Here is a 54,582-nt window from a genome sequence, read left to right as displayed (position 1 = left end):
CAGCACCGCGAACAGCCGGGCGTGACGCTGCAGCATGCGCGCCAGTGCGTAGAGATGACGCGCGCGGCCGTGACCGCCAAGCTTTGCCCACGCAACCTGCGCGGAGCGCGCGGCGTTGACCGCCGCCTCGACGTCGGCAGCCGCGCCCTGCGCGATGCGCGCCAGCGCCTTGCCGGTGGCGGGCTCGATCGTGGTGAGGTGCTTGCCCGCATGCGGCGCCGTGAACTTGCCGGCGATGAAATGCCCGAACGTGGCGCCGTGCCGCGCCAGCCAGGCGCGCGCCTCGCCGTCCGCCTCGGGCGCAGGGCCATACTCCATGGTCTCGAAATAATTTGCGACGCTCATCGCTGGAGTCTCATCCCACGGGGTGGCGGTTGAAAGCCGAATAGTGGCCGGTCACGTGATGCTCGAGCTGCCGCTCGATATCGGCAAGCAGGCTGGAGGCGCCGATACGGAACAGATCCGGCTCGAGCCAGTCGCGTCCCAGTTCCTCTTTCATCAGGAACTGATAGTTGAGCACGTCCTTTGCAGTCGAGATTCCGCCGGCCGGCTTGAAGCCGATCTTGAAGCCGGTGCGCTCCTGGTAGACACGGATCATCCGCAGCATCGCCAGCGTCACCGGCAGCGTGGCGTTGACGCCTTCTTTGCCGGTCGAGGTCTTGATGAAGTCGGCACCGGCCATCATGCAGACCATCGATGCCTTGGCGACGTTGCGCAACGTCTTGAGGTCGCCGGTCGCCAGGATTGTCTTCAGATGCGCGTTATCGCAGACGGCGCGGAAATCCTGGACCTCGGCGTAAAGCGCCCGCCAGTCGCCGGTCAGCACATGCTCGCGCGTGATGACGATGTCGATCTCCTTGGCGCCGTCGCGCACCGACGCCTCGATCTCCTTCAGTTTCAGTTCGTGCGGGATCAGTCCGGCCGGGAATCCGGTCGAGACCGCAGCGACCGGGATGCCGGATCCTGCGAGCGCTTCGACGGCCGTGCCGACGAACCGATGGTAGACACAGACCGCGCCGGTATGCAGCTCGCGCCCGGCAAAGCCGAGCCGCTCCAGAAGGTCGCCGCGCACGGGCGCCTTGGCCTTGGCGCAGAGGCGCTTCACGCGTTCGGTCGTATCGTCGCCGTTGAGCGTCGTCAGGTCGATGCAGGTGATCGCCTTGAGCAGCCACGCCGCCTGCGCATCCTTCTTGACCGTACGACGGCCCGGCAGGCTCGCGACCCGCCGTTCGGCGGCCGACAGATTGATCCTGATTTCGTCGACCCAATCCATATCCAGCGCGCGGCCGCTGTTGCGCGCGAGCTGGTGCGGATCCCCGCCGGCCGGGGAAGCCGGCAGCGCGGTCAATGCGATCGGATTCTGGATGAAGACGCTCTGCGTCATGGAAGCGCCGTGCGGTCCTAGCGAATCGGCGAGATCGCCAGATAGACTGAATGTGTCGATCGCAACATGTGATCCTCCCCTGACCTTGCCGCTGGGTTTGCCACCTGCCGAGGAGCGACATCGCCCCGACGCGAGATGAACCAGCAGACCGGATGTTATTATTGTAACAAATCGACGTTGATAAACTCACAACATTGTAAGATCATTGTCAATCGGATAAGCAAGCTCGGCGATCAAAATGGCTGAAACCCCGAACGCACGACCAAGCGAGACACGCGTCCAACGCCTGCAGAGGCTGCGCCGCGCCGTCGAATCGAGTGGCGCGCTGCACCTGAAGGACGCCGCTGAGCTCCTGAAGGTCTCCGAAATGACGGTGCGGCGCGATCTTGCCGGTCCGGAGGCTGCCCTCGCCCTGCTCGGCGGCTACGTCGTCAACGCGGCGTCGCCGACCGGCATCAAGTACACGTTCGAGCAGGAGATCGACCAGCACACCCAGGACAAGCGTCTTGCCTGCCGGGCCGCGGCCGCCTCGATCAAGGAAGGCGATACGATCTTCATCGATTGCGGCACCACGATGCAATCGCTGGCGGACTGCCTGCCCGAGGATCTGCCGCTCTCGGTGATCTGCTATTCGATGAACGTGGCGTCGATCGTGACGCGCCGGCCCGGCACACAGGTGATGCTGATGGGCGGGCTCTATCATCCCTCATCGCAGTCCTTTGCGTCGGACGATGGCCTGTCCTATCTGCGGCGGCTCGGCATCAACAAGGCCTTCATTTCCGCCGGCGGCGTGCACTGGACCCGCGGCGCGAGCTGCTCGAACTTTCACGAAGTCGCCGTGAAGCAGGCCGTGATCGAGACCGCGATGGAGAGCATCCTGGTGATCGACGCGAGCAAGCTCGGCAGTCTCAAATCGGCATTCTTCTCCGATATCGGCGCGTTCTCGCGGATCATCGTCGGCGGCGCGGCGTCATCGGACATGCGCAAGCACTTCCGCAGCCTTCCCGTCGAATATGTGACCAGCGCAATCTGACCCGGGCGGGGGCTGGCTCGCCCGGGTCAGCTTCGTCCAAGATGCACGCCGTTGCGACACCGCGCATCGCTGGCCAAAGATCAGTTGCAGGCGGGCTTCGCCTTGTTGCAAGCGTCAGTCAGTTCGGACGGCGGCTCCTTCTTGAACACCGTCTTGTAGGATTCCAGCACGTTCGACTGTGTCACCGGCAGCGACTGCACGCCGACCCAGGCCGGCGTTTCCTTGCCAAGCAGCGCGTTCATCATGGCCATCGCCTCTGCGACACCCTGGTCATAGGGACGCTGCGACCCGGTCGCCTTCAAGGGACCACCCTTGGCGATCTCGATCGCGGATTGCAGGCCGAGATCGACGGTCGTGACCGGAATGTCGATGCCCTGCGCGCGCATCGAGCTCAGCGTATCGAGCGCCGGCTGATCCCAGACCGCGAACACACCCTTGACGTCAGGATTGCCGGTGAGGAAGTCGCCCGCGATCTGCGACACCTTCGGCGGATCGGTGAAGTCGACCTGCTTCATCTTGATGTCGGGCCGGTTCTTCTGCATCCACTCGCGAACGCCCTTGGTGCGCTCGTTGGTGCTGAAATAGTCGACGCCGAAATTGACGAGGCCGATGGTGGCGCCCTGCGCCATGCACGACGCCAGGATCTGCGCCGCGATCTGCCCGTTACCCAGATTGTCCGCCGAAATCATCGAGGCATATTCCTCGGGATGCTTGAGGCCGGTCGGAATGCTATCCATCAGCACCAGTTTGATGCCGGCCTTGGCGACCTTCTTGTAGGTCGGCGCGGTCGCGGTGAAATCGACCGGGATCGAGATGATGCCGTCCGGATGCTGTTGGATGGTATTCTCGATGTCGGCGATCTGCTTGTCGACCTGATATTCGGCGGACGCGACGCCGGTCACCGTCACGCCGTACTTCTTCAGCGTGTCGGTGATGCCCTGGATCTGCAGCTGCGCCCAGTCGAGGTTGACGGTCTGCATCGAGATGCCGACCTTGAAGTGCTTCTCCTTGACCTTGGCGGCATCGGCATCCGACAGCGCGAGCACCTCGGGAGAAGCGGCCTTCTCGCCATGGGGCCCCTGGCCGACGATCGATTTCGGTCCGAGTGTCGCAAGATCGACGCCCTTGACGCAGGTTGCCGGCACTTCGCCGCGGGCCGAGGGGACGATCGAAATGGCCGTCGCCGCGATCAGCGCGGTCAGCGGCAGGGTTTGTCGCAAGATTGGCTTCATTGTTTCCTCCCGTGTTTGGTCGCCGATTGACCGGAGGCCGGCGACCTTGCCCCTACCCTTGCAGCGCAGTGACCTTGCGACCCATGCGCTGCACCTGACTTCGATTAGCGTTTCGTGAAGGCGACCGCCGCCACGATGATCGCTCCCTTGATGACGAGCTGCATCGGCGAGCTGACGCCGAGCAGCACGAGGCCATTGTTGAGCGTGCCGATGATGAGGCTCCCGAACAGCGTTCCCAGGATGTAGCCGCGGCCGCCGAACAGGCTGCAACCGCCGAGGATCACGGCGGCGATGACGTCGAGCTCCATCCCCTGCACGACGTCCGGCCGCGCAGCATGCGAGCGCGCCGACAGCACCAGCGCCGCAAGCCCGGCCAGCGCGCCGGTCAGCACGAAGGCTGCGGTCGTCACCCATTTGGTGTTGATGCCGGAATAGAGCGCCGCGGTCGGATTGCCGCCGACTGCATAGATGCGGCGACCGAACACGTTGTAGTGCAGGAGCAGGATGCCGACGATCATCGCCACCAGCGTCCAGGCGATCGGAACGGGAATCCCCAAGAACGTGCCTTCGCCGAAGATCGCGAAATAAGTCTCGTTGGTGATGATGACCGGCTTGGTGTTGGTGACCATCATCGCCAAACCGCGCGCCATGCTCAGCGAGCCGAGCGTGACGAGGAAGGACGGAATTGAGAGCTGCGTGGTCAGGATGCCGTTGAGCAATCCGACCAGCGCGCCGGTGCCGAGCCCGGCGGCGGCGCCGACAATCCAGCTGTTGCTGACCTGGCTCATCGCCAGCGCCGCGGCCATGCCTGACAGGGCCAACGTCGATGCGACCGAAAGATCGATCTGACGCGCGATGATCACGAAGGTCATGCCGACCGCGATGATCGACACCAGCGTGGTCTGGCGTCCGATATTCAGGAAATTGTCGACCGACAGGAACCAGGGCGAGGACAGGCTGAACACGACGAGCAGCACCACGAAGGCGATGTACAGCATGTAGGGCCGCTCGCCCCGCAGCAGGTTCTGCAGCAGCTTGCGGCGCCGATCGGATCGGGTCGGCGCGGCGGCGACATTGGGCGCGGTCAGTTCAGTCATGCGGGCTGCTCTTGCAATACGCCTTGTCCGGAAGCCTGGTAGATCTGCAGGAGATGATGCAGCTCTTCGGCATCAACGATCTCCCCGCGCTTGAGCGTCCGCGCCACGCGCCCATCGACGATCACCGAGATGCGGTCGCAGAGCTCGATCAGTTCGACGAGATCGGACGACACGACCAGCACGCCGCTGCCGTCGCGGGCGGCGTTGCGGATCACGCCGTAGATTTCCTCGCGTGCGCCCACATCGACGCCGACCGTGGGCTCATCGAGCAGCAGCACGCGCGGCCGCGGCTCGTTCCATTTCCCGAACACGACCTTCTGCTGGTTGCCGCCGGACAATGTCCTGACCAGGCTGGAGGCGCCCTGCGCCTTCACCGAAAGCCGCGCGACCGCAGTGTCCGCGCGCCTGATGGCGGCGCGCTGCTGCATGAAGCCCCAGCGCGAGAAATGCGGGATCCGCGGCAGGGTGATGTTGCGCTCGATCGAATGATCCAGCACCAGGCCCTGCACGTGCCGATCTTCCGGCACCAGTGCGACGCCCTGGTCGATCGCATCAGCCGGGCTGTTCGGCAGCCAAGGGCGGCCCTCGATCTCGAATGTGCCGCGCTCGATCGGCCGAAGGCCGAAGATCGTCTCGAGAATCTCCGTGCGGCCGCTGCCGATCAATCCGGCAAGGCCGTGGATCTCACCCTTCATCACGGTCAGGTCGACGGCCGACAGCCGGTCGTTGGACACATCAGACAGCGACAGCACCGGCGACGGATCGAGCGCGCGCGCTGCCGCAGGCGCGGCGCGCGACGCCGCGCCCGCCAAGCGGTCGGTGCCGATGATGGCGTTCACCAGCCGCTTCATGTCGGTCTCGGCGGTGACGAAGGTGCCGGCGTTGGCGCCATCGCGCAGCACCGTGACCCGCTGCGAGATCTCGAAGACCTCGTTGAGCCGGTGCGTCACATAGATCACGCCGACGCCGCGGCGCGTCGCCTTGCCGATCGCATCGAACAGGATGCGGACCTCATCCGAGGTCAGCGAGGATGTCGGCTCATCAAGGATCAACAGCCGCACCTCGCCCATCAGCGCCTTGGCGATCTCCGTCATCTGGCGGTAGGCGAACGGCAGCGAGCCGACCGCAGCTTTGGTATCCAGGGGAATGCCGAGCTCGCCCAGGAACGCTTCGGCCCTGGCCATCAGTTCGCGCTTGCGGACGAAGCCGAACCGCGCGCGCGGCTCGCGGCCGAGCAAAAGATTGTCGGCGACACTCAGCGATTCGACGAGACTGAGGTCCTGATAGACGACGGCGATCCCCGCCTCGCGCGACCGGGCCGGGCTGTCGAACGTCGCCGGTTTGCCGGCGATCTCGATGGTGCCGCCGTCGGCCGCATGAACGCCGCTGAGGATCTTGATCAGCGTGGATTTTCCGGCCCCGTTCTCGCCCAACAGGGCATGCACCTCGCCGGCACGGACTTCGAGGTTGACGTCGCGCAGCGCCCGCACGCCGCCAAAGCGCTTGTTGATGCCACCGACCATCAAAAGCGACGTCGACGGCCGAGGCTCTGCCGCGATCGAACCGGACAATTCCATTTTCCTCCCGCCGCCCGCGCGAAACGCTGATGCGATGATGACATCTTGTTATTTTTGCAACTTATTGTGTTATAATTCTATCACAACGGGCGGCCTGTCAATGGGAGATCGCGCCCACCGGCGTCGGAATTGCGGGCGGTCCGAGCGAGCCCGGCACCGTCAGATACACAGCGCAGCCTCCGCGGGGCACGCCGACATCCAGGGGTGTGCTACGCTGCGATCGCTCATCTCATCGAAGTCAACGGCGGTGAACCCAGATGAAACTGAGTGCGGCGCTTGCCGTCGTCCTGATCGGGTCTTGCCTGCCTGCGACAGCGCAGCAGGGCGGTGCCGCCCTCTACGCGCAACGCTGCGCACAGTGTCACGACAGTACCGACGCGAATATTCGGGCGCCGAGCCGCGCCGCGCTGCAGTCAAGGTCGTTCGATGAGGTTCTGGGTGCGATCACCACAGGCCCGATGGCATCCTTCGCGCAGGGGCTGAGCAATGACGAGCGGGCGGCGATCGCCTCGCTCGTCACTGGAAAGGCCGCTTCGCATGCGGCGGCCGAGAACCCAGGCCAATGCGCACAGGGCGAAGCCGGCTTTCCGCAGCCGATCGACGGGCCGCGCTGGAACGGTTGGGGCGCCGATCTCAACAACAGCCGGTTTCAGCCGGCGGCAATGGCCGGCCTCACGCAGGAACAGGTCTCCCGGCTGCGTCTGAAATGGGCCTTCGGGTTTCCCGGCGCATCGATCGCGTTCGCTCAGCCGACCGTCATCGGCGGCCTGCTGTTCGTCGGCGGCACCGACCGCAAGGTCCACGCCCTCGATGCCAGGACCGGATGTACCCGTTGGGTGTTTCCGACCGAGGCGCCGGTCAGGGCGGCGATCAATTTCGCCACGATGGATAACGGCCAGCCGGTCGTCTTCTTCGGCGATCTGCTCGCCAACATCTACGCCGTGAATGCGATGACCGGCACGCCGATCTGGAAGACCAGGATCGAGGATCATCTGGCCGCCCGGATCACCGGCGCGCCCGTCTTCTATTCCGGCGTCGTCTATGTCGGCGTGTCGTCGATCGAGGAGGCCATTGGGTCGCGCCCCACCTACCAATGCTGCACGTTTCGCGGCAGCGTCGTGGCGCTGAAGGCCGAGACCGGCGCGCAGGTCTGGAAGACCTACACGATCGCCGAAGCGCCGCATCCGACACGGACGAACGCGATCGGGACCCAGCTTTTCGGTCCGGCCGGCGCGTCGGTCTGGTCCGCTCCCACGATCGACGTTCAGCGCAAGGCGCTCTATGTCGCGACGTCGAACAGCTATGCCGACCCGGCAACGGACACCAGCGACGCCGTCCTCGCATTCGATCTCGAGACCGGCAAAATGCTTTGGCATCAGCAGGCCACGCCGAAGGACAGCTTTGTCGTCGCGTGTTTCGGCACCGACCAGAGCAACTGTCCGGAGGACCCCGGCCCCGACCATGATTTCGGACAATCACCGATCCTCGTGAACCTGCGTGATGGACATCGCGCGCTGGTCATCGGCCAGAAATCCGGCGTGGTCCACGCGCTGGATCCCGATCATGAGGGCAAGATCCTGTGGCAGACCCGGATCGGCCAAGGTGGCCCATTGGGCGGGACCGAATGGGGCTCCGCCGCGGATCAGGACCGAATCTATGTCGCCAACTCGGACGTGCGGTTCCTGAAGGACGGCTCGAGGCGTCTCAACTCAAGCGAAGGCGGTGGCCTGTTCGGCCTCGATCTGGCCACCGGGAAAATCGCGATGCAGGTGGCGCCGGTTGCCTGCGGCGATCGCCCGCAATGCAGTCCCGCCCTCTCCGCCGCGGTCACCGCGATTCCCGGCGTCGTGTTCTCGGGCGGCGTGAGCGGTTTCTTGCGCGCCTACGCGACCGATGACGCAAAGCTGCTTTGGGAGATCGACACTGCGCGCGAGTACACCACGGTCAACGGCGTTCCGGGCCATGGCGGCGCCATGGACGGACCCGGGCCGATCGTCGTGGACGGTATGCTGTACGTCAATTCCGGCTACGCGCAGTGGGGCGGCCTGCCCGGCAACGTCCTGCTGGCCTTCGAGGTCGGCAACCCCTGATACAGGGTCGGCATTTGCGCCGGCACAGGGAGCACTACTCGCCGCGGGGTATTCGTGCTTTGATGTCGGCGAGGATCGGCCGATAATCTGAAGGGAGGCCTCGTGGTGTTTGGTGACGTGCTACGCAACATCACGTCCGGGGCCGTTTCCCTCGCGCTCAACGATCGTCCGATTTCAGGTTCCGAGCGGCGTCGAATCATCGCGACCAGCTTGAGCTATTCCCCGACATCAGGGACGCGCGGCCCGAAATCGAACGGCATGGCAGCCGCGCGACAAATCGATGCGCATCTCGTTGCGCACAAAAAACACAGAAACTATAAGTGCTTGGAAAGATGGTCGGAGTGGCAGGATTCGAACCTGCGACCCCTGCGTCCCGAACGCAGTGCTCTACCGGGCTGAGCCACACTCCGACTAAGAGCCGGGCTTATAGCGTCGGGTTTCGGGGACCGCAAGGGACCACAGGGCACCCAATTGAGGAATCTAGTCACAGTGGATACAGGTCTGAAAACGCACGTATTGCCCGCCGGCGCCGCCGCCACGGCCGCCGCCGCCGGGGTTCTGGCCGAGGGCGGCCTGGTGGCGTTTCCGACCGAGACGGTTTACGGCCTCGGCGCCGACGCCGGCAACGCCTCCGCGATTGCCCGGCTCTACCAGGCCAAGGGCCGGCCAGCCTTCAATCCGCTGATCGCCCATGTCGCCGATCTCGGCGCCGCCCGCCGGATCGCCCTGTTCGACGGGCAGGCGTTGCGGCTGGCGGAAGCCTTCTGGCCCGGTCCCCTGACCCTGGTGCTGCCGAAGGCGCTGTCCTGCCCGGTTGCGGAACTCGCGACCGCCGGGCTCGATACCGTTGCGATTCGCATCCCGGCCCACAAGGTGGCGCGCGACATCATCAAGGCGTTCGGCGGTGCCGTGGTGGCACCGTCGGCCAATCTCTCCGGCCATGTCTCGCCGACCACCGCCGAACATGTGAACGGCGATCTGGCCGGCCGCATCGACATGATCGTCGACGGCGGCCCGGTCGAGGTCGGCGTCGAATCCACCATCGTCGGCTGCTTCTCCGATCCGGTGCTGTTGCGGCCGGGCGGGCTGACCCGCGCCGAGATCGAGCGCGTGCTCGGTCATCCCTTGCAATCGCCGCCGCAGGATGCCGAGAACGATGCTCAGCCGATCGCCCCGGGCATGCTCGCCTCGCATTACGCGCCACGGACCCCGGTCCGGCTCAATGCCAGCGACGTCCATGTCGGCGAGGCCTTGCTTTCGTTCGGGCCGGTCAAGGTCGCGCGGCGCGAATGCGCCTCGGTGGAGATGAATCTGTCCGAGCGCGGCGATCTCGCCGAGGCCGCCGCCAACCTGTTCGGCTACCTTCGCACGCTCGACATAAGAAACGCGGATGCTATCGCGGTGACGCCCATTCCCGAGGACGGGCTGGGCGAAGCCATCAATGACCGGCTGCGCCGCGCAGCGGTTGGGCGATAACAAGCATGACCCGGAAGAGTGGAAACCGGTTTTCCCTCGCGACAAACGCGACGCGTTTGCGCGGAGGTCATGCGTAAACTAAGAACCCCGGCTGAGTGAAAGACCAAGAAAAAATGAACATCGTCCAATCAGCGGTGCCGCCGCTTCCGCCCGAATTGCTGGAAAAATTCCGCGCCATCGTCGGCGCGAAATATGCGGTGACCGATGCCGCCGACATCCAGCCTTACGTCACTGAGGAGCGCGACCTGTTCCACGGCCGCTCGCCGCTGGTGCTGCGTCCGGGCTCGACCGCCGAAGTCGCCGCGATCTGCAAGCTTGCAACCGAGCACAGGATCGCGCTGGTGCCGCAGGGCGGCAACACCGGCCTGGTCGGCGGCCAGACGCCGCACAATGGCGAGGTGGTGGTGTCGCTGCGGCGCCTCGACAAGATCCGCGACATCGATGTCGAATCCAACGCCATGACCTGCGAGGCCGGCGTGGTGCTGCAAATCGCGCAGCAGAAGGCTGCGGACGTCGACCGGCTGTTTCCGCTGTCGCTCGGCGCCGAAGGCAGCTGCACCATCGGCGGCAACCTGTCGACCAATGCCGGCGGCACCGGAGCGCTCGCCTACGGCGTGGCGCGCGAGATGGCGATCGGGCTCGAGGTCGTGCTGGCCGACGGCCGCGTGCTCAACGCGCTGTCGAAGCTGAAGAAGGACAACACCGGTTACGATCTGCGCAACCTGTTCATCGGCGCCGAGGGCACGCTCGGCATCATCACCGCGGCAACGCTCAAGCTGTTTCCGCGGCCGCGTGCGGTCGAGACCGCCTATGTCGGCCTGAAGTCCCCGGCAGCCGCGCTCAAGCTGCTGTCGATCTCGCGCGATCAGGCGGCCGGCAGCCTGACCAGCTTCGAACTGCTCGCCGACATCGCGGTCGATTTCTCGATCCGCCACGGCATCGATATCCGCGATCCGCTCGAGAGCAAGCATCCCTGGTACGTGCTGATGGAATTGTCGTCGTCGCGCGACGATGCACGCGACACGCTGGAGGCAATCCTCGCCCAGGGCATGGAAGACGGCATCGTCGACGACGCCGTGATCGCCGCCAATCTGAGCCAGCGCCAGGCGTTCTGGAAACTGCGCGACGAGATGTCGGCGGCGCAGAAGCCTGAAGGCGGCTCGATCAAGCACGATATCTCGGTGCCGGTCGCAGCCGTGCCCGCCTTCATCGCGGAAGCCAATGCGGCGGCGGTGAAGCTGATCCCGGGCGCGCGGCCGGTGCCGTTCGGCCACCTCGGCGACGGCAACATCCACTACAACGTCAGCCAGCCGGTCGGCGCCAATGCGGCCGACTTCCTGGCGCGCTGGCACGACGTCAACGCCGTCGTGTTCGACATCGTGCTGCGGATGGGCGGCTCGATCTCGGCCGAGCACGGCATCGGCGTGCTCAAGCGCGACGAACTGCCCGAGGTCAAGGACAAGGTCGCGATCGAACTGATGCGTCAGGTCAAGGCGATGCTCGATCCGCTCGGCATCATGAACCCGGGCAAGGTGCTGTGACCTTGCAAGCGACAATGCCCTCTCCCTCCCTCGCCATTGCCCCCATCACCGACGCCGACATTTCTGCCGTGGTCGCGCTGTGGCAGGCCTGTGGCCTGACGCGGCCATGGAACGATCCCACTTCCGACATTGCGCTGGCGCGGCGCGGACCGGGTTCGACCGTGCTGGTCGGCCGCGACGACGGCGCGATCGTCGCAACCGCGATGGTCGGCCATGACGGCCATCGCGGCTGGGTCTATTACGTCGCGGTCGATCCCAAGAGCCAGGGCAAGGGCCTTGGCCGGACGATGATGGCCGCGGTCGAGGATTGGCTGCGTGCAGCCGGCGTGCCGAAGCTGCAATTGCTGGTGCGGCGAGAGAACGCCAAGGCGAGCGCATTCTACCAAACGCTCGGCTACGAAGAATCCACCTCGGTGATGCTGGCCAAGTGGCTCGACGGTCGCGAAGCGACGCCGTAACGAAGTTTGAGGATCGACGCATGAGCATCGCCGACCGCGTCCGCGTCAAGGACGTTCAGCTGCTGTCGAAGCGCCGTTACGAGCTGAAGAGCGCGACCTTCGACTACCGCCGCAGCAATGGGGAATGGCAGACCCAGGTGCGCGAGGTCTACGACCGCGGCAACGGCGCGGTGCTGTTGCCCTACAATCTGAAGGCCCGCAGCGTCGTGCTGGTGCGCCAGTTCCGCTATCCCGCTTTCGCCAACGGCTACGACGATCTGTTGATCGAGGCCGCCGCCGGCATGCTCGATGACGCCGCGCCGGAAGCGCGCATTCGCGCCGAAGCGGAGGAAGAGATCGGTTACCGGCTCGCGCATGTGCGTAAGGTGTTCGAAGCCTTCATGACGCCGGGCGCGGTAACCGAGAAACTGCATTTCTTCATCGCCGAATACGACGCCGCGATGCGCATCAGCGACGGCGGCGGACTCGCCGACGAGGGCGAGGACATCGAGGTGCTGGAGCTTGCGATCGACGACGCGCTCGCCATGATCAGCGACGGCCGGATCGTCGACGCCAAGACCATCATGCTGCTGCAATACGCAGCGCTGCATCTGTTCAGGTAGGAGCCGCCGCGATCCGGCGGGGACGGGCTCCCAAAATATCGAAAACAACCCCATGCAAAGGAGCCGGCGCTGGCCGGCTGTCCACTTGACACGTCGGGCAACTCACGGCTACGCTTCTAATATTCCGAAATAACGCAGGCGCACGCCGACCCCTATCCCCGTCATCCCCGCGCAACGGGGATGACGGGGATAGATCGAACGAAGCCTCCTACTGCATCGTGATCGCAAGTCCGCTCAGATCGGCGTTGGCCATCAGGCCGACCTGGTGACCGGTCAGCTCCAGCACCGCGCCCTTCTGATTGGTCAGCACGATCGCGCGTGCGCCGCGGCCGACGGCAAGCCCCGCGCCCGCAGCGCCGTAGACACCGGCAACGTCCGACGGACGATTGATGTTGCTGACGCGGCCGCGCAGCACGGTCTTGGAGCCGCCGAACACCAGGCCGTAATCGAGACCGCCGGTCGAGAGCCGATAGGAGCGGCCACGGAAGGTCAGCACGCCGCTGCCGCCGGAGCCGCCGATGATCCATCCGGCCTTGTAGATCGTGAGCGTCACGAAGCCGCTGTCGGCACGAGCGGCCGAAGAGAAAGCAAGTCCCGTGAACGCCAGCAGCGCGACCAATGCGGCACGAAGGGTGGATGAAAATTGCATGTGCAGTCTCCCCAAGATTTGCTCACGTCGATTTTCTTGCGTCGCGCAGCGTGCGCGAATCACAACGCGCCGACTGTAGCAAGCGCGTGACCAGGCGCAATTTGGCACAGCGCCGCCCGATTTGTTGACGGCTGTTTCCGTGCAACCGGCGTTGAACCTGTTCCCGGGGTTGCAACACTCACTGCATGTCCGGGGCGATCGGCCCCTGAGCTCCAGGATTTTCTCGCGGAGCATTCACATATTCAAACCGGAGATTTTCGATGCGTCGTCTTGCAATTGCCTGTGCCGCCACCGTGTCCGTGCTTGCCGCGGCAAGCCCCGCCAGCGCCAACCCGTATCATCTGATCCGCTGGCAAGACACCGGCTTCTGCCAGATCTGGGACCAGAGCATCCCGACCACGCCGTGGCCCGCGAACTTCGCCGTCGTCAGCGAGGAGCTGCCGACCTTCGACGCCGCGTTCACCTACAAGACCGGACTGCTCAACAACGGCACCTGCGCGTTCTGAGCGCTCGCCGATCACGTACAGGGCGGACCCCGCGGCAACCACGCGGCGTCCGCTCTTCTGCTGTCAGAGCATCACGCCATCAGCATCAGTGATGCTTGATCAGCGCGTCACGCGCGGCAGCAAGTTCGAGGAACGCGGCGCCGTTGCCGCCGCCATCGGGATGCACCGTCTTGGCGGCGCGCTTGAACGCTTGATGCACCTCGGTCGCCGCAAGGCGGCGGCCGAACGGCAGGCCCAGCAATTGCCGGTAGCGTTCTTCCTGCGTCAGCACCTTCGGCGTCAGGCCGCGCCGGCCGAACTGCGGTGCGGACAGCATGTGCAGCGCATCGCTGACGATGCCGAGACGACGCAGCGCCATCGATTTGGTGCGGCGGTCGGCCGATTTCAGCGCTGCCTGGCGCAGGATCGGCAGCACCTGTGCGGCCGCATGCCGCAGCGTCTCGTCGATATCGGTCGTGGCGATCTCGGCGATCATCTTGGTCATCTCGCGATAGTCGGGATCAGGCGCCGCGCAGAAACGCTCGATCGCAACTTTCCAGTGTCTGATATGCGGGTCCATGATCGGTCCGTACTGTCATCCGAATATGGATGACAGCAACGCGCAAACGCGGCTTGGCGTTTCGGTTGGCGCAGTTTTGAATAGTGTTGTCGACAACGCTCATAAATCAGAACGAGGAAACGCCATGCCCCTTCTCGACAATCACATCGCCGTCATCACCGGTGCAGGCTCGGGCATCGGGCGCGCCATCGCGCTCGGCTACGGCCGCGAGGGCGCGCGGGTGGTGCTGCTCGACATGAACGGCGATGCGGTGGCGGAAGCGGCCAAGGAGATCAGGAACGCCGGCGGCAAGGCGGAGAGCTTTGCGCTCGACGTGACCGATCGCGCCGCCTGCATCGCGATGGCAAAGCAGGTCGCCGACAAGGTCGGACCGGTCTCGATCCTGGTCAACAATGCCGGCATCGCGCGCCGCAACGGCATGCTCGGCGCTGAGGAAGCCGTGATCAAGGATTGGGAAGATATCATCTCGATCAATCTGACCGGCGTCTTCAACGTCACGCATTCGTTCCTCGCGCCGCTGCGCAAGAACAAGGGACGCATCGTCAATATCGGTTCGATCCAGTCCTTCGTGCATCTGCGCACGCCGAGCTCGCCGGCCTACACCGCCTCCAAGCACGGCGTGCTCGGCTTCACCAAGGCGCTGGCCGTCGAGCTCGGCAAGGACGGTGTGCGCGTCAACGCGATCGGCCCCGGCTTCATCGAAACGCCGCTGAACGAGAAGGTGCGCGCCACCAATCCTGATCTCGTGAAGGTGTTCATGGATCACACCCCGCTCGGCCGCGCCGGCAAGCCGGAGGACATCGTCGGCCCGGCGATCTTCCTCGCCTCTGACCTCTCGGCCTATGTCTCCGGATCGATCGTGATGGTCGACGGCGGCTACAGGACACTGTGACGGATGGAACCGCAATCGTGGCGATTTCTGGGTATTTTGCTTACAAAGCAGGGAGTTAGCGACGCGTTAAGGTCTTGTTAACCAAACCAGCACACCGTGGGTGTACGGGGTAGTTGGTTTCTCGATGTCTCCGCCTCATCGACGAGGCGGGCCTTGATCGGGAGGAGTTCATGTCATACGCGTCCACCGTACCGTCGCCGGAAGCACTGCTGCCGTCGCTGGCTCCAAATGAAATCGTCCCGTTGCTGATCGGCGCGACCGTCGATGAAGTCGAGCGGGAGCTGGTGCTGCAAACGCTCGCGCGCTGCGACGGCAATCGCACCCGCGCCGCGCGCGTGCTGGGACTGTCGGTCCGAACGTTGCGGAACAAGATCCGCGAATATTCGGCCGACGGCATCGACGTGCCGCTGAGCGAGCACGCCGCGGCCTAGCTGGCCCTAAAGCGGGATGAGTTTCGGCTCGGCGCGGCCTTGGTTCACCTCTCCCCGTCGGGGAGAGGTCGGATTGCGCCTGGCGATGCGAAGCATCGTCCAGTGCAATCCGGGTGAGGGCTCTTGCGCTCTCGATAGACCGTACCCCCTCACCCGGCGCTACGCGCCGACCTCTCCCAAGGGAGAGGTGAATTTCCGCCGTCGATTTAGCTCAACCTAGTCTCATTAGGCCCTAGATCGAGAGATCGATCGCAAGCTGCCGCCAGCGTGACAGCAACGCGCTGTCCTCGTCACCGAGGCAGCGCGCGAGACGCATGTCGGTCGTCGCGGTCTGTTGCATCGTCTGGGCCACCAGCGCGGTCGCATAGTCCCAATAGTCGCGCCGTCCATTCGGATCGTCATCGACGAGGGACTTTGCGAGGATCTCGACGTAGATCGCGGCGACGGCATTTTGCCAGAACTCGCTTGCGCGCCCGTCGGCGGAGGGCGCGCCGGTTCGCGCCTGCCACATCAGCCAGTAATTCTCTTCGCCTCCTGCCCAATCCGATGACGGCAAGCACGGATCAAGACATGGCGAGCGGCACAGGAGTGGCAGCATCGTCGCCCCGTTGCAGAACACGGCATAGCCGAGCTTGTCGTACCAACGCGCACGCAGCAATCGGCGGACCGCGTCCTGCTCGTCCGCGGCGAGCGGCCGCCTGCCCGTCCGCTCGAGTCCGGCGATGATCGCAGCCACCCGGTCGCGATCGAACGGCTCGACTTCGAGCACGACGCCGATGTTACGCGGAAACAGCGCGTCGAGCATGTCGACCATCTCGCGATAGAAGACGCGCGCAAGGCCACTGCCACGCCACGTCCTCCCGATGCCGACATGGTTGCAAAAGATCAGATCGCTTGCGTGATCATAGGTGAAGAAGCCGAGCCCGATCGCGCGCCCGGCGGCGCGCAGGATGAAGCAGCGCGAGTCCAGGCGATAGGACAGCTGGCGGCCGCCGACGCTGAATTGTCTGATCTCGCCGACATCGTCCGACAGCAGCCAGCGCACGATGTCGTCGGGGCTGTCGCGTTCGCTCGCGGGAAACAGCTCCTCGTAGAGATAGAGCACACCCGTGTCACGAAAGGCCGCTTCGTCGAGCACATCGTGCCGCGTCACGACGATGTCGAGCGGTTGCGATGCGTCGCCGTAGCTGCCGTCCAGAACCCGCAATGCGTCCTCCGTTGTCATAATGCCCATGGAATTATGACTGTTGATCGCTCGCATCGGTGGCGGCCGGCAGAATTGAAGCCGTCGTCCAACCTCTGTTACAAGCGGCTTCAAATCGCGACGGAGCATATCAGTGGCTGACGAGACAACTTCCCGCCAGGGGGCACGAGGGGCACAGGGGCCGCAGGGCCGTCAGGGCGAGCCGGGAAAGCCCGGACCGCAGGGACATCCCGGCCGGCCGGGGCCGGAAGGTGCGCGCGGCAAGCCGGGTCCGCAGGGCAAGGCGGGCGTGGTCGGAAAGGCTGGCCCCCAGGGCAAGCCGGGTGCTCAAGGCAAGGCAGGCGCACAGGGGCCGCGCGGCGAAGCAGGTCCACAAGGGCCGCAGGGACCGGCCGGTCCGCGCGGTGAAGCCGGCCCGCCCGGCCAACTGCCGTCGATCGAGCAGGTGATGCCGTGGCTGCACATGATCTTCGACGCCTGGGAGGACTACAAGCGCACCAAGGAGCGTGAAGCCGCCGAGCAGGCTGAACGCGATGCCGTCGAGCGCGCGGCAGCGGAGGCGATCGCCCTTGAAGTCGACGACATCGATCTCGAGGAAGACAACGACGAAGACGGCGATCACAAGAAAAAGAAGAAGCACCGCAAGAAGGACAAGAAGTAACCTTTCTTGTCATTGCGCAATGATGCGGCTGGCTCCGTCTGCATCATTGGCTACGAAACGCTTGCATGAGCGCGCCCGATGCTTACCGCTCCGCGCCGGGATTTGGCGGAGGATCGGACGGCCGCGCGAGTTGCATGAGCTGGAAGACCCAGCGCATCGCATAGTACCAGGCAACACCTGCAAATGCCCCGCACGCCGACAGGATGATGACGTTGGCGAGGTCGATCGTGCCGCTCGACCACAGCATGCCGCAGGTCCAGAGCACGGCGAACGCGATCGAACACAGTGTGAGCAGGGCGGCAGGCTTCATGGCGTTGCTCCGGGGCCGGGGTGAACGGCAATGATGCCCCGGTGGCCTGACGCCTTACCGTGACCTGCGTCACGGAATGCGCTGGGCCTCAGCCGAACCGGAGGCGCGAGCGCTCCCTCGCCTTCTCCGCCTCGACCTCGCGATCGCGCGCCGGCGCCGTGGTTTGCAACGAGATCAGGAGTTTTCGCGCGGCAGCGGAAACCTCGGCCACGGCAAGATTGAAGGCCGCTTCATTGGACTGCGACGGCTTGTTGAAGCCGGACAATTTGCGCACGAACTGCAGCGCCGAGGCGTGGATCTCGTCCTCGGTGGCGGGCGGCTCGAAGTTGAACAGCGTCTTGATATTGCGGCACATGTCGGTCTCCCTCGCCCGCACCAGCGGGGCGGCTGTCTCAAAGACGATCGGCTGCTGCAAAATACGACATCGTGGTCTATTCTGGCAGCCTCATCGTCCACGAGGGAAACGAGGGTTCCGGATGAGCCACGTGATCTACAAGGTTGTCCAGCACGACGGCGGCTGGGCCTATACCGTCAACGGGGTGTTCTCGGAACCGTTTCCAACCCATGCCGCGGCACTTGCCGCCGCCCGGCGCGCCGCCAACGAGCAGCGCGTTCCCGGGCGCACCGAGGCGATCCAGTACGAGACCTCGGACGGCAAATGGCTGACCGAGACCGCCTCCGGCAACGACCGCCCGGAGACCGAGGTCGAGGACGGCCGCTAAAGCGCGATGAGTTAGATAGGTTTGGCTGTGTGCTCGCTTTACCTCTCCCCATTGGGGAGAGGTCGATTTGCGAAGCAAATCGGGTGAGTGGCGCAGCTCTAACGAGGGACCGCAACCCCTCACCCGGCGCGACGCGCCGACCTCTCCCAAGGGAGAGGTGAACCTCCGCTGCCGATCCGGTTCAACCTCATCTCGTCACGCTTTAGTCCAGTCACGGCTTCAGAACGGAACCTGCACGCCAAGCCTGTCAAAGAACGCCCGCCCCCGATCCGTGATCCGCAACGCGCGCGGAATCCGATACGGCGCAACGCCGCGCATCTCAACCAGCCGCGCCAGCACGGCATTGGCAAAGGGGCCGGCGAGATGCGGCACGCGCTCGGTCCAGTCGTTGCAAAGCCGCAGATGCGGCTGCCGCGCCGGATCGAAAACGATCTGTTCGGCACGGCACCAGGCCAGCCCCTGCTCGGTCACGCGACCATCGCGGCCATCGATGATGACGAGGCGGCGGCGCACCAGCGCATTCGACAGCAGCACGCCGAGCTGGCCGGCAAGATGATGGTAGCAGGTGCGCGATTGCCTGAGCTGCTCGGCCGGCATCGCACGCTTGCGCCCGGCACCGGTTTTCGCCGCGAGATCGACCAGGTTCTCGATCAGCGCCGCGACATCGTCGTCCCTGATCCGGTAATATCTGAACCTGCCCTGCGCCCACACCGACAGCACGCGCGCATCGACCAGCTTCTGCAGATGCGCGCTGGCGCCTTGCGGTGAAATGCCGGCCACCTCGGCAAGCTCGCCCGCCGGCAGCGCCTTGCCGTCGGCGAGCGCGCTGACCATGGCCTCGCGCACCGGATCGCCCAATGCCTCGGCGATCCGCGAGAATCCGGTCTGCACGGATTGGGATGATCCCACCGCGTCGTCCTCCATGTCGCGCTGAAACCGTCCTACGCCCATTCGTAACATCGCGAAACTCATTTCAGATTTTCCTGAAACGTCAGGGCCGCTGCTTCCGGTCAGATCGGCGGCAGTCGACGACACACAAGGGAACAGTCATGACAGAAGCCAACAAAGACGCGGAACGCATCTACAAGCTCTGGGATCAGGCCCTCGGCGACAAGGACCTCGAGGCGGCACTCGCGCTCTACGCACCCGATGCCTCGATCGAGAGCCCGCTGGTGCAGCATTTGATGCAGAGCAAAGACGGCATCGTCCAGGGCCGGGAGGCGTTGCGCGAATTCATCTCACGCGTGTTCCGCACCAACCCGCCGCAGCGGCGGCGCTTCAAGCAGGGCTTCTTCAGCGACGGCCGGATCCTCACCTGGGAATATCCGCGCCAGTCTCCCGATGGCGACCAGATGGATCTCGTCGAGGTCATGGAGATCAAGGGCGGCCTGATCGAGCGTCATCGCGTTTATTGGGGATGGTATGCGCTGAATGTGCTGAGGGCGAGCTAAGGCAGGATGAGTTTCGGTTGAATCGGCTTGGCGCGGTCTCGATTCACCTCTCCCCGTTGGGGAGAGGTCGGATTGCGAAGCAATCCGGGTGAGGGCTCTTGCTCTCTCGATAGATCATGACCCTCACCCGATTTGCTGCGCAAATCGACCTCTCCCAAGGGAGAGGTGAACTTTCGACGTCGCTGCAGCTGAACCTAATCTCATCAGACCTTAGCCGAACACTTCTTCGCCGGCCGCGCGGGCGTGCTCTCGGACAACGCTTTGCGTCATGCTAGGCTTGCGCCGGCGCGGCTGGACAAACCCGCCGCGCCTGTGGAGAAGCACCATGATCCGTTTGTGCGCGGCGCTGCTGGCCGCTCTCGTCTCGATGTCGGTACCGGCCATGGCTGCAGATTATCCCGCGCCGCAGGATGGCGAGTGGATCGCGAAGGACTTCAAGTTTCACAGCGGCGAGGTGATGCCGGAACTGCGGCTGCACTACACCACGGTCGGCGCGCCGACCGGACAGCCGGTGCTGGTGCTGCACGGCTCCGGCGGCTCGGCGGCCAGCATGCTGACGCCGGCATTTGCCGGCCAATTGTTCGGCCCCGGCCAGCCGCTCGACGCCGCGAAATACTACATCATCATCCCCGACGGCATCGGACACGGCAAATCGTCGAAGCCATCGGATGCGATGCGGACGAGCTTTCCGAAATACGACTACAACGACATGGTCGACGCGCAGTACCGGCTCGTCACCGAAGGCCTCGGCATCAAGCATCTGCGGCTCGTGATCGGCAACTCGATGGGCGGCATGCACACCTGGATCTGGGGCGTGCGCTATCCGCAGATGATGGACGTGCTGGTGCCGATGGCCTCGCAGCCATCAGCGATGGCCGCGCGCAACTGGATCCTGCGCCGGACGATGCTGGAAACCATCCGCAACGACCCCGACTACAACGGCGGCAACTACACGAGCCAGCCGCGCATGATGAAATATGCCATCGCCGCCTACCGCTTCGCCAGCGCCGGCGGCACGCTCGGCTACCAGACGCAGGCGCCGACTGCGCCGCAAGCCGACAAGATGGTCGATGATCAGCTGGCATTGCCGGTCACCGCAGATGCCAACGACTACATCTATCAATGGGAGGCCTCACACGATTACGATCCGTCCGCCGGAATGGAGAAGATCGAGGCCACTCTGCTTGCGATCAACGCCGCCGACGACGAACGCAATCCGCCGGAAACCGGCATCACTGCGGCTGCAGTGAAGCGGATCAAGAACGGCAAGATTTATCTGATCCCGGCGAGCAGCGAGACGCGCGGGCACCTCACGACCGGTGACGCCAAATTCTATGCCGGGCAATTGCAGGAGCTGCTGCAGACCGCGCCGCAACGGACGATGTAGCGATCGAGGTCGGGGCGATGTCCGCAGACCGCTTCCGCCGCACAGCGCTGAGCCTGCCCGAAGTGATTGAAGGCGCGCATCACGGCACAGTCGACTTCCGCGTCGGCAAGCGCATCTTCGCGACGCTCGGCTATCCCGACAAGGATTGGGGCATGGTGAAGCTGACGCCGGAGCAGCAGGCTGTCGTGGTCGAGGCCGAGCCTGAGATCTTCCGGCCGGTGCCGGGCGGCTGGGGCAAGAGCGGCAGCACCAATGTCCGTCTTGCGAAAGCCGACCAGCTCACGCTGCGCAGCGCGCTCACGATGGCGCGGGACAATATCGCGGCGAAGCCCGCGAAGAAGGCTCGCGCGAAGAAGCCGGCCTGAACGCCGCGATCTCGCACTGCATCACGGAGGCCACGCCGCTTCGCTCATTCTTTGAGCATGCATCCCGCGCGCGGTTCGTGCCTAATCGCGCAACACCGGATTCGCGCGCGGGCGTTGCGCGGATCACGCACGAAGTTTTCGCGGAGGAATGCAATGCGAAGGCTCACGCATGGCGCGGTGCTCGCGTGGCTCGTCATCATGGCGGGCGCTGCGCTGGCGTTCGACAACGGCCAATACGACAACGTGCCGCCCGATATCCGCGCCTGGTTCAAGAGCGTGATCGCGCCGAATGGCGTGCCGTGCTGCGACATCTCCGACGGTCATCGCACGAGCTACGATGTTCGGGGCGGCGCGTACTGGGTGCCGATCGAGGGCGAATGGATGATGGTGCCGGAGCGCGCCGTGATCCGCGATCGCGGCAATCCGGTCGGCGAGGCCGTGGTGTGGTACGTGCACCACCGCGGCAGCATCATCATCAGCTGCTTCGTTCCGGCGGACGCCGTCTGAGCCGGCACGTCCGTCGGACGCGCATCGCACGTCGGCGCCGGCTGATCGCGCCAATTTGAAACATTTACGTCCTGTTAACCTTACTTTTTAACCAATAGTTAAGGATGAGTTTGCGGGCGCCCTCAGGCGCAGCCTAGCGTCAGCACAAATGCTCCGTAACCGCGGGTTGGTGCGTGCCATGACGTATCGAAGAACGGCGTTTCGAACATCAGGGGCGCTGATGGCGTCCCTCGGCATTGCAGCGCTGCTGCTTGCTTCCTCGACCGAGACCGATGCGAGATCCGGAACGGCGCCGCGCGGACCGTTCTCCTCGCACCATCCGGCCTTCCGCCATCATGTGCGGGTGCCCGGCATCGTGTTGCCGGGGACGAGCGGATATTACGACGATGCGTTAGCCGCTGCGCCGATCGCCGCCGAGGTGCCGGCGCCGGTCTCGAACGATGTCCGTTACACCTACACCCAGGACGTGCCCTGGGACTGGGCGCACCGCTATCCGCCGGCCGTGGCGCCGTCGGATCGCCCCTATGTGTCGAGCTGTCCCACGGAGACCGTGACGGTGCCGGGACGCGGCGGCGACCGCACCGTCAACATCATGCGGTGCTACTAAGCGAGAGCTCGGTCGCGGATCGCGAAAACAAAAGAGGCCGCCCGCAAGGACGGCCTCTCGTATTTTTCGGCCATTCACGGAGCGCGAAACAGCCGCTCAGTGATCCTCGCCCTTCAGATGACCGACGTGCTTCTGGGTGTAGAGTTCGAGACCGATACGCTTGATCAGGTCGAGCTGGGTCTCGAGGAAGTCGATGTGGTCTTCCTCGTCCTTCATCAACTGCTCGAAGAGGTCGCGGCTGACGTAATCCTTGACGCCGTGGCAGTAGGTCGCCGCCTCCTGATAGAGCGTGCGGGCGCCGATCTCGGCGGCCAGGTCACACTCGATGATCTCCTTGACGTCCTGGCCGATCTTCAGGGGATCGAGCACCTGCAGATTCGGGAAGCCGTCCAGGAACAGGATGCGATCGACGAATTTGTCGGCGTGCTCCATCTCCTCGATGGATTCCTTGCGCCAGACCTTGGCCATCTCCAAGAGGCCCCAATTGTTGAGCATCCGGTAGTGCAGCCAGTACTGATTGATGGCGGTCAGTTCGCTGCGCAGCCCCTTGTTCAGATAGTCGATGACCTTCGGGTCGCCTTGCATGATCCACTCCACCTGTCGCGGCCAAACCGGCCAGCACTAAATTTAGAATGCTTCTAAATCAGATTACCGGAGAGAGCAACCCATCGCGGAAGCAGCGCGTGGATAACCGGATTCGGTCGATTTGGAGAGGACAGAGCGCTTCCGCGGCGTGCGAGCCGGTACGCGGGCAGAAAACGCGTCAAGACAGGGAGTCGGAGCTTCGGCTCGGAGCCGAAAATGGCCTCAGCAGGCCGCGAGCGCGAATTCGGCCGGCTCGGCGTCTTCGTCGTTGGCGGCGTGCGGATGGCCGCTGTGGGGGCAGCCGGAGCAGCAGGCCTTGGCGCAGGGACCGAGCGCCTCGTCAATGATTGCCTTGATGGTGCGCGCGCAGCGGCCGCATTCGGCGCTACAGCCGAGGCAGCCATACACCTGCTTGGCATTTCGTGTCACGGACCCGCCACCGTTCACGGCATTGCGGACATCGTGGTCGCTGAGGACGTTACAGGAACAGACAATCATCAGAGGAGGCAGGTCCAACGGGTGATGCTTCGCCATATGGATATTGTCGGGCCCGTCCGGATGCAAAAGGAAAAAGCCGTTCTTGTAGCAATTCCAAACTGATGCGGGATTCATATTGGAATGAATCTAAATCGGTCGGCCCGCCCTTTCGGGAATAAGAAACCCGCCCGGCGGGTCTACCGGCCCGATCCGGCTTCGCTCGCCACAGCCGCCGGTTCACTGCGGCACTACGGGCTTGTGCGTTGCAAGATATGCCAAAAGCTGCAAGCATTTGGTCGCGAATGCGGCAGCGTCGTTCATTGATCATTCAAGCGGAATATGGAACCCTCAGGCGAGACAGATCGCCAACGCACGCTGTCCCAGCTCCCGTGAGAAAGGTGAGGTCATGAAGAAGACATTGCTGGCGCTTTGCGCCGCCGCCACTCTGGCGGTTTCGGCTGTGGCGGTGCCCGCCCCCGCCCAGGCACAACGCGGTGTCGCCGCTGGCGTCGCTGCGGGATTGATCGGTGGCGCCATCGTCGGTGGCGCGATCGCTTCGCAGAATGGCTATTACGGCCCCGGCTATGGCTACTACGCGCCGGGTCCGGCCTATGTCGCCGAGCCCGGTTATGGTCCCGATTGCTTCTGGCAGCGCCAGCGGTTCTGGGACGGCTACACCTGGCGCATTCGCCGCGTCCGCGTTTGCGATTGATCGCCATTCATCTCGATTAATTCGAACCAGATGTCCCGGAAAACCGACTGTTTGTCCGGGACATCCGCTGTAGATGGCCAGAAAAAACCGCTTTTCTGCGCGATGAGCCTGCGGACGTTTACTTTCGGTTGACTGTTCTGCGCTGTTTAGCAAGACAGCAGTTCGAGATCAGCGTGCGAGTCACCTAAAACCCGGCGTCGAACCACGACGCCACCACCTTCCAGGAGAGCCAAAGACATGAAGAAGACTTTAGCTGCCCTCGTTGCCGTTACCACGATTGCCGGTTCGCTGGCGGTTGCTCCGGCTGCCAAGGCTGGTGACGGCGGCGCCGTCGCGGCCGGCGTTGCCGGCGGCCTGATCGGCGGCGCCCTGCTGGGCGGCGCGATCGCAGGCGCCCGTCCGGCCCCGGTCTATGTTGCACCGGCGCCTGTCTACGTCGAAGAAGCTCCGTGCCGCTGGGTTCGCGAGCGCTTCTGGGACGGCTACGGCTGGCGCTTCCGTCGCGTCCAGGTTTGCGACTGATCGACCGACACGGTTTCAGCATCACACTCGAAAACCCGGCCGTTCGGCCGGGTTTTTGTTTTCCGTCACCGAGCGGACCGCGGGCTCTAGTCTAGCGCTGCCCGTTCATCGCGCGCAGCACCGCCTCGCTCGGCCAGCAATCGACCTTCAGCCCGGCCTGCTTCTGGTAGGCGCCGAGCGCCGCGCGGGTCTGCATGCCGGCCTTGCCGTCGAGCTTGTCCTTGTAGAGGCCGATCCGCGTCAGTTGCTGCTGCATCGCCTCGACGTCGGCGGAGCGCAGTTGCTTCGACGCCGACCACGGCGTCGCGAACGGCTGTGGGCTCGTCATGCGGTCGGCGAGATGGCCGACGAACAGCACGTAGAGGTCGGAGAAATTGTACTCCTTGATCACGAAGTAGTTCGGCGTTGTCAGGAAGGCCGGACCGTAGATGCCTTCGGGCTGCAATAGCGAGGCCGATTGCGCCTGCTCGGCGGCGCTGAGCCTCTGCCCCCGCACCGGCACGAAGCCCGCCCGCAGCCACTGGCTGATCGGTTTTGTCACCTCGGGCACGCCCATCGTGCAGTCGGCATTGGCGGGTGCCGTGACCTCGTAGGCCCAGCGCACGCCCGCCTGCCAGCCCTTGTTGACGAGCTGCTGCGCGGCGGAGGCGAGCGCGTCCGGCACCGAGTGCCAGATGTCGACCTTGCCGTCGCCGTCGAGGTCGACGCCGTGCTTGTAATACTCCGACGGCAGGAACTGGGTGTAGCCGGTCGCCCCCGCCCAGGACGAGCGCATCTCCTTGCGCGTCACCGCCCCCTCGCCGAGGATCTTCAGCGCGAGGATGAACTCGGTGCGATACTGATCCTTGCGGCGGCCGACATAGGCCTGCGTCGCCACCACGCGCAGCGTGTCGTAGGGCAGCGAGTAGCGGCCATAGTCGGTCTCGCGGCCCCAGATCGCCAGCACGATCGTTGGGGGAACGCCGAACCGCTTCTCGATCGCATCGAGCGACGAGCGATACTTCTGCAACAGCCGCTGCCCCTCGGCGGCGAGCCGCGCGATCGAGGCTTCCTTGATGTAGTCGGCCGGCACCTGCACGAACTCGGCCTGCGCCGGCGCGCCGGTCTTGGGACGTCCCGGCAGGATCAGATCGGGCAGCTTGTAATCAGGCTCGAGCCCGCGCGTCTCACGCTCGAAGGTCTCTCGCGACACGCCGGCGGCCTTGGCTTCCGGCCACAGCGAGGCGATGAACTGGGTGAACGCGGCGTCGGCGGCATATGCCGGCCGTTGCAGCGGCACACAAAGCAACAGCGCGAATACGACGATTGTGGCTGGCCATTTCATGATCGATCTCACCCCGCGGAAACAGGCATTGCAACGTGGATTCGGCAATGTCAGAATTCAATTCTGGGTGGTAAGTTTTGCCATGCGCATATTTTTGTCATTTCCCTCCGAATTGGAATCGCAGGCTGACAACATCGCTCAGTCCCTGCGCAATTGCGACCATGACGTTTTCTTTTCGCACGACGATCTCCCGCCGGGCGACAGCTTCGATGCGCGCGTCGAAAAAGCCATCGAAAGCAGCGATTTTATGGTGTTCCTGATCAGCCCGGAATCGGTGACCAAGGGCCGCTACACCTTGAGCGAGCTCGCCTTTGCCCGCAGCAAATGGCCGAACCCGAGCAATCGCGTGCTTCCGGTGATGATGGCGCCGACGCCGCTCGACCAGGTTCCGACCTATCTCAAGGCAGTTACGATCCTGGAGCCGCAGGGCAGCGCCGCCGCCGAGACGCGCGCCGCGGTGGATCGCATGCTGGAGGCCAAAAGCGAGCAGTCGCGCGGGCAGCCGAACCTGCCGTTCCTCGTGCTGGCGCTGGCCTCCGCCATCGTGTGCAGCCTGGTCACGACCTTTGCGCTCAACGTCCTGCAATATTCGTTCGTCGTCTCCGACGCAGGCGGGATCACGATCCTGCCCGGGGTGATCTTCGGCGCGGCGATCGCGACCTGCAATGTCATGTTCGGCGCGAAGGACCGGTTTCAGCTGGCGCTGGTGGTCGCAATCACGACCGCGGCCTGGATCGCGGCCTATGATGCGAGCGCGGTCACGCTTCAGGCGCTCGGCCAATACGCGAAGACCGTCCCGGTCGACGGCAATGCCGCGAGCCCTGCGCAGATCACCGAGACGCTCGGCAACAACCCGTTGATGGGTTACCTGATCGGCGGCATCGGCGGCGCGGTCGGCGGAGCGATCACCATTCTCGGCGTGCTGCTGACCAACCCCGCGTTCAGGCGGATCGACAGCGTCGTGGTGACCTGGATCGCCGCCATCGCGGCCGGAACCATCTATGGCGCAATCGTCAGGCTGCCGACCCTGCTCGGCTGGCTGGTGCTGTTTGGCGTCTGGCAGAGCGCGTTCATCCTTGCCATGGCCCGCGGATTTCCGCGCGGCGCGGCGCAGATCCCCGAATGGCTCGGCCGATCCGCGCCGGCCTTGTTTGGCTCACGCGCGGCGCGATGACGCCGCGCCGTTGGTCCTGAAGCCGATGAGACCAGGTTAAATCGCCATCGCGCTCTAGCTCTTTGTTCGAGCATGATCTTTTCGGAAAACCGCTTCGCACTTTTCCGGATCATGCTCAGTGCCCGGACTGCTGCTTGGCGCCCTCGATCGAGTCGTTCGACAGCTTGTCGACGATGGCGATGCCGATGGCCGACAGGATGAAGACGCAGTGGATGATGGTCTGCCACATCACGCCGGTCTCGGTGTAGTTGCCCTTGCCTGACGACAGCGCGCCGGCCTCGATGAAGGTCCGCAGCAGATGGATCGAGGAGATGCCGATGATCGCCATCGCCAGCTTGATCTTCAGCACGCTGGCGTTGACGTGGCTGAGCCATTCCGGCTCGTCGGGATGTCCCTGCAGATTGAGGCGCGAAACGAAGGTCTCGTAGCCGCCGACGATCACCATCACAAGCAGGTTCGAGATCATGACGACGTCGATCAGGCCGAGGACGGCCAGCATGATCTGCTGCTCGCTGAAATCGAAGGCGTGGGCGAACAGGTGCCACAGTTCCTTGAGGAACAGCACGACATAGACGCCCTGGGCGATGATCAGGCCGACATAGAGCGGCAATTGCAGCCAGCGCGATCCGAAGATCAGCATCGGAACGGGACGCAGCGAGCGGCCCTTCAGAGGGGCACGCGCGTCGGAAACAGCGGACATGTTGGAGTGCTCGCGGAATTGAAATTGCGGAGCGCTCTATCTACGTAATCCCGCGCGCTTGAAAAGCGACAACTGGCCGCAGATTGCGCCGCGATGCCGTCACGATCCTGCAAACAAGGAACAGTCGAACGCGGCACGATCGCCGCGCTCGACCGATCGAACCGATCAGCGCGTCAGCTTCTTGTACTTCACGCGATGCGGAATGATGCTGTCCTGGCCGAGCCGGCGCATCTTGTCCTTTTCGTAGTCCTGGAAGTTGCCCTCGAACCATTCAACGTGGCTGTCGCCCTCGAAGGCCAGGATGTGGGTCGCGATGCGGTCGAGGAACCAGCGATCATGGCTGATGATGACGGCGCAACCGGCAAAATCCTCCAGCGCCTCTTCCAGCGCGCGCAGCGTGTCGACGTCGAGGTCGTTGGTCGGTTCGTCGAGCAGCAGGACGTTGGCGCCGGACTTCAGCATCTTGGCGAGATGCACGCGGTTGCGCTCACCGCCTGACAACGCGCCGACCTTCTTCTGCTGGTCGGCGCCCTTGAAGTTGAACGACGAGCAGTAGCCGCGTGAGTTGACTTCCTTCTTGCCGAGCAGGATCAGCTCGTTGCCGCCGGAGATTTCCTCCCACACCGTCTTCTTGCCGTCGAGCGCGTCGCGCGACTGGTCGACATAGCCGAGATGCACGGTCTCGCCGACCGTGATGCTGCCCTTGTCCGGCGGCTCCTGCTTGGTGATCATCTTGAACAGCGTGGTCTTGCCGGCGCCGTTGGCACCGATCACGCCGACGATGCCGCCGGGCGGCAGCTTGAAGCTGAGGTCGTCGATCAGCAGGCGATCGCCGAAGCCCTTGCTGAGGCCCTCGAAGTCGACGACGTTGGCGCCGAGCCGCTCGGCCACCGGGATGATGATCTGCGCGGTCTGGGTCTGCTTCTCGCTCGCCTGCTTGAGCAACTCCTCATAGCGCTGGTAGCGTGCCTTCGACTTGGCCTGGCGGGCCTTCGGCGACGACGCCACCCATTCCTGCTCGCGGGCCAGCGTCTTCTGGTGGGCGGCGTCCTCGCGGCCTTCCTGCTCGAGCCGCTTCTGCTTCTGCACCAGCCAGGACGAGTAGTTGCCCTCGTAGGGAATGCCGCGGCCGCGGTCGAGCTCGAGGATCCAGCTCGTGACGTTGTCGAGGAAGTAGCGGTCGTGGGTCACGATCAGGATCGCGCCGGGATAATTGCGCAGATGGCCTTCCAGCCACGACACCGACTCGGCGTCGAGATGGTTGGTCGGTTCGTCCAGCAGCAGCAATTCTGGCTGGTCGAGCAGCAGGCGGCACAACGCGACGCGGCGGCGTTCACCGCCCGACAGTTTCGTGACATCGGCATCGTCGGGCGGGCAGCGCAGCGCATCCATTGCCTGGTCGACCTTGCTGTCGAGATCCCACAGGCCCTGCGCCTCGATCTCGTCCTGCAGCTTGGTCATCTCGTCGGCGGTCTCGTCCGAATAGTTGACGGCGAGCTCGTTGTAACGGTCGAGGATCGCCTTCTGCTTGGCGACGCCCTGCATGACGTTCTCGCGGACCGAGAGTTTTGGATCGAGATGCGGCTCCTGCTCGAGATAGCCGACGCGGGCGCCCTCGGCGACCCAGGCCTCGCCGTTATACTCTTTGTCGAGACCGGCCATGATCTTGAGCAGCGTCGACTTGCCCGAGCCGTTGACGCCGAGCACGCCAATCTTGGCGTCCGGGTAGAAGCTCAGATGGATGTTATCAAGCACCTTGCGGGTCGGGTACGCCTTGGTCAGACCCTGCATGAAATAGATGAACTGGCGAGCCATCCGCTGTCCCTGGAATTGATCCGATTTAGAGGAAATTTTGCTGCCGCCGATGTAACGGCCGGCCCCCGAAAGCGCAACCGCGGGGCCGGCGTTTTCCATCCGTTCACCACGTTTCGTCCGATCAGCACGGGTGACTACGGGTTCGCGGCAATGTGCGCGCGGAATCCCGACAATTGAAACCATCTTTTAATAAATCAGGCCAAAACTCGTCTGCAACGCCGAAAAACGGCGATTTTCGCGGCAGAACCGCGACCAAAACAGTTGAGGCCACGTCATGGCTACCATCATTTCAGCACCGCTTTCGCGCCCGGTGACCAAATCCGAGGCGACGCTGTTCGCCGAATTCCGCGCCTTCTGGCGGGCCTTCGCCGCCAAGGCTTTCAATCCCTACCGGCCGGAACTGCACTATATGCGCGGCCCGGGCCCGGCTTGCCGTGCCAAGCAGATGGCGCTGTCGCCTGCGGTCAGGTCGATGCTCGCCGATATCCGCACCGCGAAGACGCGCAAGCCGTCCTGAGCCTTGTAGCAATCGCCGCTTTTTGAAACCGTGGCCGCTTGCGCGCCTGCCGATTGCGCGCGACCATCAGGGATCTCGACGGTCGATTTTCTGCCGTCGCCCTCACCCTGAATGGACCTTCCGATGACGCGGCTCCGCTGTGCAATCCTCGATGACTATTTCGACATCGCGCTTTCGCTGGCGGACTGGCCACAGATCAAGGATCGCGTCGAGGCCACCGTGTTCGACAAGCCTTTCGCGAGCGAGGCCGAAGCAGCCGGCGCGCTGAAGGATTTCGAGATCATCTGCGCGATGCGCGAACGCACTCCGTTCCCGAAGAGCCTGCTCGATGCGCTGCCCAAGCTGAAGCTCCTGATCACGTCGGGCATGCGCAACGCCGCGATCGATATGGACGCCGCCAAGGCGCGCCAAGTGGTGCTGTGCGGCACCCAATATAGCCAGGATCCCACCGCGCCGCTGACGTTGGGCCTGATCCTGGAGTTGACCCGCGGCATCGGCCGCGAGAATGCGCGGATGCATGCCGGCGAGCCGTGGCAGACCTTTGCCGGCACGGAGATCGAGGGCAAGACGCTCGGAATCATCGGCCTCGGCAAGCTCGGCAGCAAGGTCGCCGGCATGGCCAAGGTGTTCGGCATGAACGTGATCGCCTGGAGCCCCAACCTGACGCCCGAGAAGTGCAAGGAGGCCGGCGTCGGCTATGCCAGCAAGGACGAGTTGTTCGCGACATCAGACATCATCACCATCCATGTGGTGCTGAGCCCGCGCTCGCGCGGACTGGTCGGCGCCGCCGATCTCGCCCGGATGAAACCGTCGGCCTATCTCGTCAACACCGCGCGCGGGCCGATCGTCGACGAGGACGCGCTGCTCTCGGCGCTGCGCGAGAAGAAGATCGCAGGCGCCGGCATCGACGTGTTCTCCGTCGAGCCGCTCCCGACCGATCACCCGCTGCGCAAGCTCGACAATGTCGTGATCACACCGCACCTCGGTTATGCAACGCGCGAGAGCCTGCAGGCGCACTATCAGCAGATGGTCGCGTGCATCGACGCCTTCACCAAGGGCGGCGAGCCGCCGCGGCGCCTGGCCTGAGGCCGGACATCGATCGGCAAACAAAAAAGGCGCGCAGTTCGCGCGCCTTTTTCAATGATGGATGTGCCTGTTGGCCTAGCGCACCGTGACCGGCGCGGGCAGCGGCTGCACCGAGGTCGGCTGCGTGCCGGGCAGCGGCGCGGCCTGAGCCTGCGCGGGGGCCATCGGGTTCGCCGGCGCGGCAGAGGCCGTCGTCGTTCCCGGGGCTGCGCCGCCGGGCAGCACAACCACGCGGGTGCCGACCTTGGCGCGTTCGAACAGATCCGAGACGTCCTCGTTCAGCATGCCGATGCAGCCCGACGAGACGAACTTGCCGATGGTCGACGGCTGGTTGGTGCCGTGAATACGGTACACGGTCGAGCCGAGATACATCGCGCGGGCGCCGAGCGGGTTGCCGGGTCCGCCGGCCATGAAGCGCGGCAGATAGGGCTGGCGCTCGATCATCTCGGTCGGCGGATGCCAGTCCGGCCACTCGGCCTTGCGGGTGATCTTCTGCACACCGGTCCAGGTGAAGCCGTCGCGGCCGACGCGGACGCCGTAGCGGATCGCCCGGCCGTTGCCGAGGATGTAATAGAGATAGGTGTTCGGCGTATCGACAACGATCGTGCCGGCCGGCTCCTTGGTCGCGAACGCCACTTCCTGGCGGCGCAGGTTCGGTGGCAGTTGCGCGGGTCCGTCTTCCGGCTGCTCGTCCGCCGGCAGCGCTGCGATCCGCACCGGCTTGCCATTGGCATCGACCGGCGCCTGCTGCTGCGGCACGGCTCCGGTCACGCCCTCGGGCGGACGCATGCCGCCGCGGTCGTCGCCGTAGGAGACACCTGCAGCGGGAACACCATTGTCGCGATTGGCCTGCTGCGCGCCCGGACGATCGCCATAGATCACCGGCGGCGGCCCCATCGGACGGCCATAGCGCGGATCATCGGGCGACATCACCGGGCCGGTCGGCGCACCACGATCGGAATAGACCGGAGCGTTCATCGGACGGCCGTAGCGCGGATCGTCCGGCGACATCACCGGACCAGACGGCGCGCCACGATCGGAATAGACCGGAGCGTTCATCGGGCGGCCATAGCGCGGATCATCCGGCGACATCACCGGGCCGGGCGGCGGCAGCGCGGCCGAACTACGCGGCGCATCTTCATCGTCGTTGAGGGCGTCGAAATCCGGCATGCTGCCCTGCGGATAGGGCTGGGGCGCCGTCGAATAGCCAGTGCCCTGGGGGGCCGGATAACCCTGCTGCGCATGCGCAAGCGAAGTTCCTGCCAGGCCGAGAGCCGCGGCAGCGCAAATCGTCAGAATGCGGTTGATCATCATTGCTCTATTATAGTCCCCAAGCCACACCGGACTGTTAACGGCCCAATGCAGGAAGATAGCGGCGCATTCAAGACAAATCCGCGAAATCCGGGCTATTTCGGGCATTTGTGATTTGCCGTCAACGCTGCGGCAAAGATGTCTCATGGGTCGGGATTGTTTGTCCACGTGCCCAAAGTCATCAATCACCCGCATTTTGTAACAAACAGTCTCCGGGGGTTGCGATATCTTCGAATCGGCCTGATTCGCGTTCGCGACGTCGGCTTTCTTGTGTGGTCACCGCGTTCCCTCGACATCAAAGACCCTCCCGCAGAAGGGGGAACCCGCGCCCATGCTCCCCGGCCTTCGTTTCCTGTTCGCCGCGATCGTGCTGGCGATATCGCTCCTGGTATTCGGGTTAGGAGCCGCCGCGCTGTTTCGCGCGGCGCATGAGGAATTCGCCAGCATTCCGGCCCGCCGGGCCCCGCCCGAGCCGCAGTTCGCGCAGCAGCCCGAGGCCGCGCCGGTGCTCGCCATGGTGCGGGTCGAGCCGCCCGCCGCGGACAAGACGACAACGGACGTTCCTACCCCCTCGACCGTCGCCGAACCGGCAGTGTCTGAACCGGCCGCTCCCGCGGAGGCGTCGCCTGCTGCCGAGCCGGACAAGCTCGCCGCGGTGAAGGCGGATGATGCGCCGCCGCCCGCCTCCCCCAAGGCCGAACCTCCAGCCGTGGAGACGCCCGCACCGGCGCAATCCGCCGAGGCCGCTCCGCAGCCTCCGACCCCAGATCCGCCGCCAGCATCGCAGCCGACACCGGCCGCAGCCGAAGTGGCGCCGGCCGCTGCCGAACCCAAGGTCGCCGCCGTGGCCGATCCGCCCGCCGCAACCAGCGAGCCCGCGCCTGCTCCACCGGCACCAGCGATGGTGGCGCCGGAGCCGACACCGCCGCCGTCACCCGAAACCATCGCGGCCGAGACCAAGATCGCGACGCTGGGCGGACCGGAAGTTGTCGTCGAACAACCGGTGGCGCCGAAGGCCACTGAGGCGAAAAAGCCGGAGCACAATGCGACCAGCAAGCCGGCGCATCGCAAGGAAAGACGGCGGATCGTCCGCGCGCGGCCGGTGGTGCGGCAGGCCGTTCAGCAGCAGCTCGATCCGTTCGGCAATCCGACCCTGGTGCCGCTGACGCGGCGCTAAAGCCTGATGAGATTAGGTTGAGCTGGAACGGCGTCGAAAGTTCACCTCTCCCCGGTGGGGAGAGGTGAAGCAAGACCGCGCCAAGCCGATTCAACCAAAACTCATCCCGCTTTAGGAGTATCGATCAGGCCGGCCCCGTCGCGATCGGCGGGCCGCTTGCCTGCCCCCATTCCGACCACGAACCGTCATACAGCGCGGTGTCGGTGACGCCGATCCGATAGAGCGCAAGCGTCAGCACGCCGGCCGAGACACCCGAGCCGCAGCTCGTGATGATCGGCGCATCGAGCTTCACGCCCGCCCCAGTGAACGATTTGCGCAGCTCGTCGAGCGGCTTCATTTCGCCGGTCGCGGCGTCGAACAGCTGGTTGTAGGGCACGTTGCGGGCGCCCGGGATGTGGCCGGTGCGGATGCCCGGCCGCGGCTCCGGCGCGCGGCCCTCGAAGCGATCGGCAGCGCGCGCATCGATCACCTGCTCTTTGCGGCTTTCGACATTGGCGATCATCTGCTCGATGCTGCGCACACGCTTCGGATCATAGCTCGCCTTGAAGGTCGCAGGCTTCGGCTTCACCTCGCCGCTCTCGACCGCCCTGCCCTCGGCGCGCCACTTCTTCAGGCCGCCGTTGAGAATGCGCACGTTGCGATGGCCGTACGACAGGAACATCCACCAGGCGCGCGGCGCGGCGACCCAGCCGCCGGCATCATAGATCACGACGGTGTCGGCATTGCTGATGCCGAGCCCGCCGATATCGCGGCCGAACTGCTCGGCGCTCGGAAACATGTGCGGCAGCGGATTGGAATGATCGGACACCGCATCGACATCGAAGAACACCGCGCCGGGCAGATGCGCGGCGAGGTAGTCGTCCTTCGGCAGCGGCAAGACGCCGGGCAGCTTGAAGGTCGCGTCGAGCACCCTGACATTGGCATCGCCGAGATGCGCGGCCAGCCATTCGGTCGAAACGAGCGGATCGTCGGTCGCGGTCATGATCATTCCTTCATGTCATTCCGGGGCACGCGAAGCGTGAACCGCAGATGCGCAATTGCGCATCGGGGAATCTAGAGGTTGTCGCGCGAGATTCCGGGTTCGCGACTAACGTCGTGCCCCGGAATGACGGAGAACGTACCTTCAGCTCAGCCCTTCTTCGGCTCCCACGCCTCGATCGGACCGCCGGCCTCGCGCCAGGCGGCAAAGCCGCCGCCCATATGCGCGACCGGCTTCAGGCCCATGTCCTTTGCGGTCTTGGCTGCCAGTGCCGAGCGCAGGCCGCCGGCGCAGTGGAAGATGAACTTCTTGTCTTCCTGGAAGATCGGCTTGGCGTAGGGGCTGTTCGGATCGATCCAGAACTCGAGCATGCCGCGGGTGCAGGAGAACGCGCCGGGGATCTTGCCGTCGCGCTCGATCTCGCGGGGATCGCGGATGTCGACGATCACGACGTCGTTCTTGCCGATCATGGTGATCGCATCGGCCGCGCTGATGGTCTCGATCTCGGCATTGGCCTCGTCCATCATCACCTTGATGCCGCGGTGGATGTTCTGGGGCATGGGGCTCTCCCTTTGTCCTTGTCTTTTGCCACCGTCATTCCGGACAGACGCGAAGCGGGTGATCCGGAATCTCGAGATTCCGAGTTCGATGCTTCGCATCGCCCCGGAATGACGGAAGTTATTACCGCACCAGCTCCCGCATCGCGTTCTCCAGACCCTCGATCGTGATCGGATACATGCGCTCGGAGAACAGGCGGCGGATGATGGTGGTCGATTCCGAATAGTCCCAGTGCTTCTGCGCCACCGGATTGAGCCACACCGCGTGCGGATAGGTACGGGTGATGCGGTCGAGCCAGACCGAGCCGGCTTCTTCGTTGACATGCTCGACCGAGCCGCCGGGCACCATGATCTCGTAAGGCGACATCGAGGCGTCGCCGACGAACACCACCTTATAGTCGTGCGGGTACTTGTGCAGCACGTCCCAGGTCGGCGTGCGATCGGTGAAGCGCCGCTTGTTCTGCTTCCAGACGCCCTCATAGAGGCAGTTGTGGAAGTAGAAATATTCCATGTGCTTGAATTCGCTCTTGGCGGCCGAGAACAGTTCCTCGACCTGCTCGATATGCGAATCCATCGAACCGCCGATGTCGAAGAACACCAGTACCTTGACCGCGTTGCGCCGCTCGGGGCGCATGTGCACGTCGAGATAGCCGTGGTTGGCGGTCTCCTTGATCGTGGTGTCGAGGTCGAGCTCGTCGGGCGCGCCGGTGCGCGCGAACTTGCGCAGCCGCCGCAGCGCGACCTTGATGTTGCGGATGCCAAGCTCGACATTGCCGTCGAGATCCTTGAACTCGCGCTTGTCCCACACCTTCACGGCGCGGTTGTTGCGGTTCTTCTCCTGCCCGATGCGCACGCCCTCGGGGTTGTAGCCGTGGGCGCCGAACGGCGAGGTGCCGGCGGTGCCGATCCACTTGCTGCCGCCCTGGTGGCGGCCCTTCTGCTCCTCGAGCCGCTTCTTCAAGGTCTCCATGAGCTTGTCCCAGCCCATGGCCTCGATCTGCTTCTTCTCTTCCTCGGTGAGATATTTCTCGGCGAGCTTCTTCAGCCACTCCTCGGGGATCTCCGCCTTGCCCATGGCGTCGAGCAGGCTCTCGAGCCCCTTGAACACGGTGCCGAACACGCGGTCGAACTTGTCGAGATTGCGCTCGTCCTTCACCAGGGCGGCGCGCGACAAATAATAGAAGTTCTCGACCGTCTGTTCGGCGAGGTCGGCGTCGAGCGCTTCCATCAAGGTCAGATATTCCCGGAGCGTCACGGGGACCTGGGCGGCGCGCAGTGATGTGAAGAACTGGAGGAACATGGTTACTTAAATCGCCCGCGGGGCCGGTGGCGTCAAGGGCCCCCGGCCTTGCTCCATTCCGAGATCAGCCATTCGTTTCCACCCGGTAGCTTCCTGCGCTCCGGCTCCGCCGGAGGCGCCTGCACGACCCGATGCAGCCATGCGCAGGCCGCCGGGCATTCCGCGCAGCGGAAAGATGATGAATGACATTCCATACTGACACCGCCTTCGGTACCGCTGCGCTGCGGAATCCGCGCTAGACCGGCCGGGTTTTTCAACTACAATTGTATGTGACAGGTCATTGAGGCAGAGGCTGTTTGAATGGGCATCATTGCGGCACTGGTGATCGGTGCGATTGCCGGCTGGCTCGCTGGACTGATCGTGCGCGGCGCGGGCTTCGGGCTGATCGGCAACATCGTCGTCGGCATCATCGGCGCGCTGGTGGCGGGCTGGCTGTTGCCGCAACTCGGCGTCAGCCTCGGCAGCGGCACGGTCCGCGACATCGTCAACGCGACGATCGGTGCCGTGGTCGTGCTCGTGATCCTGTCGCTGATCAGGCGGGTCTGATCGAACAATTTGCAGTTCCCACGGCCGCTGCGAGAGCGGTCGTTTCATGTTGAGGCCGAACCGGCCAACGAACGAAGCAAGGCAAAGAGATAGATGAAATTCACCGGTACCAAGGACTACGTCGCCACCGATGACCTCAAGGTCGCCGTCAATGCCGCCATCGTGCTCGAGCGCCCGCTGCTGGTGAAGGGCGAGCCCGGCACCGGCAAGACCGTGCTGGCCGAGGAAGTCGCCAAGGCGATCGACGCGCCGCTTTTGACCTGGCACATCAAGTCGACCACCAAGGCGCAGCAGGGCCTCTACGAATACGACGCGGTGTCGCGGCTGCGCGACAGCCAGCTCGGCGACGCGCGGGTGTCCGACATCAAGAACTACATCAAGCGCGGCAAGCTGTGGGAGGCCTTCACCAACGAGAAGCGCCCGGTGCTGCTGATCGACGAGATCGACAAGGCGGACATCGAATTCCCCAACGACCTCCTGCTCGAACTCGACCGCATGGAGTTCCACGTCTACGAAACGGGCGAGACCATCAAGGCGAAGCTGCGCCCGATCGTGATGATCACGTCGAACAACGAGAAGGAACTGCCGGACGCCTTCCTGCGCCGCTGCTTCTTCCACTACATCAAGTTCCCCGACGCCGACACGATGAGCCAGATCGTCGACGTGCACTTCCCCGGCATCAAGAAGCGGCTGGTGGAAGAGGCGCTGCGGATCTTCTTCGAGGTCCGCGAGGTTCCGGGCCTGAAGAAGAAGCCCTCGACCTCCGAGCTGCTCGACTGGCTCAAGCTGCTGCTCAACGAAGACATCACGCCCGAGATGCTCAGGGAGCGCGATCCGCGCAAGCTGATCCCGCCGCTGCATGGCGCGCTGCTCAAGAACGAGCAGGACGTGCATCTGTTCGAGCGGCTGGCGTTCCTCAGCCGCCGCGAAGTCTAGTTTCGAGATCGGCAGGCGCCGGGCAATGGCTCCGGCGTTTTGCTTCCATCGCTCAACAAACAAGCCAACAACAAGAAGACCAGGGAAGATGAACGTCCAGACCCAGATCCGCGCCGCCGAGCCGGTCGCCACAGAGCATTTCGACGTCCTGATCGCAGGCGCCGGCATCTCCGGCGTCGGCGCCGCCTACCACCTCACCACGCAATGCCCGGGCACCAGCTTCGTGGTGCTGGAGACGCAGAAGACGTTCGGCGGCACCTGGTCGACCCACCGCTATCCCGGTATCCGCTCGGACAGCGACCTGCACACCTTCGGCTATCGCTTCAAGCCGTGGACCAGCGCGCCGATCGCGAGCGCAGCCGAGATCCTGAAATACATGGGCGAGGTGATCGAGGAGAACGACCTCAACCGCCACATCCGCTATCGCCACACCATCACCGCGGCGAAGTGGTCGAACGAGACCAATCTGTGGACCATCGATGCCACGCGCATCGACACCGGCGAGCGGCTGCGCTTCACCACCAACTTCTTCTGGATGTGCCAGGGCTACTACCGCCACGACGCGGGCTATACGCCCGAATGGACCGACATGGCGAAGTTCAAGGGCACGGTCGTGCATCCGCAGACCTGGCCCGACGACCTCGACTACAAGGGCAAGCGCGTGGTCGTGATCGGCTCCGGCGCCACCGCCGCGACCCTGATTCCGGCGATGGCCAAGGACGCCGGCCACGTCACTATGCTGCAGCGTTCGCCGACCTATTTCCGCACCGGCCGCAACGCGATCGAGATCGCCGAGGAGCTGCGCAGGCTGCAGGTCGACGAGGCCTGGATCCACGAGATCGTCAGGCGCAAGATCCTGTTCGAGCAGGACGCGTTCACCAAGCGCACCTTCGCCGACCCCGAGGGCGCCAAGAAGGATCTGCTGGCCGCGGTCGAGGCCGTTCTCGGCAAGGACTACGATATCGCCACGCATTTCACGCCGAGCTACCGGCCGTGGCGGCAGCGCATCGCCTTCGTGCCGGATGCCGACCTGTTCCAGGCCATCAAGGGCGGCAAGGCATCCGTCGTCACCGACGAGATCGACCGCTTCACCGAGAAGGGCATCCTGCTCAAGTCCGGCAAGGAGCTCGAGGCCGACATCATCATCACCGCGACCGGCTTCCATCTCTCCGCCAATGGCGGCATCGACTTCGAGATCGACGGCAAGCCGCTCGACTTCAAGGACACCGTGACCTATCGCGGCATGATGTTCACCGGCGTGCCGAACCTCGTCTGGGTGTTCGGCTATTTCCGCGCCAGCTGGACCCTGCGCGTCGATCTGGTCGGCGACTTCGTCTGCCGCATGCTCAAGCACATGAAGACAACCGGCGTGAACAAGGTGACGCCGGCGCTGCGCCCCGAGGACCACAACATGCCGCTGCTGCCGTGGATCGATCCGGAGAACTTCAACCCCGGCTACATGATGCGCGGCATGCACCTGTTGCCGAAGCGCGGCGACAAGCCGGAGTGGCAGCACAACCAGGACTACTGGGCCGAGAAGGACGAATTCCCCGCGATCGACCTCGACGACAAGGCGTTCGTCTACGGCTGAGCTGCTTCCTTCTTCCGGTCACCGGCTGCTGATCCCGTCACCCTGAGGAGCGCGTAGCGCGTCTCGAAGGGTGCACGGCCCCGCTGGTGGCCGTCGATGCTTCGAGACGGCCGCTGCGCGGCCTCCTCAGCATGACGGTGATAGATGAAACGCGCTGATCAAAGAGCGCGTCACGTCTTCATCAAACACTCCGTCATTGCAAGGAGTGATCGCGACGACTTGTCCGCCGAAGCCTTGGCGAAGGCGGAAGCAATCCATGCATCCGCACACGCGGAGAGATGGATTGCTTCACTCCGCTCGCAATGACGCCCCCCTCACGCATACTCCGGCAGCTTCGCAGCCGCCTCGGGCGTCTTGCCGCGGATCATGTCGGAGGCCTTGTCGGCGATCATCAGGGTCGAGGCGTTGAGATTGGCCGAGATCATCCGCGGCATGATCGAGGCGTCGATCACGCGCAGGCCCTCCATGCCATGGACCCGAAGCTGGTCGTCGACCACGGCCCAGGGCGCGTCGGCCGGTCCCATCCGGCAGGTGCAGCCGGGATGGAAGGTGGTGGTGCCGCGCTGGGTTGCGGCCGCAAGCAGCTCCTCGTCGCTCGTGACCTTCGGACCGGGAAAGTCCTCATAGGCGAAATACGGCTTGAGCGGCTCGGAGGCGAGCAGCCGGCGCGCCAGCTTCATGCCGGCGACGACGACGCGGCGGTCGATCTCCTCGGCGAGATAGTTGGTCTGGATGATCGGCGGCGCGAACGGATCGGCCGAGCGGATGCGGACATAGCCGCGGCTCTCCGGCCGTTGCTGCCATGAGGCGACCGTCATGCCGGGCTCGTCCTCGAGCTGGCCCTGCACGCCTTCCTTGTAGCTCGCCGGCGTGAAGGTGAGCTGCAGGTCGGAGCTCTCGGTGGTCTCGCCGGAATGCCAGAAGCAGTAGACCATGGTCGGCGACAGCGACAGCAGCCCGCGCCGCGTCGTCGCCCATTTGATCGCCTCGCCCCACAGGCTGAAGCCGCGGCGCAGCTCGTTGATGGTCCGGATGTTCTTGACCCGCGCCACCGAGCGCGGCGCGTAGTGATCCTGCAGGCCTTCGCCGACACCGGGCAGCGCGTGGCGCACCTCGATGCCGTGCGATCGCAACAGGTCCGGCGAGCCGACGCCGGACAGCTGCAACAGCTGCGGCGAGTTGTAGGCGCCGCCGGAGAGGATGACCTCCTTGGTGGCGCGGATCTCCAGGGGATCACCGTGCTTGCCGCCGCGGTTATAGCGGACGCCGACCGCGCGCTTGCCCTCGAAGATGATACCGGTGACATGGGCGTGCGTGCGCACATCGACATTCGGACGGCGGCGCGCCGGATGCAGGAAGGCGGTCGCGGCGCTGACCCGGCGGCCGTTCAGGATGGTGCGCTGGCAATACGACACGCCCTCCTGGATCTGGCCGTTGTAGTCAGGGTTGCGCGGAATGCCGAGCGAGACCGCGCCCGCCATGAAGGCCTCGCAGAGCGGGTCCTGCCAATCCATCGTGGTGACGGTGAGATTGCCATTCCGACCACGATAGGTGTCGTCGCCCTCACCGATCCGCCGCTCCATGCGCCGGAAATACGGCAGCACGTCAGGGTAGCCCCAGCCGCGATTGCCGAGCTGCGCCCAGGTGTCGAAATCCTGGCGCTGGCCGCGGTTGTAGATATGGCCGTTGATCGAGGACGAGCCGCCGAGCGTCTTGCCGCGCGGCGCGTAGATGCTGCGGCCGCCGGTGTAGGGACCAGGCTCCTGCTGGTAGGCCCAGTTCACGCTCTTCATGTGGAAGGTCTTGATGAAGCCGGCCGGCAGATGGATGTAGGGATGCCAGTCGCTCGGCCCCGCCTCGAGCACGCACACCCGCGTGCCCGCGTCTTCACTCAACCGGTTGGTCAGCACGCTTCCGGCGGAGCCCGCGCCGATGATCACATAATCGAACGTTTCCATCGTCTCGTTTCTGGCGCCGACCACCGTGTCAGCGCGGCTTTTCGTTGAGTTGATAGTTGAGATGCGCCTTCACCGTCGGCCATTCGCTGGCGATGATGCTGTAAACCACGGTGTCGCGCAACGTGCCGTTGGACGCGATCTGGTGGCTGCGCAAAATGCCGTCCTGCTTGGCACCCAAACGCTCGATGCCGCGCCGGCTCTGGTGATTGAAGAAATGCGTGCGGAACTCGACCGCGATGCAATCGAGCTTCTCGAAGGCATGTTGCAGCAGCAGCAGTTTGCACTGCGTGTTGACCGCGCTGCGCTGCACGCGCTTGGCGTACCAGGTCGAGCCGATCTCGACGCGGCGGTTCGGCGTGTCGACATTCATGTAGGTGGTCATGCCCGAGATCCGGCCATCGGCATCGAACACCGTGAAGGGCAGCATGGAGCCGGCCTTCTGCAAGCCAAGCCTGCGGTCGATCTCTTTCGCCATGTTCTCCGCTTGCGGAATCGCGGTGTACCAGAGCTTTGACAGCTCGCCGTCCTTCACCGCCTCGGTCAGTCCAGCGAGGTGATCATGCGACAGCGGTTCAAGCCGCGCATGCGCGCCGCGAAGGGTGACCGGTTCAAGCCAGGGCATTCGAAATCTCTCCGTTGTTGTCATTCCGGGGCGATGCGCAGCATCGAACCACAGATGCGCAATTGCGCATCGGGGAATCTCGAGATCCCGGGTTCGATGCTCACGCATCGCCCCGGGATGACGATTGCGCTTTGCGAAGCGCAATCGTCACTTGTTCAGAAAATTCAGCGGCAATCCCGGCCGCGACCAGTCCATCGCGATCAGCTCACCCTTGCCCGACAGCGTGATATAGGCGGTCTTCAGATCCGGGCCGCCGAACGCGATGTTGGTGGTGACGCGGTCGCCGGTCGGCACCTGCTCGACCACGGTGCCGTCGGGCGCGATCACCGAGATGCAACCCGAGATCAGCGTCGCGACGCAGACATTGCCGTTCGCTTCGACGGCGAGTGAATCAAACATCTGGTAGCCGCCAAGGCCGGCGATCGGCTTGCCGCGCTCGCCACGATAGATCACGTCGCGCGGCTTGATGGTGCCGGGCTCGGACACCTCGTAGGCCCACAGCCGCGCCGTCGGCGTCTCCGCGATGTAGACGGTCTTCTCGTCCGGCGACAGACCAATGCCGTTGGCCGGCAGGATGCCATGCACGGCCTCGACGATCTCGTTCATGCCGGGCTTCAGGTAATAGAACGCGCCGACATCCATGTCGCGGGCGCGGCGCTTGCCGAGATCGGAGAACCACAGGCCGCCCTGCTTGTCGAACACCAGATCGTTCGGCCCGCGCAGCTCATGCTCGCCGCACTTCGTCACCACGGTCTCGACCTTGCCCGATTGCAGATCGACGCGCTGGATCGAGCCGCCGAGATAATCCTCCGGCTGCGGTCCGGGCATGATCATGTTGCGGGTCGGGATCCAGGAGAAGCCCCCATTGTTGCAGATGTAGATCTTGCCGTCGGGACCGAGCGCGGCGCCGTTCGGGCCGCCCGGCACCTTGGCGACGATGTCCTTGCGCCCGTCCGGATAAACCCGGGTCAGCCGCTGGCCGCGGATTTCGACCAGCACGACCGAGCCGTCGGGCATGACGACCGGACCTTCGGGAAACTCGAGATCGGTGGCGAGAACTCGGATATTGGCCATGGCATCCTCCCGGCTCTTTGGCTGCCGGCGGTCTCCGAACGGCCCCGCACGCGCAACGTTGTTGTTTCATCCTGTTATGGCAAACGGGGTTTGGCTTGCCAAGCAATCCAGGGCGCAAGGCTGCCCGGCGTTGCGGTGGGATGGGCGCCACATCCATCGCTGTCGTCGCTGCGCGTTGCGGACACACACATGCAGAACAAACAGGGTGTCATCACCCGCGAATGCGAAGGCGGGTGATCCAGTATTCCAGAGGCGGTCGTTATTGAACCGATGGGCCGCGGCGTACTGGATCGCCCGGTCGAGCCGGGCGCTGACAGATGCGGGCCGCGCGATTGCGTCAGCTCAACGAGCCCGCGTGCACCCACCAGCCGGGATGGTCGGCGCGGAGCTTCTCGCCTGCGGCCTCTGCGTCGGCGTCGGTTCCGAACACGGCAAAGCAGGTCGCGCCGGAGCCGGACATGCGCACCAGACGAACGCCGGTGGTCGCACGCAGCGCGGACAAGACGTCGCTGATGACGGGCTCGATGCGCGCGGCGGGAGATTCGAGATCGTTGGTGCCGCGCGACAGTGCCGCGATCCAGTCGTCGACCGCGCTGCCGGCCTCCGGCCAGGCCGGCGCCTGCATCACGACATCGGTGGCGCCGATCAAAAGCTCGCCATGGCGCAGGCCGAGCGCATTGAAGACGTCCTTGGTCGCGACCGGCAGGCGCGGGTTGACCAGCACGGCCGGCATCTTCGGCAGGTCGAGCGGGAGCAGGCCCTCGCCGACGCCGGTCATGTCGCAGGCGCGCGAGGCGACGCACACCGGCACGTCGGCGCCGGTTTGCAGCGCGACCTCCATGATCCTGCTGTCATCGAGCGAGAGCTCGTTGAGCCGCGCCAACAGCCGCAGCGCCGCCGCGGCATCCGCGGAACCGCCGCCGATGCCGGCGGCAACCGGCAGCACCTTCTCCAGCGTGAAGTGGCCGACCTCGAGATCCACAACGCGCTCGCCGAGCAGCCGCGCGGCCTTGAGCACCAGATTATCAGACGTATCTCCGCAGGCATCGGCCAGCGGCCCCGCCATCGTCAGCGACAGCTCCGGTCCCGGCTCCAGCATGAGACGATCGGCGCAATCGGCAAACGCGACGACGCTTTCGAGGTCATGAAACCCATCGACGCGCCGCCCGACAACCTTCAGTGTCAGGTTGACCTTGGCACGCCCTTCTTCAATCAGCGCCGGCACGGCGATAAACCCCTAAAAAACAATGATCGTGAGCGATTAGCGTAAATCGCCTCACGATCCTATCCCTTTGTTTGGACGGAAATTCCGGGTTTTCGCACGCGCCGGACGCGGGCAAACCGTCATGCTCGTGACTGCTCCGTCATTCCGGGGCGCCCGAAGGGCGAACCTCAGACGCGCAACTGCGCATCGGGGAATCTCGAGATTCCGGGTTCGATGCTTCGCATCGCCCCGGAATGACAAAGCAAGTGGACAAACGTCAATGCCCGGGACGAGCCCGGGCATCACCGTTTTCTCCGGAAATGTAGTGCGAGGGTGCCGACTAACCACCCTTGCCGTCGTCGTCCTTCTTCTTGTCGGCGGCGGCGGCGTTCGAGGTGTCGTCCGGCAGGCCGTTGTCGATCTTGGCCTGGATCTTCGGCAGCTCTTCCGGCTCGGGCTTGAGGTCGCGGGCGTGCGCCCACTGGAACTTGGCTTCCAGCGTGCGGCCGACGCGCCAATAGGCATCGCCGAGATGGTCGTTGATGGTCGGATCTTCCGGCTTGAGGTCGATCGCGCGCTCGAGGTTCTTCACCGCCTCGTCGTAATTGCCGATCCGATAGTAAGCCCAGCCGAGCGAGTCCACGATGTAGCCGTCGTCAGGGCGCTGATCGACGGCACGCTTGATCATCTTCATGCCTTCGTCGAGGTTGATGCCCTGGTCGATCCAGGAATAGCCGAGATAGTTCAGCACATGCGGCTGCTCGGGCTGCAGCTCGAGCCCCTTGCGCATGTCGGCCTCGGCCTTGTTCCACTGCTTGGAACGCTCCTCGCAGATGCCGCGGTAGTAATAGGTGACCCAGGCATTCTTGTCGCCGCTGCCGGCCGGCAGCGCCTCGATCGCCTGCGAATAGGTGGTGGCGCAGTCGGCGAACTTCTTGCGGCCGCGCTCGATGTTGCCGAGCGCCAGGATCGCCTCGATGTCCTTCGGCTGATCCGCGGTGACTTCCTTGAGGATCTTGATCGCCTCGTCGCTGCGGTCGGCGGCGTCGAGATTGGTCGCAAGCTGGATCTGCGCATTGCGCTTCAGCGGCGAGGACGCCGGCATCCGCTCATAGACCTTGATCGCCATCTGCGGCTTCTTGACCGATTCATAGAGATCGGCGAGCGACAGCAGCGCCAGCGGATGGTTCGGCTGCAGATAGAGCGCGAGCTGCAGGTAGACCAGCGCGAGGTCCTCGCCGCCGCGACGGGTCAGCGTCGCGCCGATGCCGTACAGCGCTTCGGCAGCGCCGGCCTGCGGGCTGTCGACCAGCGGCGGCAGCTTCTTGCCGGCCTTGGTCTCCTTGATGCCTTCCAGCACCAGCGGATGGCGCGGCAGCTTCTTGTCGAACGCCTCGTACATCGCGGTGGCGGCGGCGGCGTCCTTGTTGCGCGAGGTCCAGCGCGCATATTCGTCGACCGTGCGCAGCATCGAATCGTCGAGCTTGTAGACCTTCTCGAAGCGGGCGCCGGCGTCCTTCTCCTTGCCGGACAGCTCGTAGATCATGCCGGCGTGCAGGTCCTTGAAGATCGGATACCATTCGGGGCCGGTCAGCTTGTCGATCGAGGCGACCGCGCCCTTGCTGTCGCCGGCGCCATAGGCGGCCCAGGCCGACAGCAGCGTCGCCACCAGATCGGTGATCGGGCCGCGCACCGACTGGTTGATGTTGGACTGCGCGGCGGCGTACTTCTTCAGCTTGAGGTCGCGCACGCCGACCACGAGGCGGGCGACGCGGTTGGCCTTGTCCTGGGTCAGGATGCGGTCGGCGAGCTTGACCGCCTCGTCGATGTCGCCGTCGGCGAGCGAGGAGATGAAGGCGCGGTCGAGCAGCTCGGAATTCTTCGGATCGGTGCGCAGCGCGGAGCGGTAGAACGCCGCGGCGGAGGCCGCATCGCGTTCGACACTGGCGTGGCGGGCGGCGAGATAGCTGCCGGCCGTGGTCAGCGATTTCAGGTCGGTCCTGGACGGGAACTGGGCGGTATTGTCGGTCGGATGTTCCGGCGTTTGCGCCGACAGCTGCGCAGGCACGGCAAGCGCCGCGGCAGCAAGAAGGGCAATCGTCAGGCGGTTGAAACGGGTGGACAGCATCACGGTCGCCTTGCTCCAGGGATTTACGCCAAGATGGATTTTACGGCCAAGATCTTGCGATCAGTCTCAAAATGCGAACCCAAGCGGCGGCATCACGGCGAGCGACAATGCCGCTTTTGGCGGTCATCCGCAAGGATCGCCCAAAGGCAATCCGTGACGAATCAATTGGCAGATTAGGCCCTTGGATCCGCCGATCCAGCCAGCCCCCGCAAGACGCTCCCACTATGGCGGTATCGTGACCGGGCCGGGCATATTCGCGCGCAGACGCAAAAAGCGCCGGATCCTGACGCCGCGGCACCTTGTTCCGAGTGTTCGGACGCATCCGACAGTGCAATCCGGCCGCTTCCGCAAGGCAGAGGCCAAGCGGAGGTTGCGGCGGGCTGCGCTCGGCCTCACGCAAATGTGGTCGGCTTACATCGCCTCGTAATTCGGACCGCCGCCACCCTCCGGAGGAACCCAGGTGATGTTGCCGTTGGGATCCTTCACGTCGCAGGTTTTGCAGTGGACGCAGTTCTGGGCGTTGATCTGGAAGCGCGGTCCTGCCGATTCCTCGACCCACTCGTAGACGCCGGCCGGGCAATAGCGGTTGGACGGACCTGCGAACACGTCGTGCTCCGACGTCTTCTGCAGGTTCATGTCGGCGACCTTGAGATGGACCGGCTGGTCCTCCTCATGGTTGGTGTTGGACAGGAATACCGACGACAGTTTGTCGAAGGAGATCTTGCCGTCCGGCTTCGGATAGGCGATCGGCTGGTGCTGCTTGGCGGGATCAAGCGTCTTGCGGTCGGGCTTGGCGTGCGACTGGGTGCCGAACAGCGAGAAGCCGAGCGTGTTGCACCACATGTCGAAGCCGGACAGCGCCATTCCGAGCAAATTGCCGAACTTCGACAGCAGCGGCTTGGCGTTGCGGACCTTGAACAGATCCTTGCCGATCGCCGACGAACGCCAGGCATTTTCATACTCGACGAGCTCGTCATTGGCGCGGCCGGCGCCGAGCGCGGCGGCGAGATGCTCGGCGGCGAGCATGCCGGAGCCCATCGCGTTGTGGACGCCCTTGATGCGCGGGACGTTGACAAAGCCCGCGGCGCAGCCGATCAGCGCGCCGCCCGGGAAAGAGAGCCGCGGCACCGACTGGTAGCCGCCCTCGGTGATGGCGCGCGCGCCATAGGCGAGGCGCTTGCCGCCTTCGAACAGCTCGCGGATATCGGGATGCGTCTTCATCCGCTGGAATTCGTCGAACGGCGACAGATACGGATCGGAGTAATTCAGATGCACGACGAAGCCGACCGCGACGCGGTTGTCGTCGTAATGATAGAGGAACGAGCCGCCGCCGGTCTTGTCGTTCAGCGGCCAGCCGAGCGTATGCTGCACCCGGCCCTTCTTGTGCTTCGCCGGATCGATCTGCCAGACCTCCTTCAGGCCGATGCCGAACTTCGGCGGCTCGGAGTTAGCGTCGAGCTTGAACTTCGCGATCAGCTGCTTGGACAGCGAGCCGCGCGCGCCTTCGGCGAACAGCGTGTACTTGCCGAGCAGCTCCATGCCGCGGGTATAGGAATCCTTGTGGCTGCCGTCCTTGGCGATGCCCATGTCGCCGGTCGCGATGCCGCGCACCGCGCCCTTGTCGTCATAGAGCACTTCGGCCGCGGCGAAGCCCGGATAGATCTCGATGCCGAGCGCTTCCGCCTTCGGCGCCAGCCAGCGGCAGACATTGCCGAGCGAACCGATGTAGTTGTGGTGATTGTGCATCAGCGGCGGCATGATGAAGTTCGGGATGCGGAACCAGCCCTGCGACGTCGCCCAGTAGAAGCGGTCGCTCGTGACCTGGGTCTTCAGCGGACAATCGGCATCCTCGCGCCAATCGGGCACGAGCTTGTCGAGGCCGGCCGGATCGATCACCGCACCCGACAGGATGTGCGCGCCGACCTCGGAGCCCTTCTCCACCACGACGACCGAGAGCTCCGGATTGAGCTGCTTCAGCCGGATCGCGGCCGACAGGCCGGACGGGCCGGCGCCGACGATGACGACGTCGAATTCCATAGACTCGCGCGGAGGAAGGTCTTCAGCACTCATGATCTTTGATCTCAGCCCATTGAGAACGCTTCTAAGCTTTTCAGAGGTCGTTGTTTCCGATTTTTAGCGGAAGGACAACCATGGAATTGCGCTTTGCGAGGTTTCGCGCGGCCGCGACGCCGCAGGAGCATAGTTCTTTTCCAAAAACCGGCCTCCACTTTTCCCGTTGATGCTCTAGATTGCGCCGATGATGGCCCCGACGCCCGAGCCCACCCCTACACTGCAGCAATTGCTGGCCTTTTACCTCGAGGCCGGGGTCGACTGCGCGCTTGGCGACGAGCCGATCAACCGGCTGGAAGAGCCCGAACCAGTTCCCGCCCCCGCCGCGCCGCGGCCGGTGGCGCTCAATCCGCTGCGCCCCGCGCCGATGCCCGCCGTTCCGCGCAGCGAAATCACCGTCGCGCCGGACGCCGCGATCGCCTCGGCGCGCGAGGCCGCGCGCACCGCGCCGACGCTTGAAGCATTGCGCACCCTGATGGAGACGTTCGACGGCTGCGCGTTGAAGCACACCGCGACCCGGCTGGTGTTCGCCGATGGCAACCCCGAGGCGCGCGTGATGTTCGTCGGCGAGGCACCGGGCCGCGACGAGGACATCGAGGGACTGCCGTTCGTCGGCCGCTCCGGCAAGCTGCTCGACCGCATGATCGCCGCGATCGGGCTCGACCGCCGTTCGGCCTATATCGCCAACGTGATCCCGTGGCGGCCGCCGGGCAACCGCACGCCGACGCCGCAGGAGACGCAGGTGTGCCTGCCCTTCATCCAGCGCCATATCGAGCTGGTCAATCCCGACGTGCTGGTGACGCTGGGCAATCCCTCGACACAGGCGCTGCTCGGAACGCGCGAGGGCATCATGCGCACGCGCGGCAAATGGATCGATTACGACACCGGCACCCGCACGATCCGCGCCGTCGCCACCTTCCATCCGGCCTATCTGCTGCGCTCGCCGTCCTACAAGCGATTGTCGTGGCAGGATCTGCGCGCGATCGCGAAGGTGCTGCAGCCGGCGACGGCTTAGCTTCGTAAGGCGGGTTAGCGAACCGTAACCCACCGACTTTGCTCACCGCGGAGAGAAATGGTGGGTTACGCCTTCGGCTAACCCACCCTACAGATCTGCGTCTTGCTACCCCTTCGGCCGCACGATCGCCCAGCCGATCCGCAGCACCGGCTGCCGGCCATTGACCAGCCGGTCGAACGAGCGCGGCACTTCGGGCACGAGACCGGGGAAACGTTGCGCGAGTTCGGGCGGCGGGGTGCCGGCGGTGTCCTGCGCGCGCCAGACCACGACGCCGCCGGTCTCGTTGAACTTCGCGACCGACAGCCACGGCGTCCGCTGCGGCGCGGCGTCGAGCAACAGATGCGGGCGGCGCCCGTTCATCGCGATCAGGCTGGCGAGCTCCGGATCGCCGGCGACGGCGCGCAGGCGCTGGTTGGTGCGGCGCTCATAGCTGTCGTCGAAGAAACGCCCCATCGCGACTGATGGCAGCGAGGTCGGCACCTCCTTGGTGCTGGTCCAGGGCTGGAACAGCGCCGCGGCCAGCGCGAGCGCCGCGGGCGCTGCGACCGCGAAGGCCCACACCGAACGCAGCAGCCGCTGCCGCCGCAGATGGATCAGATCGCCGGTCGCGACGACGACCGCCAGCCCCGACATCAACAGCGCCACGCCGGCGCCGCCGAAGGCGCGATCCAGATCGAACAGCCCGGAGATGAAGCTGCTCACGATCGCGGGCGCGAACGCGAAGAAATAGACGAATTGCTGCGCCAGCGGACTGACCGGCGGACGGTAGATGATCGGCGCGTCCTCATTATCGCGGGCGAACCAGCGCGAATTGAGGATCGCCAGCAGCACGATCGCCCCCGTCGCCACGATCAGTCCGCCGAGCACGACACCCCAGCGCAGTGCGCGCGCCTTGAGATCGGCGAGCGCAGGCAAGGCCGGCAGCGCCAGCACGTCGGCGCGGACCAGCCAGATCAGATAGGGCAGCGCCAGCACGATGATCACGAGCAGCGCATAGAGCGGATCGACCGCACGCAGCGTGCGCCGCCCGCGCTCGGTTGCGACCGCAAAGCCGACCACGAGCAGGATCATCCCGATCGCCGCCGGCGTCGTCAGCAGCAGCAGACCGCAATCGATCGACCAGGCGAACCAGGCGCTGCGCCGGTTCTGTCCGATCAGTTGCCAGGAATGCAGCAGCAACAGCGCCCAGAGCGGGCGCGCCAGGATCAGCGGGCCGAACTCGACGCTCGGCGAGGAGAATACCACGACCGTCATCGACAGCAGCACCGCCAGCACGCCCTGCGGGCCGCCGACGATGGCGCGCGCCAGCTGGTAGAAGGCGATGAAGGTGGCGATCTCGCAGACCTGCGCCAGCAGATAGACGCCGAACACGTGATTGCCGGCGGCGCGGAAGGCGATGTCGGCGAGCCAGAACGCCAGCGGCGGCCCCATGTCGGTGCCGACCTGATATTCGCGGCCGAAGGCGAGCACGGTGGCGAGATTGCCGGGCGGGCAGCCGTAGAAGATCAGCGGCAGCAACAGCCAGATCGCGGCCTGCACCAGCACCACGACCCACACCACGAGGCGCGGCCGGGCGCGGATCAGTTCGACAACCAGGGAGGTAAACCGCATGAAACGCCTGAAATGCCCCAGCCACCCGCGAGCATGATCCGGAAAAGTGCGAAGCGGTTTTCCGAAAAGATCATGCTACAACATGGCGGCGCCATCTGATCCCGAGGGTTTTGATAACGGCAGGCGGCGGTGGAGGCAACCATGGCCGGAAGTGCGCCCCCTGCAAAGCCAAACTCCGCTGTCATCACCGGTGAAAGCGGGTGATCCAGTACGCCGCGGCCTATCGATCGAAAACGACCGCCTCTGGAATACTGGATCGCCCGGTCGAGCCGGGCGATGACAGCGTTGGGTGGGTTGGAGGCGGTGCGCGCTACGCCGCTTCGGATGCCGCGGCTTCGCTTTCCGAATCGACCGTGAACAGGTCGGGCTCGGCCGGCGCCGGAAAATGCTTCAGCCGCGCGGCGACGACGGGGGCGAAGAAGCTGCGGTGATGGCTGCTCGGCCCGAGCCGGTCCAGCGCCTCGAGGTGTTCGGGAACGCCATAGCCCTTGTGCTGCTCGAAACCGTAGCCGGGGCAATCCAGCGCCAGCTGGCACATCAGGCGGTCGCGCGTCACCTTGGCGATGATCGAGGCCGCCGCGATCGAGGCCACGATGCCGTCGCCGCCGATCACGGCGTCGCAGTCGCAGGGCGTGGCGAGCTTGTCGCGGCCGTCGACGAAGACGTGCTTCGGCATCTCCGGCAACGCGTGCACCGCGCGCGCCAGCGCCCACAGCGAGGCGCGCAGGATGTTGTCGCGATCGATTCGCGCCGGTGAGGCCACTGCGACCGAGAACGCAGCGGTCGCGCAGATCTCCTCGAACAGTTCCTCGCGGCGCTCGGCGGTCAGCCGCTTCGAATCATCGAGGCCTTTTGGAATCCGATTGGGGTCCAGCACCACGGCGGCGGCGACCACGGGCCCCGCCAGCGGGCCGCGCCCGGCCTCGTCGCAGCCTGCAACTGGCCAGACGCCACGCTTGATCAGCGCGCGCTCGCGCCGGAAGCTCGGTCGCGTCACGGTGATGACGCGCTTGTCCGGCGCGGCTGACTTGGCCGGCGTCTTTTTGGACGTGCTCTTGGACGTGCTTTTGGACTTGTCCCGAATCATGCGGGGATCGTGATCAAGCGCCGCCCGCGGCGCAACCGGGAACCGGGCGCCCTTCCCCGTTATTCAGTCCTGCTCGCTCGTCGGCCCGCGCTAGTCGGGAATCGACACCCGTCCGCTCTCGAGAACCTCGAAACCCGGCGCCCGCACCACTTCCCAGGCGTGACCGTCGGGATCGCCGAAATAGCCGCAATAACCGCCATAGCTGGTCGGCTGCGCCGGCTTCAGCAGTTTGGCGCCTTTCGACAGCGCGAACGCCATCACGCGATCGACCTCGGCATCATTGTTGCAGTTCCAGGCAATCGAGACGCCGTGGAATGCAGCCGGCCGCGGCTGATCGGGCAGCCCGGCGTCGTCGGCGAGCAGATGCCACGGGAACAGCCCGAGCACGCTGCCGCCGGTTTCGAAGAAGGCCACCTCCGCACCGGTCGCGCGCATCTTCCTGGTGAAGCCGAGGGATTCGTAGAAGGCGATGCTGGCGCGCATGTCGCTGACGCCGAGCGTGAGGACGGTGAAGCGCGGTGTCGGGGCGTTACTCATTGTTGCACTCACTCTATTTATGGCGCCGTCGCCGTTTTGTTTCTTCGTAGCCCGGATGGAGCGAAGCGCAATCCGGGGCCTGTGTCTGCAGCAAGACTCCCGGATTTCGCTGCGCTTCATCCGGGCTACGGTTCCCTAAAACAAGCTCAACTGCTGCCCGCTGCGCTTCGGCTTGGCGAAATGATCGGTGGTCAGCTTGGTGCGCCGCTTGTTGAGGCCGAGCTTTTCGCACGCGATCTCGAAGCGGCGGCCGATCATCCAAGCCATCGGGCCGGTGCCCTTCATCCGCGTGCCCCATTGCGAATCATAGTCGCGGCCGCCGCGCATGTCGCGGATCAGCGTGAAGACGTGGCGATAGCGGTCCGGATAGTTCGCCATCAGCCATTCGCGAAACAGATCGCGGACCTCGAGCGGCAGCCGCAGCAGCACGTAGCTCGCCTCTTTCGCGCCGGCATGCGCGGCGGCATCGAGGATGCGCTCGATCTCGGAATCGTTCAGCGCCGGGATCACGGGCGCGACCATCACCGTGGTCGGGATGCCGGCGTCCGCGAGGCGCTTGATCGCCTCGAGCCGTTTCGGCGGGGTCGAGGCGCGCGGCTCCATAGTGCGGGCGAGCTTCGGATCGAGCGTCGTCACCGAGAGCGCGACCTTTGCAAGATTGCGCTTGGCCATTCGCGCCAGGATGTCGATGTCGCGCGTCACCAGCGCCGACTTGGTCACGATGCCGACCGGATGGCCGGCGCGCTCCAGCACTTCGAGAATGCCGCGCATGATCTTCCGCTCGCGCTCGATCGGCTGATAGGGATCGGTGTTGGTGCCGATCGCGATCATCCGCGCTTCATAGTCGGGCGCCGCCAGCTCCTTCTCGAGCAGCGCCGGCGCGTCCGGCTTGGCGAACAGTTTTGACTCGAAGTCGAGCCCCGGCGACAGGCCGAGATAGGCGTGGGTCGGCCGCGCGAAGCAATAGACGCAGCCATGCTCGCAGCCGCGATACGGATTGATCGAGCGATCGAAGCCGATGTCGGGCGAGTCGTTGCGGGTGATCACCTTGCGCGAGGTGTCTAGCGCAACGCTGGTGGAAAAAGGCGGCAGGTCTTCGAGGCTCTGCCAGCCGTCGTCGAAGGCGACCCGCGCCTCGGCCTCATAGCGGCCGCTGGCGTTGGACTGCGCGCCGCGGCCGCGCCGCCGCTCGCGCTCGATCGCGACCGCAAGCTCGGGAAAAGGGG

The 54,582-nt window shown here is 64.8% G+C and carries 56 protein-coding genes and 1 tRNA gene (2 of these 57 cut by a window edge); 26 read left to right on the top strand and 31 right to left on the bottom strand.

Translation table 11 applies throughout. The features are described 5' to 3' along the window. Both QDT69_RS27700 and deoC read right to left on the bottom strand, forming a co-directional pair. Positions 1-345: the beginning of an aldehyde dehydrogenase family protein gene (locus tag QDT69_RS27700; RefSeq protein WP_279709627.1), read on the bottom strand. Its footprint begins 2,040 nt before the window's first position; only the first 345 of its 2,385 coding nucleotides appear in the window; its start codon is at positions 343-345; the stop codon falls past the left edge of the window. 10 nt (positions 346-355) lie between these two features. Continuing rightward, on the bottom strand, positions 356-1,273 hold the full coding sequence (deoC, locus tag QDT69_RS27695) for a deoxyribose-phosphate aldolase (RefSeq protein ID WP_279709694.1): 918 nt from the start codon (positions 1,271-1,273) through the stop codon (positions 356-358). Between the two features lie 349 nt (positions 1,274-1,622). Here deoC and QDT69_RS27690 point away from each other — a divergent pair, with 349 nt between their 5' ends. Further along, positions 1,623-2,417 (top strand): DeoR/GlpR family DNA-binding transcription regulator, encoded by a 795-nt coding sequence (locus tag QDT69_RS27690; RefSeq protein WP_279709626.1) that lies wholly within the window; start codon positions 1,623-1,625, stop codon positions 2,415-2,417. Positions 2,418-2,497: 80 nt separating this feature from the next. On the opposite strand, the gene QDT69_RS27685 is transcribed toward QDT69_RS27690, so the two are convergent. The 3 genes from QDT69_RS27685 to QDT69_RS27675 form a co-directional block, all read right to left on the bottom strand. Further along, complete coding sequence (locus tag QDT69_RS27685; RefSeq protein WP_279709625.1) at positions 2,498-3,649, bottom strand: substrate-binding domain-containing protein; 1,152 nt, start codon at positions 3,647-3,649, stop codon at positions 2,498-2,500. Between the two features lie 104 nt (positions 3,650-3,753). Next, positions 3,754-4,746: an ABC transporter permease gene (locus QDT69_RS27680; protein ID WP_279709624.1), complete on the bottom strand. Its 993-nt coding sequence runs from the start codon at positions 4,744-4,746 to the stop codon at positions 3,754-3,756. Then, complete coding sequence (locus QDT69_RS27675; protein ID WP_279709623.1) at positions 4,743-6,323, bottom strand: sugar ABC transporter ATP-binding protein; 1,581 nt, start codon at positions 6,321-6,323, stop codon at positions 4,743-4,745. Before QDT69_RS27675 ends, QDT69_RS27680 begins: the two co-directional genes overlap by 4 nt. 257 nt (positions 6,324-6,580) lie before the next feature. On the opposite strand from QDT69_RS27675, the gene QDT69_RS27670 reads away from it, so the two are divergent. Then, complete coding sequence (locus tag QDT69_RS27670) at positions 6,581-8,413, top strand: PQQ-binding-like beta-propeller repeat protein (RefSeq protein WP_279709622.1); 1,833 nt, start codon at positions 6,581-6,583, stop codon at positions 8,411-8,413. Positions 8,414-8,746: 333 nt separating this feature from the next. On the opposite strand, the gene QDT69_RS27665 is transcribed toward QDT69_RS27670, so the two are convergent. After that, positions 8,747-8,823: transfer RNA gene (locus QDT69_RS27665), tRNA-Pro, on the bottom strand. Between the two features lie 79 nt (positions 8,824-8,902). Here QDT69_RS27665 and QDT69_RS27660 point away from each other — a divergent pair. The 4 genes from QDT69_RS27660 to QDT69_RS27645 all read left to right on the top strand — a co-directional run bounded on the left by QDT69_RS27660 (position 8,903) and on the right by QDT69_RS27645 (position 12,490). Then, entirely contained in the window at positions 8,903-9,889 is a 987-nt protein-coding gene (locus QDT69_RS27660) for an L-threonylcarbamoyladenylate synthase (RefSeq protein WP_279709621.1), read from the top strand. Positions 9,890-10,002: 113 nt separating this feature from the next. Beyond that, entirely contained in the window at positions 10,003-11,430 is a 1,428-nt protein-coding gene (locus QDT69_RS27655; protein ID WP_279709620.1) for an FAD-binding oxidoreductase, read from the top strand. 14 nt (positions 11,431-11,444) lie between these two features. Further along, complete coding sequence (locus tag QDT69_RS27650) at positions 11,445-11,888, top strand: GNAT family acetyltransferase (protein WP_279709619.1); 444 nt, start codon at positions 11,445-11,447, stop codon at positions 11,886-11,888. A 20-nt stretch (positions 11,889-11,908) separates the two neighbouring features. Beyond that, complete coding sequence (locus QDT69_RS27645; RefSeq protein WP_279709618.1) at positions 11,909-12,490, top strand: GDP-mannose pyrophosphatase; 582 nt, start codon at positions 11,909-11,911, stop codon at positions 12,488-12,490. A gap of 208 nt (positions 12,491-12,698) precedes the next feature. On the opposite strand, the gene QDT69_RS27640 is transcribed toward QDT69_RS27645, so the two are convergent. Next, the gene (locus QDT69_RS27640) at positions 12,699-13,139 is read right to left on the bottom strand and encodes a hypothetical protein (protein ID WP_279709617.1); all 441 of its coding nucleotides are present in this window, start codon (positions 13,137-13,139) and stop codon (positions 12,699-12,701) included. Positions 13,140-13,399: 260 nt separating this feature from the next. Here QDT69_RS27640 and QDT69_RS27635 point away from each other — a divergent pair, with 260 nt between their 5' ends. Then, complete coding sequence (locus QDT69_RS27635) at positions 13,400-13,645, top strand: hypothetical protein (protein WP_279709616.1); 246 nt, start codon at positions 13,400-13,402, stop codon at positions 13,643-13,645. 85 nt (positions 13,646-13,730) lie between these two features. Here the strand turns inward: QDT69_RS27635 and QDT69_RS27630 are convergent, their stop codons facing one another. Beyond that, complete coding sequence (locus QDT69_RS27630) at positions 13,731-14,204, bottom strand: hypothetical protein (protein ID WP_279709615.1); 474 nt, start codon at positions 14,202-14,204, stop codon at positions 13,731-13,733. Positions 14,205-14,328: 124 nt separating this feature from the next. Here QDT69_RS27630 and QDT69_RS27625 point away from each other — a divergent pair, with 124 nt between their 5' ends. Together QDT69_RS27625 and QDT69_RS27620 are read left to right on the top strand one after the other, a co-directional pair. Next, a complete protein-coding gene (locus QDT69_RS27625) occupies positions 14,329-15,096 on the top strand; it encodes an SDR family oxidoreductase (protein ID WP_279709614.1) in 768 nt (255 codons plus the stop codon). Positions 15,097-15,266: 170 nt separating this feature from the next. Then, positions 15,267-15,527 (top strand): helix-turn-helix domain-containing protein, encoded by a 261-nt coding sequence (locus QDT69_RS27620; protein WP_016840962.1) that lies wholly within the window; start codon positions 15,267-15,269, stop codon positions 15,525-15,527. A gap of 232 nt (positions 15,528-15,759) precedes the next feature. Here QDT69_RS27620 and QDT69_RS27615 read toward each other — a convergent pair whose 3' ends face one another. Next, on the bottom strand, positions 15,760-16,734 hold the full coding sequence (locus QDT69_RS27615; protein ID WP_279709613.1) for a hypothetical protein: 975 nt from the start codon (positions 16,732-16,734) through the stop codon (positions 15,760-15,762). Between the two features lie 130 nt (positions 16,735-16,864). Here QDT69_RS27615 and QDT69_RS27610 point away from each other — a divergent pair, with 130 nt between their 5' ends. Continuing rightward, complete coding sequence (locus QDT69_RS27610) at positions 16,865-17,392, top strand: collagen-like protein (RefSeq protein WP_279709612.1); 528 nt, start codon at positions 16,865-16,867, stop codon at positions 17,390-17,392. Between the two features lie 82 nt (positions 17,393-17,474). Here the strand turns inward: QDT69_RS27610 and QDT69_RS27605 are convergent, their stop codons facing one another. Further along, the gene (locus QDT69_RS27605) at positions 17,475-17,702 is read right to left on the bottom strand and encodes a hypothetical protein (protein WP_279709611.1); all 228 of its coding nucleotides are present in this window, start codon (positions 17,700-17,702) and stop codon (positions 17,475-17,477) included. A gap of 88 nt (positions 17,703-17,790) precedes the next feature. Then, positions 17,791-18,057, bottom strand: coding sequence for a DUF2277 domain-containing protein (locus QDT69_RS27600; protein ID WP_021076086.1), 267 nt, complete (start codon positions 18,055-18,057; stop codon positions 17,791-17,793). Positions 18,058-18,178: 121 nt separating this feature from the next. On the opposite strand from QDT69_RS27600, the gene QDT69_RS27595 reads away from it, so the two are divergent. Beyond that, a complete protein-coding gene (locus tag QDT69_RS27595) occupies positions 18,179-18,424 on the top strand; it encodes a DUF2188 domain-containing protein (protein ID WP_016840968.1) in 246 nt (81 codons plus the stop codon). Positions 18,425-18,643: 219 nt separating this feature from the next. Here QDT69_RS27595 and QDT69_RS27590 read toward each other — a convergent pair whose 3' ends face one another. Then, positions 18,644-19,396 carry a metalloregulator ArsR/SmtB family transcription factor gene (locus QDT69_RS27590; RefSeq protein ID WP_279709610.1) on the bottom strand — a complete coding sequence of 251 codons (753 nt, stop codon included), beginning with the start codon at positions 19,394-19,396 and terminating at the stop codon, positions 18,644-18,646. Between the two features lie 77 nt (positions 19,397-19,473). Between QDT69_RS27590 and QDT69_RS27585 the strand changes: the two genes are divergently transcribed. The 5 genes from QDT69_RS27585 (at position 19,474) to QDT69_RS27565 (ending at position 22,741) form a co-directional block, all read left to right on the top strand. Further along, positions 19,474-19,875 (top strand): nuclear transport factor 2 family protein, encoded by a 402-nt coding sequence (locus QDT69_RS27585; protein WP_279709609.1) that lies wholly within the window; start codon positions 19,474-19,476, stop codon positions 19,873-19,875. Positions 19,876-20,200: 325 nt separating this feature from the next. Further along, positions 20,201-21,262, top strand: a complete 1,062-nt coding sequence (locus QDT69_RS27580) for an alpha/beta fold hydrolase (RefSeq protein ID WP_279709608.1) — start codon at positions 20,201-20,203, stop codon at positions 21,260-21,262. A 17-nt stretch (positions 21,263-21,279) separates the two neighbouring features. Then, positions 21,280-21,627 carry an MmcQ/YjbR family DNA-binding protein gene (locus tag QDT69_RS27575; RefSeq protein ID WP_279709607.1) on the top strand — a complete coding sequence of 116 codons (348 nt, stop codon included), beginning with the start codon at positions 21,280-21,282 and terminating at the stop codon, positions 21,625-21,627. A 153-nt stretch (positions 21,628-21,780) separates the two neighbouring features. Next, positions 21,781-22,134 (top strand): hypothetical protein, encoded by a 354-nt coding sequence (locus tag QDT69_RS27570; protein WP_050422017.1) that lies wholly within the window; start codon positions 21,781-21,783, stop codon positions 22,132-22,134. 178 nt (positions 22,135-22,312) lie between these two features. After that, complete coding sequence (locus QDT69_RS27565; protein ID WP_279709606.1) at positions 22,313-22,741, top strand: hypothetical protein; 429 nt, start codon at positions 22,313-22,315, stop codon at positions 22,739-22,741. Positions 22,742-22,837: 96 nt separating this feature from the next. Here QDT69_RS27565 and bfr read toward each other — a convergent pair whose 3' ends face one another. Together bfr and QDT69_RS27555 are read right to left on the bottom strand one after the other, a co-directional pair. After that, entirely contained in the window at positions 22,838-23,326 is a 489-nt protein-coding gene (bfr, locus tag QDT69_RS27560) for a bacterioferritin (protein WP_050422038.1), read from the bottom strand. A gap of 222 nt (positions 23,327-23,548) precedes the next feature. Next, positions 23,549-23,824, bottom strand: a complete 276-nt coding sequence (locus QDT69_RS27555; protein WP_050422037.1) for a (2Fe-2S)-binding protein — start codon at positions 23,822-23,824, stop codon at positions 23,549-23,551. A 385-nt stretch (positions 23,825-24,209) separates the two neighbouring features. Between QDT69_RS27555 and QDT69_RS27550 the strand changes: the two genes are divergently transcribed. Both QDT69_RS27550 and QDT69_RS27545 read left to right on the top strand, forming a co-directional pair. Further along, entirely contained in the window at positions 24,210-24,515 is a 306-nt protein-coding gene (locus QDT69_RS27550) for a hypothetical protein (protein ID WP_021076077.1), read from the top strand. A gap of 237 nt (positions 24,516-24,752) precedes the next feature. Then, positions 24,753-25,037 (top strand): hypothetical protein, encoded by a 285-nt coding sequence (locus tag QDT69_RS27545; RefSeq protein ID WP_050422014.1) that lies wholly within the window; start codon positions 24,753-24,755, stop codon positions 25,035-25,037. A gap of 91 nt (positions 25,038-25,128) precedes the next feature. Here the strand turns inward: QDT69_RS27545 and QDT69_RS27540 are convergent, their stop codons facing one another. Next, positions 25,129-26,361 (bottom strand): lytic murein transglycosylase, encoded by a 1,233-nt coding sequence (locus QDT69_RS27540; RefSeq protein ID WP_279709605.1) that lies wholly within the window; start codon positions 26,359-26,361, stop codon positions 25,129-25,131. On the opposite strand from QDT69_RS27540, the gene QDT69_RS27535 reads away from it, so the two are divergent. Then, positions 26,264-27,535, top strand: coding sequence for a toll/interleukin-1 receptor domain-containing protein (locus QDT69_RS27535; protein WP_347952064.1), 1,272 nt, complete (start codon positions 26,264-26,266; stop codon positions 27,533-27,535). The two genes, QDT69_RS27540 and QDT69_RS27535, sit on opposite strands and share 98 nt — an antisense overlap. A 115-nt stretch (positions 27,536-27,650) precedes the next feature. Here QDT69_RS27535 and QDT69_RS27530 read toward each other — a convergent pair whose 3' ends face one another. Both QDT69_RS27530 and ettA read right to left on the bottom strand, forming a co-directional pair. Beyond that, the gene (locus QDT69_RS27530; protein WP_074128031.1) at positions 27,651-28,235 is read right to left on the bottom strand and encodes a TIGR00645 family protein; all 585 of its coding nucleotides are present in this window, start codon (positions 28,233-28,235) and stop codon (positions 27,651-27,653) included. Between the two features lie 165 nt (positions 28,236-28,400). After that, positions 28,401-30,050 (bottom strand): energy-dependent translational throttle protein EttA, encoded by a 1,650-nt coding sequence (gene ettA, locus QDT69_RS27525; protein WP_279709603.1) that lies wholly within the window; start codon positions 30,048-30,050, stop codon positions 28,401-28,403. A 274-nt stretch (positions 30,051-30,324) separates the two neighbouring features. Between ettA and QDT69_RS27520 the strand changes: the two genes are divergently transcribed. Then, positions 30,325-30,567, top strand: coding sequence for a hypothetical protein (locus QDT69_RS27520; RefSeq protein ID WP_279709602.1), 243 nt, complete (start codon positions 30,325-30,327; stop codon positions 30,565-30,567). 123 nt (positions 30,568-30,690) lie between these two features. Beyond that, entirely contained in the window at positions 30,691-31,653 is a 963-nt protein-coding gene (locus tag QDT69_RS27515) for a D-2-hydroxyacid dehydrogenase family protein (protein WP_279709601.1), read from the top strand. Between the two features lie 75 nt (positions 31,654-31,728). On the opposite strand, the gene QDT69_RS27510 is transcribed toward QDT69_RS27515, so the two are convergent. Further along, positions 31,729-32,967, bottom strand: a complete 1,239-nt coding sequence (locus QDT69_RS27510) for a L,D-transpeptidase (protein ID WP_279709600.1) — start codon at positions 32,965-32,967, stop codon at positions 31,729-31,731. 328 nt (positions 32,968-33,295) lie between these two features. Between QDT69_RS27510 and QDT69_RS27505 the strand changes: the two genes are divergently transcribed. Then, a complete protein-coding gene (locus QDT69_RS27505) occupies positions 33,296-34,141 on the top strand; it encodes a hypothetical protein (protein WP_279709599.1) in 846 nt (281 codons plus the stop codon). 124 nt (positions 34,142-34,265) lie between these two features. Here the strand turns inward: QDT69_RS27505 and sseA are convergent, their stop codons facing one another. The 3 genes from sseA to QDT69_RS27490 all read right to left on the bottom strand — a co-directional run bounded on the left by sseA (position 34,266) and on the right by QDT69_RS27490 (position 36,977). Next, positions 34,266-35,123, bottom strand: coding sequence for a 3-mercaptopyruvate sulfurtransferase (sseA, locus tag QDT69_RS27500; protein WP_279709598.1), 858 nt, complete (start codon positions 35,121-35,123; stop codon positions 34,266-34,268). 146 nt (positions 35,124-35,269) lie between these two features. Beyond that, on the bottom strand, positions 35,270-35,680 hold the full coding sequence (locus tag QDT69_RS27495) for a rhodanese-like domain-containing protein (protein WP_279709597.1): 411 nt from the start codon (positions 35,678-35,680) through the stop codon (positions 35,270-35,272). Between the two features lie 121 nt (positions 35,681-35,801). Further along, the gene (locus tag QDT69_RS27490) at positions 35,802-36,977 is read right to left on the bottom strand and encodes a VWA domain-containing protein (RefSeq protein ID WP_279709596.1); all 1,176 of its coding nucleotides are present in this window, start codon (positions 36,975-36,977) and stop codon (positions 35,802-35,804) included. A gap of 300 nt (positions 36,978-37,277) precedes the next feature. On the opposite strand from QDT69_RS27490, the gene QDT69_RS27485 reads away from it, so the two are divergent. The 3 genes from QDT69_RS27485 to QDT69_RS27475 all read left to right on the top strand — a co-directional run bounded on the left by QDT69_RS27485 (position 37,278) and on the right by QDT69_RS27475 (position 40,050). Next, on the top strand, positions 37,278-37,523 hold the full coding sequence (locus QDT69_RS27485; RefSeq protein ID WP_050422003.1) for a GlsB/YeaQ/YmgE family stress response membrane protein: 246 nt from the start codon (positions 37,278-37,280) through the stop codon (positions 37,521-37,523). 93 nt (positions 37,524-37,616) lie between these two features. Then, a complete protein-coding gene (locus QDT69_RS27480; RefSeq protein WP_050422002.1) occupies positions 37,617-38,459 on the top strand; it encodes a MoxR family ATPase in 843 nt (280 codons plus the stop codon). A gap of 88 nt (positions 38,460-38,547) precedes the next feature. Then, positions 38,548-40,050, top strand: coding sequence for an NAD(P)/FAD-dependent oxidoreductase (locus tag QDT69_RS27475; protein ID WP_279709595.1), 1,503 nt, complete (start codon positions 38,548-38,550; stop codon positions 40,048-40,050). A gap of 314 nt (positions 40,051-40,364) precedes the next feature. Here the strand turns inward: QDT69_RS27475 and QDT69_RS27470 are convergent, their stop codons facing one another. From QDT69_RS27470 to QDT69_RS27445, 6 genes are all read right to left on the bottom strand, one after another. Next, positions 40,365-42,008 carry a GMC family oxidoreductase N-terminal domain-containing protein gene (locus QDT69_RS27470; RefSeq protein WP_279709594.1) on the bottom strand — a complete coding sequence of 548 codons (1,644 nt, stop codon included), beginning with the start codon at positions 42,006-42,008 and terminating at the stop codon, positions 40,365-40,367. Between the two features lie 28 nt (positions 42,009-42,036). Further along, positions 42,037-42,630, bottom strand: coding sequence for a GNAT family protein (locus QDT69_RS27465; protein ID WP_279709593.1), 594 nt, complete (start codon positions 42,628-42,630; stop codon positions 42,037-42,039). Positions 42,631-42,777: 147 nt separating this feature from the next. Beyond that, positions 42,778-43,704 (bottom strand): SMP-30/gluconolactonase/LRE family protein, encoded by a 927-nt coding sequence (locus tag QDT69_RS27460; RefSeq protein WP_279709591.1) that lies wholly within the window; start codon positions 43,702-43,704, stop codon positions 42,778-42,780. Between the two features lie 337 nt (positions 43,705-44,041). Further along, a complete protein-coding gene (locus QDT69_RS27455) occupies positions 44,042-44,929 on the bottom strand; it encodes a 4-(cytidine 5'-diphospho)-2-C-methyl-D-erythritol kinase (protein ID WP_279709590.1) in 888 nt (295 codons plus the stop codon). Between the two features lie 319 nt (positions 44,930-45,248). Further along, entirely contained in the window at positions 45,249-47,036 is a 1,788-nt protein-coding gene (locus tag QDT69_RS27450) for a tetratricopeptide repeat protein (RefSeq protein WP_279709589.1), read from the bottom strand. 411 nt (positions 47,037-47,447) lie between these two features. Beyond that, positions 47,448-49,106 carry an electron transfer flavoprotein-ubiquinone oxidoreductase gene (locus tag QDT69_RS27445; protein ID WP_279709588.1) on the bottom strand — a complete coding sequence of 553 codons (1,659 nt, stop codon included), beginning with the start codon at positions 49,104-49,106 and terminating at the stop codon, positions 47,448-47,450. A 187-nt stretch (positions 49,107-49,293) separates the two neighbouring features. Here QDT69_RS27445 and QDT69_RS27440 point away from each other — a divergent pair, with 187 nt between their 5' ends. Then, positions 49,294-50,121 (top strand): uracil-DNA glycosylase, encoded by an 828-nt coding sequence (locus tag QDT69_RS27440; RefSeq protein ID WP_279709587.1) that lies wholly within the window; start codon positions 49,294-49,296, stop codon positions 50,119-50,121. Positions 50,122-50,226: 105 nt separating this feature from the next. Here QDT69_RS27440 and QDT69_RS27435 read toward each other — a convergent pair whose 3' ends face one another. The 4 genes from QDT69_RS27435 to QDT69_RS27420 all read right to left on the bottom strand — a co-directional run. Beyond that, on the bottom strand, positions 50,227-51,732 hold the full coding sequence (locus QDT69_RS27435; protein WP_279709586.1) for a glycosyltransferase family 39 protein: 1,506 nt from the start codon (positions 51,730-51,732) through the stop codon (positions 50,227-50,229). A 310-nt stretch (positions 51,733-52,042) separates the two neighbouring features. Further along, on the bottom strand, positions 52,043-52,819 hold the full coding sequence (locus tag QDT69_RS27430; protein WP_279709585.1) for a ribonuclease HII: 777 nt from the start codon (positions 52,817-52,819) through the stop codon (positions 52,043-52,045). Positions 52,820-52,909: 90 nt separating this feature from the next. Next, complete coding sequence (locus QDT69_RS27425; protein ID WP_279709584.1) at positions 52,910-53,356, bottom strand: VOC family protein; 447 nt, start codon at positions 53,354-53,356, stop codon at positions 52,910-52,912. Between the two features lie 135 nt (positions 53,357-53,491). After that, positions 53,492-54,582, bottom strand: the 3' portion of a protein-coding gene (locus QDT69_RS27420) for a PA0069 family radical SAM protein (RefSeq protein WP_279709583.1). The gene runs 76 nt beyond the window's last position; only the last 1,091 of its 1,167 coding nucleotides appear in the window; the start codon falls outside the window, past its right edge; its stop codon occupies positions 53,492-53,494.

This window comes from Bradyrhizobium sp. CER78 (genome assembly GCF_029846235.1).
Lineage (GTDB): Bacteria > Pseudomonadota > Alphaproteobacteria > Rhizobiales > Xanthobacteraceae > Bradyrhizobium.
This window is presented reverse-complemented; position numbering and strand designations above follow the sequence as displayed.

What these genes read in the sequence shown, in the direction of transcription:
- QDT69_RS27565 (WP_279709606.1), top strand. Translation starts at nt 22,313, where the DNA reads ATGACGTATCGAAGAACGGCGTTTCGAACATCAGGGGCGCTGATGGCG.
- sseA (WP_279709598.1), bottom strand. Translation starts at nt 35,123, where the DNA reads ATGACCGCGACCGACGATCCGCTCGTTTCGACCGAATGGCTGGCCGCG.
- QDT69_RS27535 (WP_347952064.1), top strand. Translation starts at nt 26,264, where the DNA reads ATGAACTGGGTGAACGCGGCGTCGGCGGCATATGCCGGCCGTTGCAGC.
- QDT69_RS27530 (WP_074128031.1), bottom strand. Translation starts at nt 28,235, where the DNA reads ATGTCCGCTGTTTCCGACGCGCGTGCCCCTCTGAAGGGCCGCTCGCTG.
- QDT69_RS27515 (WP_279709601.1), top strand. Translation starts at nt 30,691, where the DNA reads ATGACGCGGCTCCGCTGTGCAATCCTCGATGACTATTTCGACATCGCG.
- QDT69_RS27460 (WP_279709591.1), bottom strand. Translation starts at nt 43,704, where the DNA reads ATGGCCAATATCCGAGTTCTCGCCACCGATCTCGAGTTTCCCGAAGGT.
- QDT69_RS27605 (WP_279709611.1), bottom strand. Translation starts at nt 17,702, where the DNA reads ATGAAGCCTGCCGCCCTGCTCACACTGTGTTCGATCGCGTTCGCCGTG.
- QDT69_RS27480 (WP_050422002.1), top strand. Translation starts at nt 37,617, where the DNA reads ATGAAATTCACCGGTACCAAGGACTACGTCGCCACCGATGACCTCAAG.
- QDT69_RS27470 (WP_279709594.1), bottom strand. Translation starts at nt 42,008, where the DNA reads ATGGAAACGTTCGATTATGTGATCATCGGCGCGGGCTCCGCCGGAAGC.
- QDT69_RS27540 (WP_279709605.1), bottom strand. Translation starts at nt 26,361, where the DNA reads ATGAAATGGCCAGCCACAATCGTCGTATTCGCGCTGTTGCTTTGTGTG.
- QDT69_RS27545 (WP_050422014.1), top strand. Translation starts at nt 24,753, where the DNA reads ATGAAGAAGACTTTAGCTGCCCTCGTTGCCGTTACCACGATTGCCGGT.
- QDT69_RS27645 (WP_279709618.1), top strand. Translation starts at nt 11,909, where the DNA reads ATGAGCATCGCCGACCGCGTCCGCGTCAAGGACGTTCAGCTGCTGTCG.
- QDT69_RS27445 (WP_279709588.1), bottom strand. Translation starts at nt 49,106, where the DNA reads ATGAGTGCTGAAGACCTTCCTCCGCGCGAGTCTATGGAATTCGACGTC.
- QDT69_RS27630 (WP_279709615.1), bottom strand. Translation starts at nt 14,204, where the DNA reads ATGGACCCGCATATCAGACACTGGAAAGTTGCGATCGAGCGTTTCTGC.
- QDT69_RS27555 (WP_050422037.1), bottom strand. Translation starts at nt 23,824, where the DNA reads ATGATTGTCTGTTCCTGTAACGTCCTCAGCGACCACGATGTCCGCAAT.
- QDT69_RS27475 (WP_279709595.1), top strand. Translation starts at nt 38,548, where the DNA reads ATGAACGTCCAGACCCAGATCCGCGCCGCCGAGCCGGTCGCCACAGAG.
- QDT69_RS27440 (WP_279709587.1), top strand. Translation starts at nt 49,294, where the DNA reads ATGATGGCCCCGACGCCCGAGCCCACCCCTACACTGCAGCAATTGCTG.
- QDT69_RS27685 (WP_279709625.1), bottom strand. Translation starts at nt 3,649, where the DNA reads ATGAAGCCAATCTTGCGACAAACCCTGCCGCTGACCGCGCTGATCGCG.
- QDT69_RS27620 (WP_016840962.1), top strand. Translation starts at nt 15,267, where the DNA reads ATGTCATACGCGTCCACCGTACCGTCGCCGGAAGCACTGCTGCCGTCG.
- QDT69_RS27550 (WP_021076077.1), top strand. Translation starts at nt 24,210, where the DNA reads ATGAAGAAGACATTGCTGGCGCTTTGCGCCGCCGCCACTCTGGCGGTT.
- QDT69_RS27495 (WP_279709597.1), bottom strand. Translation starts at nt 35,680, where the DNA reads ATGCCCCAGAACATCCACCGCGGCATCAAGGTGATGATGGACGAGGCC.
- QDT69_RS27640 (WP_279709617.1), bottom strand. Translation starts at nt 13,139, where the DNA reads ATGCAATTTTCATCCACCCTTCGTGCCGCATTGGTCGCGCTGCTGGCG.
- QDT69_RS27670 (WP_279709622.1), top strand. Translation starts at nt 6,581, where the DNA reads ATGAAACTGAGTGCGGCGCTTGCCGTCGTCCTGATCGGGTCTTGCCTG.
- QDT69_RS27435 (WP_279709586.1), bottom strand. Translation starts at nt 51,732, where the DNA reads ATGCGGTTTACCTCCCTGGTTGTCGAACTGATCCGCGCCCGGCCGCGC.
- QDT69_RS27570 (WP_050422017.1), top strand. Translation starts at nt 21,781, where the DNA reads ATGCGAAGGCTCACGCATGGCGCGGTGCTCGCGTGGCTCGTCATCATG.
- QDT69_RS27465 (WP_279709593.1), bottom strand. Translation starts at nt 42,630, where the DNA reads ATGCCCTGGCTTGAACCGGTCACCCTTCGCGGCGCGCATGCGCGGCTT.
- deoC (WP_279709694.1), bottom strand. Translation starts at nt 1,273, where the DNA reads ATGGATTGGGTCGACGAAATCAGGATCAATCTGTCGGCCGCCGAACGG.
- QDT69_RS27655 (WP_279709620.1), top strand. Translation starts at nt 10,003, where the DNA reads ATGAACATCGTCCAATCAGCGGTGCCGCCGCTTCCGCCCGAATTGCTG.
- QDT69_RS27585 (WP_279709609.1), top strand. Translation starts at nt 19,474, where the DNA reads ATGACAGAAGCCAACAAAGACGCGGAACGCATCTACAAGCTCTGGGAT.
- QDT69_RS27510 (WP_279709600.1), bottom strand. Translation starts at nt 32,967, where the DNA reads ATGATGATCAACCGCATTCTGACGATTTGCGCTGCCGCGGCTCTCGGC.
- QDT69_RS27490 (WP_279709596.1), bottom strand. Translation starts at nt 36,977, where the DNA reads ATGTTCCTCCAGTTCTTCACATCACTGCGCGCCGCCCAGGTCCCCGTG.
- QDT69_RS27450 (WP_279709589.1), bottom strand. Translation starts at nt 47,036, where the DNA reads ATGCTGTCCACCCGTTTCAACCGCCTGACGATTGCCCTTCTTGCTGCC.
- QDT69_RS27680 (WP_279709624.1), bottom strand. Translation starts at nt 4,746, where the DNA reads ATGACTGAACTGACCGCGCCCAATGTCGCCGCCGCGCCGACCCGATCC.
- QDT69_RS27595 (WP_016840968.1), top strand. Translation starts at nt 18,179, where the DNA reads ATGAGCCACGTGATCTACAAGGTTGTCCAGCACGACGGCGGCTGGGCC.
- QDT69_RS27625 (WP_279709614.1), top strand. Translation starts at nt 14,329, where the DNA reads ATGCCCCTTCTCGACAATCACATCGCCGTCATCACCGGTGCAGGCTCG.
- QDT69_RS27575 (WP_279709607.1), top strand. Translation starts at nt 21,280, where the DNA reads ATGTCCGCAGACCGCTTCCGCCGCACAGCGCTGAGCCTGCCCGAAGTG.
- QDT69_RS27600 (WP_021076086.1), bottom strand. Translation starts at nt 18,057, where the DNA reads ATGTGCCGCAATATCAAGACGCTGTTCAACTTCGAGCCGCCCGCCACC.
- bfr (WP_050422038.1), bottom strand. Translation starts at nt 23,326, where the DNA reads ATGCAAGGCGACCCGAAGGTCATCGACTATCTGAACAAGGGGCTGCGC.
- QDT69_RS27675 (WP_279709623.1), bottom strand. Translation starts at nt 6,323, where the DNA reads ATGGAATTGTCCGGTTCGATCGCGGCAGAGCCTCGGCCGTCGACGTCG.
- QDT69_RS27505 (WP_279709599.1), top strand. Translation starts at nt 33,296, where the DNA reads ATGCTCCCCGGCCTTCGTTTCCTGTTCGCCGCGATCGTGCTGGCGATA.
- QDT69_RS27635 (WP_279709616.1), top strand. Translation starts at nt 13,400, where the DNA reads ATGCGTCGTCTTGCAATTGCCTGTGCCGCCACCGTGTCCGTGCTTGCC.
- QDT69_RS27425 (WP_279709584.1), bottom strand. Translation starts at nt 53,356, where the DNA reads ATGAGTAACGCCCCGACACCGCGCTTCACCGTCCTCACGCTCGGCGTC.
- QDT69_RS27580 (WP_279709608.1), top strand. Translation starts at nt 20,201, where the DNA reads ATGATCCGTTTGTGCGCGGCGCTGCTGGCCGCTCTCGTCTCGATGTCG.
- QDT69_RS27430 (WP_279709585.1), bottom strand. Translation starts at nt 52,819, where the DNA reads ATGATTCGGGACAAGTCCAAAAGCACGTCCAAGAGCACGTCCAAAAAG.
- QDT69_RS27485 (WP_050422003.1), top strand. Translation starts at nt 37,278, where the DNA reads ATGGGCATCATTGCGGCACTGGTGATCGGTGCGATTGCCGGCTGGCTC.
- QDT69_RS27520 (WP_279709602.1), top strand. Translation starts at nt 30,325, where the DNA reads ATGGCTACCATCATTTCAGCACCGCTTTCGCGCCCGGTGACCAAATCC.
- QDT69_RS27690 (WP_279709626.1), top strand. Translation starts at nt 1,623, where the DNA reads ATGGCTGAAACCCCGAACGCACGACCAAGCGAGACACGCGTCCAACGC.
- QDT69_RS27590 (WP_279709610.1), bottom strand. Translation starts at nt 19,396, where the DNA reads ATGAGTTTCGCGATGTTACGAATGGGCGTAGGACGGTTTCAGCGCGAC.
- QDT69_RS27650 (WP_279709619.1), top strand. Translation starts at nt 11,445, where the DNA reads ATGCCCTCTCCCTCCCTCGCCATTGCCCCCATCACCGACGCCGACATT.
- ettA (WP_279709603.1), bottom strand. Translation starts at nt 30,050, where the DNA reads ATGGCTCGCCAGTTCATCTATTTCATGCAGGGTCTGACCAAGGCGTAC.